Genomic DNA, 57457 nt, shown 5'->3' on the forward strand with positions numbered 1-57457 from the left:
TGCACCCGACAGGGTGTGGGAGAGTAGGACACCGCCGAACACACTTTCACAGCACACCCCCGGGAACCACACGGTCCCCGGGGGTGTTCTGCATACCCGCACAGAAAACACCCCACCGTGCAGGACCCCCTCGGACACCGGTCGAGCACCCACGAAAACACCCCCCGAATGTGCGCCGACACCACCCCCACACGCACAACACGAGGGTGAATCCACGACCGCTCCGCCAACAGAGACAGCGACAACACCCACAGAAAAACACCCCCCGAATGTGCGCTGACACCACCCCCACACGCACAACATGAGGTCACCCCGCCGCTCTCAGGTACACAGCCGCTCACGCACGTGCCACATGGTCACCGACGCTGCTGTCGACGGCACTCCGATTGCCCGCGACCCGATGACGAGCCGGCGCGATGTGCCGTGCAATTTAATTCGGTGGCGCCTGTGAGAGTTGTGCAGCATGATGGTGCACGGAACACGGCGAGTACATGGACCGAAAGGGGTGCGACTTGGTGACAGAACTCAAAAACATTGCCGGGCATCCGTTTACGGTGTCCCGTGCCGCACTCTCGTTCGAGTAGCGACGTCCATTCCGCTATTCGTATTCGCAGGGCATTCGGCGTCTTGGCCTGTCCTGATCATGCTGGGCTGCAAAGCTATTCGAGGAGTTCCCATGTATCTGTACGAGAACGTAATCCGTGAACACGAACTGCGCGTTGCGAAGTCGTTGGAACGGTACCGGAAGAAGAAGGGTGAGGACGGCGAGCATACGGACAACTACCCGTTGTTCGCTACCGCTCGCCGGGCGATCCGGGAGAAGTGAGCAGGTCGCCGAAGTTGTCTGCGTTCGTTTCGATGAATTCGCGGACGAACCAGCAGGACGGCTGAACGAACAGTTCGTGCGAGCGGGTGTCGTTCAACGCGTATTCCGTCAGTACCGCGGCGTACCCTCTGCCGCGGTACTGGGGGAGTGTCACGGTGTGGAAGAAATTGCGGGTGTCTCCGACGTCGAAGTACTCGGATACCGCGGCAACTTCGGTGTCCGAGTACAACACGAATCTGCTTCTTTCGGCGTCGTGCTCGGCCCGTACGTTCATGCGTCGATTGTGCACGGTATCCACGTGAGGCGCCGGACCACTAGGCTGAGGTCAGATTCCCGAGTCGTGCGCGTGCTACCCGTCGTAGGCACCTCTCTTCATCTGCACGGGTAGGCAGAACAGAGGTAGCACCGTGGAAGACGTTTCGGAGCAGGGCATACGCGCATTCATCGAAGCGGTGGTGATGCACGGGGGTCGCGCTGAGCGGCTCACCACGTCGCGTCGCAATCCGGTCCAGGTGTGGGCAGTCGACGGTTCCAGCTGCGTGGTCCGAGTCAGGTCCAAGGTGGAGGGTGACTGGAAGGCGCGTCGGCAGGACGAGTCGCTGGCCACCGATGACACCGGCTCGACGTACTGGGTGTTCGTGGATCTGGGCAAGTCGGATCCGTCTTTTTTTATGGTGTCGTCAGAGGAAATGGCCGCGGACATCAGGGGCGAGGTCGATCTGTGGGTGCAGGATTCTCCGTTGCGCTCTCGTACCGGACACCACGCAATCGCTGTCGGCCGGGTGCAACACGGTCACGACAGGTGGAGTCTTCTGGGGTTGAACGTCGACGCTGACCCGACGCTGGCAGAAGCAGCGCACTCCGCGGCGTCTCATCGCGTCGGCAAGAAGACCCGGCGAACGGATGCAAAGCGTTCCGCGTCGGTCGAAGAGGTTATCGACCTGCGCGTTCGTGTCGTTGCCGACTTCGACGGCTACCGGCTCAGTGCGCGGTACGACCCCGACAGTTCGCGCCTCGAGATCGTGCGTGGACCGATGGAGGGCCGTAGATTCGAAGATCCCACCGAGGCCGCCAGTGCCGTCGCGACACATATCAGCGGCGATGCGCAGGTCTGCGACGGTTGGAAATTCTGGGAGCTCGACACCCCTGAACGCGCGCCGCTCGGGTCGCTTCTGTAGGTCACAAGTGGACCGACCGTTCTGTTGTGAACGGTCATAGCAATCCCAGAAACAGCGGATCGATCAGGTTCTACTCCCTATCGTGGGTGAAGTTCCTGTTTGTTATCGAGACGTTCGACACCCCTCGCACGGCAAGGTCCCCGGCGGATCCGCTGCCCAGCTACGTCGGCGTCTCGGTCCGTTGAGTTCGATGGCGACGACGAGTGGCGTTGTCGACCAGGGAGGCAAAGTTCCGTGGAGCATTCGTTTCGATCCCCATCGCTGCACGCATCGCGTTTCGTCATCCTTGTTGCGCAATTCGTGGACCGACGGATCTCGGCCGACCACTTTTCCGCTCAGTTCCGGGCCCTGGAAAGCAGCGACTCCGGATACCTCGAGCGTGACATCTCCATGATCGTTCGCAAACTGTCCGTCGACGTCGGCGCCTACCGTGGAGATGTCAACTTGCTGGGCGTCGACTTCATCGACAGCGAACAGCTGTGGCGTGCATCAGGAGAGGCCTTCCGGGACCTGCTGACCCTTCAGTCCGAGTTGCTCGGCCGCGAAGCCGGCTGATTCTTCTTGAACGTCTCCCGAAGTCGGACAAGATCTTCGAGGCGGAACCTGCGGTGAGTGCCGCGCATCTCGATCGCGAGGTCGCCCGCGTCGGCCAGTTTTCGGACGTAAGTGTCGGATACACCGAGGATCTCGGCTGCCTGCGACGTCGTCAGTAGCTCGCTCACCGGGCCCACCGTCACCGACGTACCCCCGGCGAGAAGTCGGAGCAGTTCCACGACAGCTCGTCGGCCCGACTCGTCGATGTCGAGTTCCACTCCATCGAGCGAAACAGTGGGTACACGATCACCCGACTCCGCAATGCGGGCGGAAACCAACTGTGCATCAGGGTGCGACAACGCCGATGCAATGTACCGATGATCCATACCTCGAGCCTATCTGCAGGCTCTACTCCCATGCTGGGCATATTCTCTAGTTACCGCTACTAGAAGGAGTGTCCGTGCCGCAGTTGTTGCATCTAGATTCTTCCGCTGATCCTGTTGCGTCCGTGAGTCGAGCGGTGACCGCACATTTTTCGGACACCTGGCATTCGCTCGGTGCCGATCATTCTGTGATCTATCGGGATCTGCATCGCAATCCGCCGCCTCATCTGCCGACGTCCGCGTTGCACTGGGCGCCGCATCTGAGAACTTCGGACGAGATTGCGCCGCCGGAGGCGGAGGCGTTGCAGAAGGAACTGATCGACGAGTTGGTGTCCGCGGATGTGCTTCTCGTCGGTGCGCCGATGTACAACTGGTCCGTTCCGTCGACTCTCAAAGCGTGGATCGATTACATCCACGTTCCGGGCATCACCGTGCCGTTCGACGCGCCGACTCGGCCTCTCGAAGGCAAGCCGGTTGTCGTGGTGTCGTCGCGAGGCAACCAGTACGGCCCGGGAACGCCGGACTTCGGTGCCGATCACACGGTGCCGCAGTTGCAGCAGGTGCTCGGTGTGGCGTTGGGGATGGAGGTCTTCGTCGTGACCGTGGACCTGACGCTCGCCTCCCGGGTTCCGGCGATGGCGGCGTTGACTCCGCAGGCGGAAGCGAGCCTCGCGGACGCACGATCCGCAGTGGCAGCTCTAGCGTCCCGACTGGGTTCGTGACCGACGTGCGCTGACGAGTACGTCGATCAGTTCCGACTCGACGGCAGCGAATTCGGGTGTCGTGACGACCATCGGCTCACGTGGCCTCGGCAGGGGAACGGCGACTTGGCGTCGGACATGGGCCGGTTTGTCGGACAGAACCACCACGCGATCCGAGAGGTACACGGCCTCTCGGATGTCGTGCGTGATCATCAGTACCGTCCAGCGGTAGCGAAGCCAGACGTCCTGCAACCATTCCTGCATGTCTGTTCGGGTCAGCGAGTCCAACGCGCCGAACGGTTCGTCGAGCAGGAGTAGGTCGTGGCCTTGAACGACGGTCCGGAGGAGTGCGGCGCGTTGGCGCATTCCCCCAGACATCTCCGAGGGCCGAGCGTTCTCGTACCCAGCGAGTCCGAAGACGTCGAACAGGTCCCGAGCCCGGGTACGCGCCTCTTTCTTCGGAACGCCCTGCACCTCGAGGCCGAGGGTCGTGTTGTCCAGCACCGACCGCCAGGGGAACAGCAGGTCTTTCTGCGGCATGTAGGCACTGCGGGGTGCTTCGACGACACCCCCGTCCGGCGAGTCGAGGCCGGCCACCATGTTGAAGATGGTGCTCTTGCCGGATCCGCTCGGGCCGATCACCGACACGAATTCACCGGGTTCGACGTCGAAGTCGATGCCGTCCAGGATCGTGCGGTTGCCGTAGGACTTCGTCAGGCCTGCCACGTGCACTCTGCTCATCGCGGCTGTTCCTCTCGTCCCCGTTCGTCGCGAGCCCAGGGTATGAACAGTCTCTCGACGACGTACGTCAGCAAGAAGAGCAGGACGCTGATGACGGCGGTGACGAGGACGGCAGCGAGCACCAGATCGGTACGAAACGAGTTTTTCTGCTGGCTCATGTAGATGCCGAGGCCCGCGCTCGCGCCGGCATATTCCGCGAAGATCGCACCGACGACGGCGTAGGTGATGCCGATTCGGAGCGAGGTGAAGAACCGCGGCATCGCCGACGGTAGACGCACGTATCTGAACTGCTGCCAGCGGCCGGCTCCCATGCTCGACAGGAGCGCTCGGGCGTCGCGATCGGCCGAGGCGAAGCCCTCGATCAGGCCGATTGCCATGGGAAAGAAGGTCGCCAACGCAATGACGAGGATTTTCGGAAGCAAGCCGAACCCGAACCAGATGATCAGCAGGGGCGCGATCGCGATGATCGGCAGTGTCTGCGACACCACGAACAACGGAACGACTGCTCGACGCAGCCAGGGCGAGAAGTCGACGGCGACAGCGAGAATCCAGGCGACGACGCAGGATACGGTGAAGCCGATGACCGTGACCTGCAGTGTCGCTGCAGCATTGGCCGCGATCGCGTCTCGATGCGCCCATCCCTGACTCAGGATTCGCGTGGGTGAGGGAAGTACCTGAGGCCGAATTCCACTGACGGTGACGTAGATCTGCCACACCGCGACGAGGACGACGACGATGGTTGCCGACGGCAGGGCCCAGCGAACGAGAGCCCGCCCGTCCGCTCCGGCAGTCGGCCATCGCCTGACACCGCGTGCGGCCGGAGACGCCTCGGAAGACGCGTCGCCGATCGCCGAGGTAGTCATTCGGCGACGTACTCGTCGGTGAAGTACGTGGACCAGTCGGGCTCGGACGAGAGCGGCGCGCCGTTCTCGTCCACCAGAACCCCGTTGTCGTACAAGAACTTCGAGTACTCGGTCCACTTGTCGAGGTTCTGCGTACCGACCGTGCCGTCGTCGGTGCGCATGTACTTGTCCGCCAACATTCGTTGGCTCTCGAAGACCAACGATTCGTCCGTGAAGGTTCCCGGGTTGGCGTCGATGACGTCCTGGGCGGCGCGATCGGGGTCGTCGGCCGCAAGCTGGTACCCGCGTTGCAGTGCCTGGACGAATTTCCCGGCTTCATCGGAGTTGTCGGCCAGCCAGTTCTCGTTGCCGCTGATGGTGATGGCGTACGCGTCGGGGAACGCGTAGTCGGTGTTCTCGAAGTACTTCATCGGGGTCCCGCTGTGCTCGGCTTCGATGCCTTCCCATGCGAGATAGGAGACGGTGAAGTCCGCGGTACCGGAGTACACGGCTTCGTACGCCGACGTCCCCAGCACCACGGTCTCGTACTCGCCTCTACCACCGTCGTTCTGGATAACCTGTCGTAGGCCTGCCTGCTCACCGGTGTCGCCGAAGCCGGCGTACACCTTGCCGTCCAATGCCTTGGGGCTCGGAATGTCGTCGCGGTCTGCGCGGACACCGATTGCCGTCGCCCAGTGTTGCAGGGGGGCGAGCACCGAAACGATCTGCGCACCGGCGGCTTTCGCGAAGACGGTGGAGCTCTGCGTGCTGATCCCGAACTCCGCGTTACCGGAATCGACGAGGGTGTCCGACGAAGTGTTGTTGTACGGCAACACCTCTACGTCCAGCCCGGCGTCCGCGAAGTAGCCCTCCTGGAGGGCGACGTACAAGCCGGTGTGATTGGTGTTGGGTGTCCAGTCGAGCGCGAATCTGATGGTGTCCGAATCGTTCGTTTGCGCGCACGAGGTCAAGCCCGCCACGGAGATCGCGGCGCACGCAAGGGCGAGGAGACGTTTCATCGTGCCACCGGCCACGGCGTCGGGTGAAGTGCGGTGTCCCAGAACATCAGTTCGTACCGGGTGGCGACGCGAAACGCCTGCGTCATGGCGTGGCGCTGCACGTCCGTCGCCGCAGCAGCCGCGTCGTCGACGAGGGCGCGGGCGCCGTCGACGAGCGTGCGGAACTCGTCGGAATCGTACGTGGACACCCACCGTGCATAGGGGTGTTCGGGGTCGCGCTGCAGGACTTCCCGTGCCGCGAGCGACAAGCGAACTGCCACGTCGGCATAGATCCAGTAGCACGGAAGTACGGCCGCGGCCGCGACTACGTAGGGCTCGGTCGCGGCGGTGGCGACGAGGTACGAGACGTAGCCGAGGCACGCCGGTGAATGTTCGATCTCGGCACCGGGGCTCGGTAGCGCGTCGCTGGACAGCAGCGACGCATGAAGTGACGCTTCGGCGACGGCACCTGCCGCAGACGATGCCCAGAACGCCGCGGTCTGCGTGTCCGGCGCTCTCGACGCCAGGATGGACAGGGCTTTGGCGTATCCGGCCAGGTAGAGCTCGTCCTGGGCGATGTACGTGCGGAACGCGTCCAGCGGAAGCGTGCCGTCACCGAGGAGCTCGAGGAACTCGAGATCGTCGATCGCGGCGCGCAGATCCGCCGTCGCGTCCCACAGGTGATCCGTGTAGCGACCGGAATCGCCGGGTTTTTCCGAGTGCACCGAGTGCACAGGCGTTGTCATCGCCTTGACATCCCTTCGTCAGCATTACCTGCATCAGGTTCGACGGGTGTGATCTCAGCATCCGCATGTACGGACGCACCCCGTGTCAGAACATCGCCGACCCTAGCACTCTCGTCGGCGATCCGTTACTGCATGTCCTCGAGCTCCTTGCCGTTGGTCTCGGGAATCTTCGATTTGACGAAGAAGAACGAGACTGCCGCCATGACGGCGAAGAATCCGTAGATCGCCCACAGGCCGATCGCTTGGGTGAGCGGCGGGAAGGCAAGTGTGACAGCGAAATTGGCCAGCCAGTTCGCGGCGGTTCCGATTCCGAGGGCGACGGCGCGCATACGGTTGGGGAACATCTCGCCGAGAAGAACCCACATGATGGGTCCCCACGTCGCCGCGAAGAAGATCACGAACAGGTTCGCTCCGACCAACGCGACGGCACCCCACGGGCTCGGGAGGGACACGTCGTCGCCACTGCCGATCTGTTGGGAGAACGAGATCGCTGCCATCAGCAGACCGACGAACATGCCGACGGAACCACCCAGGAGCAGTTTGCGTCGGCCGATTCGGTCGACGAACAGAATGGCCACGAAGGTCATCGTGACGTTGATGATCGAGGTGATGACCGACGTCGTGAACGACTGGTCCTCGGTGAAGCCGACGGACTTCCACAGCGTCGTCGAGTAGTAGAAGATCGCGTTGATGCCGACGAACTGTTGCAGGACGGCCATGACGATGCCGACCCACACGATCGGCTGGAGCCCGAACTTAGGGCCGCGGATGTCGGCGAACGAGGCCTTCTCCTCCTTGCGGAGAGTGAGGCGGATTTCGTGGACTCGCTCGTCGGGATGCAGTTCACCGGTGATGTTGGCGAGGATGTCGGCAGCTTCCTGGTCGAGGTGCTTGCCGACGAGGTAGCGAGGTGACTCGGGGATGGTGACTGCGAGCAGGCCGTAGATCAGGGCCGGTACGACGCCGACGAGGAACATCCAGCGCCAGGCTTCCTGACCGAGCCAGAGGTCGTTGGACGCACCGTCCGCGGCGCCCTGCAGCAGGGCGTCGGAGAGAAGGGCGGCGAAAATCCCGAGGGTGATGGCGAGTTGCTGCAGTGACGCCAGACTTCCGCGCCATTTCGCGGGAGCGATCTCGGCGATGTAGGCGGGCGCGATGACGGAGGCGATACCGATACCGAGGCCGCCGAGGATGCGCCACAGGATCAGGTCGGGGACGCTGAAGGCGAGGCCCGATCCCAGCGAGGAGATGGTGAACAGGGCCGAGCCCAGCACCATCACTTTCTTGCGGCCCCATCGATCGGCGAGCGAGCCCGCGAACCAGGCGCCGACGGCGCACCCGATCAGCGCGATGGCGACGACGAAGCCGGTGGTGAACGAGCCAAGTGAGAAACGGCCTTCGATGGCGTCGACGGCCCCGTTGATCACGGAGCTGTCGAAACCGAACAGGAAGCCGCCGACCGCGGCGGCGACGCTGACGCCTATGACTTTGGCGTTGCGTCGAGTCGGCGTGGTGGACATCGGGAAAACTCCTTCCCGGTCGGAGAGCTCAGTGCTCTCGGCCGCGACAGATGATCGTGCGGCGGTCTCGCCGTACGGCTGTCAGCTTATGCCCGGTCGTTCGCACTGCGAAACACACCGGTCACTTCAACTCGAACGCCGTGTCGGACACGGTGAAACCATGCCCTACCTGGTCGGTGCAGGAGACCCCGGCGAGCTCGTCGACCCTGCACGTGATGCCGTTCGACGTACCCGACCCGGGTATCGAGAGCGTTTCACTGTAGGGGAGCGGAGTGGCGATGGCGTCGAACCGATGGAACCGAGGGTCACCGGAGCTCAGGAATCGCGCCGCGGTGCCGGCCGTCAGCTCGATCGTGTTGGGAGCCACTCGAGAATCCGGAGCGCCGCTGCCCTCGACCCGGGGAGCAGTGGGCGGGAACTCGCCGTGACAGCCGGCGACCGACGCATCGGTGATGAACACGGCGCATTCGAATTTCCCGGTAGGGGAGGTGAAGTAGTAGAAACCGCTGAGCCCCTCGTAACGAGCGGGGTCGGCGACTGCGGGCGTGGTGGTCGAGTTCGTCGTCGGCAGAGTGGTCGACCGCAGAGTGGTCGTCTGCGCGGGAGTTGTCGTGGCCGGGGGTGTGGTCGTCCGGATCACCGACGGCGGATCGGTGTCCACCGTCGCGAGCGGCGCCGTTGCGTTCCCCGACGACTGCGTGCTGCACCCGGACAGGAGGACGGCGGCAAGCCCGCACGCTGCACCAGCGTAGATCCGAACCCGCGTCATACGGCTCAGCATAAAGAACGTCGCGGACATGAACGACGATCCGCGCCGACGGGGAGTTGGTACGTTGGCGAACGCCGGTAGATCGTAGGAGGGGCCATGAGCGAGACGACATGCCAGGTGCGCACGCCCGACGGTGATGTGATCGGCCATCAGGACGGGTCGGTCCACGCGTGGAAGGGCATTCCCTACGCGGCGCCGACGGACGGTGAACATCGATTTCGATCCCCTCGCCCCGTCGAACCGTGGACACAGCCGCGGGACTGCAGGCACTTCGGGTCCGTCGCTCCGCAGGGCCTGGACAACCCGGTACCCATCGATCCCGACATCCCCATGTCGGAGGACTGCCTGTCGCTCAACGTGTGGGCGCCGGAGCCGGACGGAACCCCGCGACCGGTCATGGTGTGGATTCACGGCGGCGCCTACTCGCTCGGGTCCTCGTCTCAGGCGGTGTACGACGGTCGGCGTCTCGCGGAAGTCGGCGACCTGGTGATCGTGACGATCAATTATCGGATCGGCGCGTTCGGATTCCTCGACCTGTCCTCGTTCTCCACCGACGACACGGTGTTCGAATCGAATCTTGGTTTGCGGGACATGATCGCGGCGCTCGAGTGGGTGCGCCGATCGATCGACGCGTTCGGCGGTGACCCGTCGAACGTGACGCTGTTCGGTGAATCGTCGGGTGGCGCGTCGGTGACGACGCTGATGACGTCGCCGAAGGCCGCGGGGTTGTTCCACCGCGCGATAGTGCAGAGCGCACCCGCGACGTCGGTGTACGGTCCCGACCGCGCTGCGCAGGTGGCGGGACGATTCCTCGAACTCGTCGACGTCACGCCGGATCGAATCCACGAGCTGAAGACCATCGAGTTCATGCGGCTCGTGGAGGCGGGCGACACGCTCTGTTACGAGATCCCGACGAAGGTGCCCGGCACACTCGGGCTCGCGCCGGTCGTCGACGGCGACATCGTGCCTCGGTATCCGGTCGCGGCGTTCCAGAAAGGGTTCGCCCACCGAATTCCGTTGATCATCGGAACCAACAACGACGAGGCGTCGATCTTCCGGTTGATGAAGTCGCCGCTGATGCCGGTCACCTCGGACACCGTGTCCGAGATGTTCCGGGCGATCGCGAACGACCACGCGGAACTGCCTGCTTTCCGCGTCGCCGAGATCATGTCGGCGTACCCGGAACGATCGAAGACCTCCGGGGCGCTCGCGATGTCGACCGACGCGGGGTTCAAGATGCCCAGCCTCTGGATCGCCGACGCGCACAGCAGGCATTCGCCGGTCTGGATGTACCGGTTCGACCACGCGACGCCGATGCTGAAAGCCGCGCGGATCGGAGCCGGTCACGCAACGGAACTGCCCTACGTCTTCGGCAACTTCGGCACCCTGAACCGCGATCCGACGTTCTGGCTCGGTGGCCGCAAAGCTGCGACGGCCGTCTCGGCCCGTGTGATGAAGCGGTGGACGGCGTTCGCGCGTCACGGAGTTCCCGCAACGCTGGACGGCGCGAAACACTGGCCGCTGTACACCGAGCCGGCTCGTGCCACATTGGTGATCGACGGCCAGGACAACGTCGTCGACGACCCGGACGGGGAGACCAGGGTGGCGTGGGGTGACCGGGTACTCGGCTTCAGCTGACACACGTCGACCGAGCACGCTCGCGCCGCGGAAGGATTGAGTGTCCGACCTTCCGGTTACGTTCGGTACGTGCTGTTCACTCGAATCATCGACACCTCCTCGGCCGTCGGTGCCACGCGCTCCCGCAAGGCGAAGACCGAGGCTCTACGCCTGCTGCTCGCCGACCTGCAGTCCGCGGACGTGGGGGTCGTCGTGTCCTGGCTGTCCGGGGAGCTGCCGCAGGGCCGCATCGGGGTCGGGTGGCGCACTCTGGCAGACATCGACGTCCCGGCCGCTCCGGACGGTGTGCTGACGGTGAGCGAGGTCGACGACGCCATCACCGCCGTCGCGTCGACGTCGGGACCTGGCTCGGCCGCGCGGCGGCGTGAACTGCTGGTCGACCTCTGGGCGTCGGCGACCGGGGCGGAACGGAAGTTTCTCGTCGGCCTGATGACGGGTGAACTTCGCCAGGGTGCGCTCGAAGGAGTGATGACCGATGCGATCGCCAAGGCCGCCGGGTTGGATCCGGCGCCGGTGCGCCGGGCGTTCATGTTGTCCGGGCGTCTCGACGCGACCGCAGTTGCTGCGTTGAACGGTGGGGAGGAGGCACTGGCAGGCTTCGGTCTTCAGGTCGGAAGGCCGGTTCGTCCCATGCTCGCCTCGCCGGCGGAGACGCTGGCGTCCGCCTGGGCGGACATGGAGGGAGATGTGAGCGTCGAGTACAAGCTCGACGGTGCACGGATCCAGGTGCACAAGCTCGGAGACGACGTGCACATCTACACCAGGACGTTGCGCGAGATCACCGACGGCGTACCGGAATTGGTGGAGCTGATTCGCACACTTCCCTGTGAGTCCGTGGTGTTGGACGGTGAAACCCTTGCGCTGACCGACGGTGGGAGACCCCGGCCGTTCCAGGAGACGATGAGTCGGTTCGGCGCGCAGAGCGCACACGAATTGCTCTTGCAGCCGTACTTCTTCGACTGTATCCACCTCGACGGAGTTGACCTGTTGGACGAACCGCTCGAACGACGACTCGACGCCCTCGAGCGCGTGGCTCCGCAACATCGGATCCCGTCCTTGGTGCGACCCGACGCGGATTCGGCCGCCGCTCACTTCGATGCGGCGTTGGACGCCGGTCACGAAGGGGTGATGATCAAGTCGCTGTCCTCGATCTACGCGGCCGGACGACGGGGAAAGGATTGGCAGAAGGTCAAACCCGAGCACACTCTCGACCTCGTCGTGTTGGCTGCGGAATGGGGCTACGGGCGACGCACCGGGTGGTTGTCCAACCTGCATCTGGGAGCGCGTGACCCGGACGGCGGTGACCCGATCATGGTCGGTAAGACGTTCAAAGGTCTCACCGATGCGTTGTTGCAGTGGCAGACCGAGGAATTTCTCGAGCACGAGCGATCGCGCGACGAGCACACCGTCTACCTGAACTCCGAACTGGTCGTGGAGATCGAGCTCGACGGCGCGCAGACCAGTAGCCGCTATCCGGGTGGTGTGGCACTGAGATTCGCACGCGTGCTGCGGTATCGGCCGGACAAGACCCCGGCGGATGCGGACACCATCGACGCCGTGCGGGCCCTGTTGATGCCGTCGACCTGAGTCGTTACCCGGCCGAAACGTCCTCACTTCATGTTGTAACACCATTGACCGCACGTGTACCTCGTGGATCACTTATGTTGAACAGGCCCATCGAGAACGAGGGACGGAAGTGGTCAGCCATGACGACAGTTCGAGCGGCTCTGGTCCAGACCAACTGGACCGGCGACAAGCAGACGATGATCGAGGCGCACGAGGGATACGCGCGCAGTGCGGCCGAACAAGGGGCGAAGGTCGTCTGCTTCCAGGAGTTGTTCTACGGCCCGTATTTCTGCCAGGTGCAGGACTCGAAGTTCTACGACTACGCCGAGTCGGTTCCGGGACCCACCGTCGACAGGTTCGCGGCACTGGCGAAGGAATTGGGCATCGTCATGATCCTGCCGGTCTACGAGCAGGAACAACCGGGCATGCTCTACAACACCGCGGCCGTGGTCGACGCTGATGGTACCTACCTGGGGAAATACCGCAAACACCACATCCCGCACGTGAACGGTTTCTGGGAGAAGTTCTACTTTCGGCCCGGCAACCTGGGCTGGCCGGTGTTCGACACCGCAGTAGGTCGCATCGGCGTCTACATCTGCTACGACCGGCACTTTCCGGAAGGGTGGCGTGCGTTGGGTCTCGCCGGAGCCGAGATCGTGTTCAATCCGTCGGCCACCTCGCGCGGGTTGTCCAACTACCTCTGGAAACTCGAGCAGCCGGCGTCGGCGGTGGCCAACGAGTACTACATCGGAGCCATCAACCGCGTCGGCATCGAGGAGTACGGCGACGACGACTTCTACGGCACCAGCTACTTCGTCGACCCCGAAGGCAAGTTCGTCGGTGACGTCGCCTCGGACAGCGAGCCCGAGTTGATCGTGCGTGACCTGGAGATGGATCTCATCAAGACGGTCCGTGACCGGTGGGCGTTCTATCGGGACCGCAGACCCGACGCCTACGCGCCGCTGGTGGAGCCATGACCGCCGGCCGGAGGTGCTGAGATGGGGACGACGTTCGTTCACGGAGGCACAGTCGTCTCGCCGACGGGTGCCCAACCGCTCGATGTGCTGATCGACGGTGGCACCATCGTCGCTGTGCTGCAACCAGGTTCGACGGTGCTCGCTGCCGACCTGACCCAGACGGCGGACACGGTGATCGACGCGACCGGGAAATACGTGCTCCCCGGTGGAGTCGACGGGCACACGCACATGGAGATGCCGTTCGGGGGCACGTTCGCGTCGGACACGTTCGAGACCGGCACCCGGGCCGCAGCGTGGGGCGGCACCACCACCATCGTCGATTTCGCCATCCAGACTCCAGGGCAACGAGTTCAGGACACGCTGGCGCAGTGGCACGAGAAAGCTGCCGGGCGCTGTGCGATCGACTACGGGTTTCACCAGATCATCGGCGACGTGGACAGTGATTCGCTGAAAGCGATGAGCGAGTTGGTGTCCGAAGGTGTCACCAGCTTCAAACTGTTCATGGCGTATCCGGACGTGTTCTACTCCGACGACGGAAAAATACTGCGCGCCATGCAGACCGCAGCGGAGACCGGTGCGCTGCTGATGATGCACGCCGAGAACGGGATCGCCATCGACGTGCTCGTCGCACAGTCGGTGGCGCGCGGCGACACCGCACCGTACTTTCACGGCACCTCGCGACCGTGGCAGTTGGAGGAAGAAGCAACCCACCGTGCCATCATGCTGGCGAACGTCACCGGAGCCCCGCTGTACGTCGTACACGTCTCCGCGAAGCAGGCACTGGAACAGATCGCGGTCGCACGAGGCAACGGGCAGAACGTGTTTGCCGAGACCTGCCCGCAGTATCTGTACCTCTCGCTCGAAGAGCAGCTCGGCGCGCCGGGATTCGACGGCGCCAAATGGGTGTGCTCGACGCCGTTGAGATCCCGCGCCGAAGGCCACCAGGACGAATTGTGGCGCTACCTACGAACGGGGGACGTCGCCACCGTCAGCACCGACCACTGCCCGTTCTGCATGAAGGACCAGAAGGAAATGGGCATCGGTGACTTCTCCAAGATTCCCAACGGAATCGGATCCGTCGAGCACCGCATGGACCTGATGTTCCAGGGGGTGAAGAACGGCAGGATCACCCTGGAGAAGTGGGTGGACGTCTGCTGCACCACGCCCGCGCGCATGTTCGGCATGTACCCGAGGAAGGGCATCGTCTCGCCCGGTGCGGACGGTGACCTCGTGATCTACGACCCGAACGGCCACACCAGCATCGGACTCGGAAAGGCGCACCACATGAACATGGACTATTCCGCCTACGAGGGCTTCGAGATCGACGGACACGTCGACACGGTGATCTCCCGCGGCAGGGTGATCGTCGACGGCGGCGAATATCGTGGTTCGGCCGGAGACGGGCGGTTCGTGAAGCGCGAGCTGTCGCAGAATCTCGTGTGACCGATGGACATCGGAGTCGTGTTGCAGTGCACTCCGCCTGCATCACGCGTCGTGGACCTCGCCAGACGCGCGGAGACGCATGGTTTCTCGCATGTCTGGACGTTCGATTCCCACCTGCTGTGGCAGGAGCCGTACGTCATTCACAGCCAGATCCTGTCGGAAACCAGGAGGGTTGTCGTCGGGCCGATGGTGACCAATCCCGCCACCCGTGACTGGACGGTGACGGCGTCGACGTTCGCCACGCTCAACGACATGTTCGGCAACCGTACGGTCTGCGGAATCGGTCGAGGTGACTCGGCGGTTCGCACCCTCGGCGGAAAGCCGACGACGCTCGCCCAGTTGCGCGAGTCCATTCATGTCATCCGCGAGCTCGCCAACGGCCGGTCGGTGTCGCTCGGTGACACCGTCGTCCGATTCCCGTGGGCGACGAGATCGACACTCGAGGTGTGGGTTGCCGCGTACGGACCCAAGGCGCTCGACCTCACCGGGGAAGTCGCCGACGGGTACATTCTGCAGCTCGCCGACCCGGACATCGCGTCGTGGACGATCGGACGAGTCCGGGCCGCCGCGGACGCCGCCGGGCGGGATCCGTCGTCGATCAAGTTCTGTGTGGCAGCACCCGCCTACGTCACCGACGGCAGCGCGAGCGCACTCGCGCATGCGCGTGATCAGTGCCGATGGTTCGGGGGAATGGTGGGCAACCACGTCGCGGACATCGTGGCTAGATACGGAAACGACGGTGGGGGTGTACCTGCTGCGTTGACCGACTACATCGCTGCACGCACCGGGTACGACTACAACGAGCACGGTAAGTCTGGGAATTCGCACGCCGAGTTCGTGCCCGACGACGTGATCGACCGGTTCTGCATCCTGGGCAGCCCCGCCGAGCACGTCACGAAGCTGAAGGCGCTCGAAGCGCTGGGTGTCGACCAGTTCTCGGTGTACCTCCAGCACGATGCCAAATCGGCGACACTGGAGTCCTACGGTGAGCACGTCATCCCGGATCTGGCAGGGGCGACGACTGCATCCGTCGGATCGGAGGAAGGCGGCAAGTAGATGGACCACGTGTTCTACTCCTGGGCGGCGCAGGCCGAGTTGAACCCGATCACCGTCGACGGCGGCGAAGGGTCCTGGTTCTGGGACGACAAGGGGAATCGATACCTCGACTTCTCGTCGCAACTCGTCAACGTCAACCTGGGTCATCAGCACCCGGATCTCGTGGCGGCGATCGTCGACCAAGCCCGTGTGCTGACGACGATCTCCCCGACGGTCGCCAACTCCACCCGAAGCAAGCTCGCGGCTCTCGTCGCGGAGCGAGCACCGGGCGATCTGAACCGAGTCTTCTTCACCACCGGAGGAGCAGAAGCCGTCGAGCACGCCGTGCGCCTGGCCCGCCAGCACACCGGCCGGACGAAGATGTTGGCCGCGTACCGCTCGTACCACGGCGGAACCGGTGTGGCCATCGGCTTGACGGGTGAACCGAGGCGGTGGGGCACCGAACCGACCAACGTCGACGTCGTCCGGTTCTTCGGTCCGTACCCCTATCGGTCACCCTGGGGCACAACGACTCCCGAGGACGAGACCGCAGCGGCGCTGTCCCATCTGCAACAGGTCGTCGAGCTCGAGGGCCCGGGGAACATCGCGGGCCTCATTCTCGAATCCGTCGTCGGTACCAACGGTGTCCTGGTGCCACCGCCGGGTTACCTGGCGGGGGTGCGCGAACTGTGCGACCGGTACGGCATCGTCTACATCGCGGACGAGGTCATGGTCGGATTCGGCCGGGTCGGGGAATGGTTCGCCTGCCAGGCCTGGGACGTCGAGCCCGACCTGATCACCTTCGCGAAAGGAATCAATTCCGGCTACGTCCCGCTGGGCGGCGTCGTCATTTCCGAAGCCATCGCGTCGAAATTCGATCACAAGCCCTATCCGGGCGGGTTGACGTACTCGGGGCATCCGCTGGCCTGTGCGGTCGGTGTGGCATCCATCGAAGTGTTCGAACGCGACGGAATTCTGCCCTACGTCCGAAGCGTCGGCGCCGACGTGCTCGGCGCCGGACTGGCCAAGCTCGCCGAGTCCCATCCCAGCGTCGGGGAGGTGAGAGGTCGGGGGTTCTTCTGGGCTGTGGAACTGGTCAAGGATCGGCAGACGCGTGACCCGTTGGTGCCGTTCGCGGCGACGGGCAAGGATGCCGAACCCATGGGGAAGGTGACCGCGGCGGCGAAAGCGCGCGGCCTGTGGCCGTTCATGGCGGGCAACAGAATTCAGATCGCGCCACCGTTGACGACGACCGAGGACGAACTCCGACAGGGCCTGGAGATTCTCGACGATGTCCTGACCGTCTCCGACGAGTGCGCCGCCGCCCTCGACTAGAGAACGGCTCCGGGATTGAGGATGCCGTCGGGGTCGAGTGCGGACTTGATTCGCTGAGTCAGCTTCATGACGTCCTCGCCCACCTGATCCGGTAGCCAGGCCTTCTTGAGCCTGCCGACTCCGTGTTCACCGGTGATCGTGCCGCCCAGCGAGATCGCGAGATCCATGATGGCGCCGAACGCGATGTTCGCGCGTCGCTCCATGTCCGCGTCGGCTGGGTCGAACACGATCAGAGGGTGGGTGTTTCCGTCGCCTGCGTGTGCGATGACCGCGACCAGTACTTCGTACTTCTCCGCGATCCTCTCGATGCCCTCGACCAGGTCGGGGAGCGCCGGCAATGGAACCCCGACGTCCTCGAGCAGGAGGCTACCCATCCGTTCCACCGCAGGGATCGCGAATCGCCGTGCTGCAGCGAAGGCTTCACCCTCGTCGGGATCGTCGGTGGTGAACACGTCGGATGCCCCTGCTTCGGTGCACGCCGAGGCCATGATGTCGATTTCCCGTCCGCGATCTGCGCCGGGGGAGTCCGAGCGGGCGATGAGCATCGCGGCCGCACCCCGATCCAGTCCCATCTTCATCGCGTCCTCGACCGCTCCGATCGACGCACGGTCCATGAACTCGAGCATCGACGGACGGAGATTCCGGGTGATCGCGAGAATCGCCGTCGTCGCGTCGCGCACCGAGGAGAACGATGCGACGACGGTGCTCGCGGGCGGCTGTGCGGGCACCAGTCGAACGGTGATCTCCGTGATGATCCCGAGGGTGCCTTCGCTGCCGACGAACAGCTTGGTCAGAGAGAGTCCCGCAACATCTTTCAGCCGAGGGCCACCGAGACGCACAGCTGTGCCGTCGGCGAGGACCACTTCGAGGCCGAGCACGTAGTCGGTGGTCACGCCGTACTTCACGCAGCACAGACCGCCCGCGTTGGTGGCTGCGTTGCCGCCGATGGAACACATCTCGAACGACGACGGGTCGGGCGGATACCACAGGCCGTGCTCGGCGGCGGCTTTCTTGACCTCGACATTGAGCAGACCGGGCTGGGTCACGGCTACACGCGTCACGGGATCGACATGGATGTCCCGCATCGATTCGGTCGTGAGAACGATTCCGCCGTCGACGGCGGTTGCACCGCCGGACAATCCGGAACCGGCGCCCCGGGGAACCACCGCGACGCGATGCGCGGTGGCCCACTTCATGACCGCCTGCACGTCGGCGGTGCAGGTTGCTCGCACGACGGCCAGCGGTGATCCGGCATCGGGGTCCTTCGCCCAATCTCGTCGATATCCCTCGGTGATGTCGGGATCGACGATGACGGATCCCTCGGGGAGTGCGCGGCGCAGTTCGGTCAGGTCGGTCATCACCCCAGACTAGGAGTGGAGCCCGCGGCATGAACCGGAGTTGATTGAAACCGCGAGAATTAGGTCGGCTACGTATTGCGTTGCAGTGTCAGCTCCGCGAGTCTGGTTGCTCCGGCGCACGGATCGACTGTTCCGGATCGGTACTGAACCCACCAGGTGATGGTGCCGGAGTACGAGGCGGTGATGCCGCAGGACGCGGGGTCGCCCGGCCGCCGGGACAGAAAGGCGCTCGCGCCGCCCACCGTGACCGGCTCCACCGAGTACTCGAGTTTCTCGGACAGCTCGCGCTCGCGGCCCAGCGAATTGTCCTCGTACCAGGCGAACGTGACGTCGATCAGCCCCGACGGGCCGGATCCGGACCACATGCAGACCGCACCGAAGAAGTACTGGCTCACGGTGTCCGCTTGGACCGACTCGGCGATCTTGTCGTCCGGCACGGCGACGCATTCCTGCAGTAGTTTGTCGAATTCTGTGTCGACGTCACCCGCGCCTTGCGCGACGGGGGTTCCGGAGACGGTCGTGCTGCAGCCGCCGACGAGTAGGGACAGTGCCGCTGCGGCCGCGGCCAGGGAAGTTCGACGTCTCATGGCAGTGCCTATCTCGCATTCTCGACGGTCGCGCGCACGAGGTCCTCGACCACGTCGCAACTGTCGCGAGGTGGTGCGGCGTAGACGTAGTTGAGCGACCAGTGCAGGAAGCCGTCGCCGGACTCGACGCCTGCCTCGCACGACGCGTCGCTTCCTCGGTCGGTGAACCCCGGGTGCCCGTCGGCATCGATGACGCCGATCTCGCGTCCCATCTGGCCGGCGACGGTGCGTTCGCGGTCTATCGGGCTTCCTCGATACCAGGTGAACATCGCGTATGCGCCGGTGTCGACGGCGTCCCAGCGGCAGCGAACAGCGTTCTTCGACGACGAGGCGAGCCCGCGGACCCCGGTGATGGACGTCAGTTCTTCGTCGGTCAGCGAACCGCATTCTCCGACGAACAGTTCTTCGGTCTGCGCGGAGTCCGGCTCTGTCGTGGGCGAGGCGCCGCCGTCGGTGTCGTCGGAGCCGGAGCATCCGGCGGCAAGTGTCACTGCCGCTACCGCGCCGATGATGGTTGCCCGCTTCCACACGGTTGTGGAGCCTACCGAGTCGAGTGCTGGATGTCGTTGCGCACGGCCGACGTGAGTCACACCAGTAACTTCAGTCACTTCCGTTACCGGATCGATGCGCGCACGCAACGCAATGTTGTAGCTGCGAGGTCTAGCGTCCTGCGAAGGCGGGTCGTCAGGTCCGTCCAGGGCCGGGAGTGGCACACACGGTCGGCCCCTGTGTCAGCGAGGAGGCCCGAAAATGATGGAGCCGAAACAGAAGTCGTGGAACCACGTCGCTGCGATGTTCTCGTACGAATTCCAGGACGGCGGAGTCGACTACGACACCATCGAGGCGATCCACCGCGGAGACGTCCAGGAGTGGGTCACCGCACTCGCGCAGTCCGGATTGTTCGAGCGTGCCACCGTCGCCGACGCCGAACAGACGTGGAAGCGACGGCCCAAGATGCTGCTGGACATGCTGCTGATCGACGCCGACGAAGTGACGCGTCGCCGGTGCGAAATGGCGTGGATCTCGCTGGACCGGCTGGCCCCGATCGCACAGTTCGGTTAGAGACGCTCGAAGTGATCGCCGTCGACCACGACGACCTGCTCGTCGGTCAGCGTCAGGTACGGGACGTTCTCGCACTCGAACACTGACACCATGTCCTGCGCGGCGCCGTTCTCGTCGAGAATCGACCCGAAATGCGGGACGAACGAGTGGTCGGTCAGACCGAGGCCGGTCCACGATGCTGTTCGACCGGCGGCCGCCTCGACTTCTGCCGGATCGTCGGCTGCCTCCACGCCTCGAAGCGACGGTGAGGCGATGCACGCGCCCGCGCTGTACCCAGCGAACACGAGGGAACCGTCCCGCACTCGCGAGGTGATCTCGCCGTCGGCGCCCGCGATCTCGAGCCGAGCTTGCAGCACGAACGTGTTACCCCCGCGGATCCAGACCGTGTCGACGGCGTCGAGTTCTCGGCGGAGCGCGTCGCGGTCGGTTCGGAATCGACGGAGGTCGAGTTCCTCGGCGACGTAACCGAGTTCGCTCAGGCTCCGCAGTTCGCTGACGACGGCAGACTGCCGCGCCGAGGCGGGCCACGCATCCGCGGCATTCGCGATTACGGCGACGCGACCCGGACCGGACGTCAGGGCGAGAAATTCGTCGACGTGCGCGCCGAACCGGTACGACGCCAGAAACAGCTTCACCTGGACTCTTCCTCGTCCAAACGCGTCAAACCCGTCCTGATCGCCGACGCCGTCGCCTCGGGATTCTTCAGCCGTCGCGTCACGAATCCCGTCACGAACCGCAGTGTGTCACCGGTCCATCGCGGTACGACGTGAAGGTGCGTGTGGAACACGGTCTGGAAGGCGGCTTTGCCGTCGTTGAGGACGAGGTTGGCGCCGTCCGAACGAAGATCCGACCGCCTGATCGCGCGAGACAGTCGTTGTCCGGCGGCGAACACTGCGCCGCCGAGGCGCGGATCCAATGTGTCGAGGTCTTGCGAGTGTCTCTTCGGAATCACCAGGAGATGGCCGCGAGTGATCGGTCTGATGTCGAGAAACGCCACGACGTCGTCGTCGTCGTACACGGGGACCGAGGGGGCATCGCCGTCGATGATGGCGCAGAACACGCAGTTGTTCACGCCGCAACTGTAGGTGGGCGCCGACGTGCCCACTGTGATGTCCGTCACCGCAAATGGAAGGGTTGCACGTCGGGGCGCGTCGGATTCGATTCAGAACAAACCACAGTTGTGGTCTGGGTTACCTGAGGTCTGCCTCATTTGGCTATCATCAGGGACCTTGTGCCTTGACGCTGGGCTTTGCCTGTTTGCCGCGCGGTTACCCCCGTTCGCCGTACCACGGGCGCCATTCAACATACGAAAGTCGGAGAATTGGAAACATCGCAGAGCACAGAGAGCAGGACGACACGTGTCGGTGTCGTGCGTGAGTCCGCGGACGGCGAGCGCCGAGTGGCCTTGGTGCCCAAGGTCGTCGCGTCGCTGATCGGTAAGGGCGTCGAGGTCGTCGTCGAGTCCGGTGCGGGTTCGGGAGCGTTGATTCCGGACGAGCTGTATGCCGCGGCCGGAGCAACGATCGGGGACCCGTGGTCCGCCGACGTAGTGGTGAAGGTGGCCCCGCCGACGGATGCCGAGATCTCGAAGTTGTCGTCGGGTTCGACGTTGATCGGATTCCTGGCGCCGCGTAACGCCGACAACAAGATCGACGCACTCGCCGCCGCCGGGGTGCAGGCGTTCGCGGTCGAGGCGATCCCGCGTATCTCCCGCGCACAGGTGATGGACGCACTGTCCTCGCAGGCCAATGTGGCCGGGTACAAGGCCGTTCTGTTGGCCGCGTCGGAATCGACTCGCTTCTTCCCGATGCTCACCACCGCCGCAGGCACGGTCAAGCCGGCGACCGTGCTGGTCCTCGGCGTAGGTGTCGCGGGTCTGCAGGCGTTGGCGACAGCGAAGCGTCTCGGCGGCCGGCCAACCGGTTACGACGTGCGCCCGGAGGTGGCCGATCAGGTTCGTTCCGTCGGTGCGCAGTGGCTCGATCTGGGGATCGACGCTGCCGGTGAGGGCGGATACGCACGTGAGCTGACCGAGGACGAGCGTGCCCAGCAGCAGCAGGCACTCGAAGAAGCGATCAAGGGTTTCGACGTCGTCATCACCACCGCGTTGGTGCCGGGTCGTCCGGCTCCGCGTCTGGTGACGGCCGCCGCTGTCGAGGGCATGAAGCCCGGCAGTGTCGTCGTCGACCTCGCCGGTGAGACCGGCGGCAACTGCGAGCTGACCGAGCCCGGCCAGACCGTCGTCAAGCACGACGTCACCATCGCCTCGCCGCTGAACTTGCCGGCCACCATGCCCGAGCACGCCAGCGAGCTGTACTCGAAGAACGTTTCCGCACTGCTGGAACTGCTTCTCGACGAGAACGGCGCACTCACGCCGGACTTCTCCGACGAGGTCGTCGCGCAGTCCTGTGTCACCAGAAAGGCTGACGCCTGATGTACACCGCTCTTCTCGCGAACATCGCGATTCTCGTGTTGGCGGGCTTCGTCGGATTCGCCGTCATCTCCAAGGTTCCCAACACGCTGCACACACCGTTGATGTCCGGCACCAACGCCATTCACGGCATCGTCGTGCTCGGCGCGCTCATCGTGCTCGGCCGTCTGCCCGAGGATGCGTCGTGGGGTGTGCGGATCATCGCGTTCGTCGCGCTGATCTTCGGCACGCTCAACGTCGTCGGCGGCTTCCTGGTCACCGACCGCATGCTCAGCATGTTCAAGTCCAAGAAGGCACCCGTTGCTTCTGATCCTGCGGCGTCGTCTGATTCTGGCCAGAAGGGTGCCGATTCCTGATGAACAATGTCGTCAACATTCTCTACATCGTTGCGTTCGCGATGTTCATCTACGGTCTGATGGGCCTGACGGGCCCGAAGACCGCCGTCCGCGGCAACTGGATCGCCGCTGTCGGTATGGGTATCGCCGTCGTCGCGACCCTGATCGAGGTGCGCGACGCCGCCGCGATCAACTGGATTCTCATCGCCGCCGGTCTCGCGATCGGTGTTCTGCTCGGCGTTCCGCCGGCCAAGCGCACCAAGATGACGGCCATGCCGCAGCTGGTGGCGCTGTTCAACGGCGTCGGCGGCGGCACCGTCGCGCTCATCGCGTGGGCGGAGTTCATCGAGACCGACGGGTTCTCGGCGTTCCAGCACGGTGAAGAGCCGACGGTGCACATCGTTGTCGGATCGCTGTTCGCCGCAGTCATCGGTTCGGTGTCGTTCTGGGGTTCGCTCGTGGCGTTCCTCAAGCTGCAGGAACTGCTGAACAAGAACGTCGAGAAGGCGTTCGTGAAGAATGCGCGCATCTTCCAGCTCACCAACATCGTGCTGCTCGTCCTCGCCGTGGCGGTCGCGATCTACATCGGTGTCAAGTCGACTCCGGGTGAGGGCACCTCGGTGTGGTTCATCGTGCTGGTGCTCGTCGCAGCCGGGCTGATGGGTCTGTTCGTGGTGTTCCCGATCGGCGGCGCGGACATGCCCGTCGTGATCTCGCTGCTCAACGCGCTCACCGGACTGTCGGCAGCGGCTGCCGGTCTTGCGTTGAACAACACGGCCATGATCGTGGCAGGCATGATCGTCGGCGCATCCGGTTCGATCCTGACCAACCTGATGGCAACGGCGATGAACCGGTCCATTCCGGCGATCGTGTTCGGGTCGTTCGGTGGCGGTGGCAGCGATGCCGGACCGGGCGCGGACGCATCGGGTGGCACGGTCAAGTCGACATCGGCCGCGGATGCAGCGATCCAGATGGCGTACGCATCGCAGGTCATCGTCGTGCCCGGGTACGGCCTCGCTGTCGCGCAGGCTCAGCATGCCGTCAAGGACATGGCGTCGATCCTCGAGAGCAAGGGCGTCGAGGTCAAGTACGCGATCCACCCCGTTGCCGGCCGTATGCCGGGGCACATGAACGTGCTGCTCGCCGAGGCCGACGTCGAGTACGACGCGATGAAGGAAATGGACGACATCAACGGCGAGTTCAATCGCACCGACGTCACCATCGTCATCGGCGCCAACGACGTCACCAACCCGGCGGCGCGCAACGACCCGTCGAGCCCGATCCACGGTATGCCGATCCTCAACGTCGACGAGTCGCGGTCGGTGATCGTGCTCAAGCGATCGATGAGCTCGGGTTACGCCGGTATCGACAACCCGCTGTTCACCGCCGATCGCACCTCGATGTTGTTCGGCGACGCGAAGAAGTCCGTCAACTCGGTGATCGAGGAGCTCAAAGCTCTGTAGTTCGTTCTTCGGTGCGAGTGCCCGGTGGCCTGACACGGTCACCGGGCTATCGGCGTTCTAGCGCAGTCTTCGCAGTGCGAGAGCAGCGGTGTCGAACGGATTCTGGGCCTCACGCTCGGCAGCGACGGGCGAGTACAACATGACTGCGGACGACCCAGCCCACCACGCGGTCACGATAGCCACAGTCGTCACGATGCCCACGACTGTCGCCGAACCGCCGATGACGGCCGCCGCGGACACCGTCGCCACTGCAACCGCGCCGAGTCCCCACACCATCGGCAGGAACCGCGCACTCGCGACGAGTGTCGCCGCGCACACCAACGATGCACACGCCGTCACGTACCCGTTCGGCAGCGCCGACGCCGGCACCCAGCCGTCGGCCCACGACCGCACCGCTGCCGTCGTCAGAGACGCTCCGAGTACGAGGGCGATGACGGCACCGATCCCGTACGGCAGCTTACGAATCAGCGACACCACCGTCAGACCTGCCACCGCGACCAGAACAGGGGTGACTCCGAACGCTTCGAGCAGTGCGTTCGCGGGTCCGTCCAAGCTGGGAACCAGCGCCCGCGAATACGGATACGTCACGCCCGCGAGCGGAAGCACCACAAGTACCACGGCCAGTACTCCCAGCAGCCCGGCGACTGCGACGAGCCGTGCCATCAATCGCCTGCTTCGAGCCAGTGCGTCGTGGTCGATCTCGATGCCCTCGAGCTGCACCAATTCCATGCTGTCGGTGTCGGCACTCACTGCCTACAACACCCCCTTCGTGTCGCCCCTGTAGTACTACTGCGTTGTCCGCACGCCTGTCCTTCGGCTACGAGGATGCCGTACGACTCTGAGCGTGCGGTGTGAAGGTTCCGTCAATCCCGTTCGGGCAACACCGTGCGCGGTCGAACAGTTCCCGCGGCGGCTGCAGCGACAATCGTCAGCGCCAACGGGACAGCCATCGCCGAGGTGAGGGACACGAAGTGGGCGATCCAGCCGACGATCGCAGGTCCGGCCAGCAGCCCGACGTATCCCATTCCGACGACGCGAGACATGTTGGTCGCCGCGCCGCCTCCGAGGTTGCCTGCGGCGGTGAAGATCTGCGGAACGCTGCCGGACAATCCGAGGCCGAACAACGCCCATCCGGCGAGCGTCAGCGGCAGCACGTCCGAGACCAAGACCAGAGCCATCCCCGCTGCCGCGATCGCGTTGCCGTACCTGACCACCGCGACCGGGCCGAAGCGCGCGCTGACTCGATCCGCACAGAACCTGCCGACGGTCATCATCGTCGCGAAGAATCCGAAGGCGAGAGCTGCGGTGCTGTCCGACGTGGCGAGGTGCTCCTTCACCTGCAACGTGCTCCAGTCGTTGGCGACCCCTTCGGACAGAAGGAGGGCGAACGCAAGGGCTCCGAGCGCCAGGACGCGCGGAGAGAATCGGCCCCGCGCGGAACCGTCGGCTTCGGACTCCCCGGTGTGCGGCGACGTGCGGGGGACCAGGAAGGGGCGGCAGCAGGCCAACACGCCGATGCCGACAACGGCTGCTCCGATCGTGGTCGACAGGATCGGGATGCCGATGGACAGGGTGGCGGCTCCCACGAGTGAACCCACGACGCCACCGACCGAGAACAGAGCGTGGAATGCGGACATGATCGGTCGCGCGTAGACGCGCTCGACGTCCACTGCCTGAGAGTTCATGGACACGTCGAGAGCACCGTTGAAGATGCCGAACACGAAGAGCGCTGCACCCAAGGTGGCGGCATTCGTGGCGAGCGCCGGACCGACGACTGCGGTGGACAGCAGCACTCCGGCGACAGTAACGATTCGATAACTGCCGTATCGGTCGGCCAACGGGCCGGCGGCCTGCATCCCCACGATCGCTCCGCCCGCCAAGACGAGGAGCAGCGATCCGAGGGTGGCGTGCGAGATACCGACCTGACGCTCGACGGTCGGAATGTGCACGACCCAGATAGCGAAGAGGAAGCCGTTGACGGCGAACACTCCAAAAACGGCGGCGCGGGCGCGGCGGGCAGCGGCTGTCGAGATTGCGGCCTTGTCGATCACTGCACGCACGCTACCTGGTTGTTTGCGTCGAGCCCGCGGTGAGAGGTCGTGGGTGGACGATCTTGGTAAGCATTCGTAGCTGGATAGTCGCCGGATGCCGGCGACTCGTGTGACGCTTATCACATCATTCGGTTTGGTCTGGCGACACAACCGAGCGGAAGCGTAGTTTCGATGAATCGGACAGGAGTGCAAATTCGTTACAAATCTCTTCGTAACGATCTGAGAACGGTGCCGAGAAGGTTAGGCCGAGCGGCTGACCTGGCACCGCACAGCGACGCCGATCGAAGGAGACATCATGACCCTCGCACACACCCGCCAGGATCTCGCGGACGCGACACCCACAGTGCTGGACGCCGCAGTCGATTCGGCGCCGCTGTCCTCTTCTCAGCTGGAGATGATGCGCGCGTTCTTCTCGTGCGAGTTCGAGGTAGCTCGCCTCGACCGCGAGTCCATTCCGGCGGCTACGCCGGACGCCGTCGCCGAGTGGATCGACGCCCTTCGTATGAGCGGGCTGTTCTCCCCGTCCGAGATGCGCACGATGTCCGCGGCGTGGACGAGTGAGCCCGACGCGCTGGTGTCCTTGCTCGTCGGTGATGTCGACGAGGTGGCCGCTCGCCGCGACGTCACGGAATTGAGCCCTGAGGACGTGAACGTTTCCGCCCCGATCGTTGACGCAGCCGCCGACACCGAGCTCCCGAAGGCCAGCTGAGAGTACTTCTCACTATCCATTCGACGCCGCGGACGCCCACACGGGTGCGTCCGCGGCGTCGCTCGTCGTACGACACGTCGCAGCTCGTTGTTCGGCGAATCCACGCTCGGTCACGCGTCGTCCGTGCGACAGTGACGAGTGTTGATTCGCAAGTGAAAGGACCTTCGAGCGTATGACGACAGGTGTGGACTTCGACGCCGTCTCCGAATGGATCGGAGGCCTCGGCATCGGTGCAGTGGCCCCGCTGACATACGACAGGGTCGGCAACGGACAATCCAACCTCACGTACGCGGTCGCCGACGCCGGCGGTAGTCGCTGGGTACTGCGGAGGCCGCCACTCGGCACGTTGTTGGCATCCGCACACGACGTCGTCCGGGAATACCGGATCCTCACCGCCCTGCAGAACACCGGTGTTCCGGTCCCCAAGATGATCGCGGTGACCGAGGATTCACAGGTGTCCGACGTGCCTCTGGTGCTCATGAGCTACGTCGACGGCGTCGTGCTCGATTCGGTGCAGAAAGCCGAGGCCACCGCACCCGACATTCGCCGGGCAATCGGATCCAGCATGACGAGCGCGCTCGCGAGCATTCACCGGGTGGACCTCGACAGCGTCGGGCTCACGGACCTGGCCAGCCACAAGCCGTACGCGGAGCGGCAACTCAAGCGCTGGCGAACACAGTGGCAGCACACGCAGACACGTGAAGTACCGGCAATCGACACTCTCGCCGAGCGTCTCGCAGCGAACATCCCGGATCAACGAGAACTGACGTTGGTGCACGGCGACTTCCACCTCAACAACGTGATCACCTCACCCACCGCCGGTGACATCGTGGCCGTCGTCGACTGGGAACTGTGCACGCTCGGTGATCCACTCGCGGACATCGGCGGGCTCCTCGCCTACTGGCCGGAAGCGGGCGACGCCGTCGCAGGGCCGTTCATGGCCTCGACCTTGCCCGGCTTCCCGACCCGACAGCAATTGACGGCCGACTACGCAGCGAAGACGGGGCGCGACGTCACAGCCGTCGGATTCTGGCAGGTGCTCGCGCTGTGGAAGCTGTCCATCATCGCCGAGGGCGTCATGCGACGAGCGGAAGCCGACGCCCGCAACCGCGCCGACGCCGGTTCTCCCACGACGACCCTCATCGACGACATCATCGCCCGGGCTCTCAGCACCGCCGACGACATCGGCCTCTGAAATCTCCGCCTAGTCACTCCCGGTCTAGCTGGGGTCGTTCCTGCCGGCTCCACTCCCGGTCTAGCTGGGGTCGTTCCTGCCGGCTCCACTCCCGGTCTAGCTGGGGTCGTTCCTGCCGGCTCCACTCCCGGCCACAAGAGTGCGGGCGGCGGCTTCGATCTCGGTGGGAATGGCGACGGGACGACGCGTCTGCGCGTCGACGTACACGTGGACGAATCGGCCGGTGGCTGCCAGGTGCAGCTCGTCGCCCGGGCTTTCGCGGAACAGAGCGAGCGCGTAGACGATGCTGCGGGTGCCCAGTTTCTCGACCGACAGGCCGACCTGCAGGGCGTCGGGGAACGACAACTCGCTGTGGTACTTGCACGACGTCTCGGCGACCACACCGATGGCATCCAGTGCCCTGATGTCCACGCCTGTGGTGTGCATCAGCCAACCGTTCACCGCGGTGTCGAAGTACGAGTAGTAGGTGACGTTGTTGACGTGCCCGTAGTGATCGTTGTCGTCCCACCGCGTGGCGATCGGCCAGAGGGCCGGGTACTCGGCGGCGGTGTTGCGTTCGGCTCGCTGGCCGGCGGAGGCGGTCATGGTTGCTGACTCTATCGGCCGCGCGCCAGAACCCAGCGAACGACGAGGCCGACGACCAACGCCCAGAAGGCGGAGCCGATACCGAAGATGCCGATGCCCGACGCCGCGATCACGAACGTGAGAACGGCCGACTCCCTCCCGTTCTCGTCTTTCAGGGCACCGGCGAGCGAGGCGGCGAGCGTGCCCAGCAACGCCAGTCCGGCAACGGTTTCGACCACACCGGCAGGCGCAACGGACACAAGAGTCGCCACGGCAGCCGAACATGCTGCGAGGAGAAGGTAGAACCAGCCTGCCGACGATGCTGCGATCCAGCGACGCTGGGGGTCGGGGTGCGCCTGCGGCGCCGCGGCCAGGGCTGCGCTGATGGCTGCGAGGTTGACGGCGTGCCCACCGAACGGTGCGCCCACCATCGTTCCCAGGCCGGTGACCCCCATCGCGGGCCGCCAGGGTACGTCGTATCCGTAGGACTTCATGACGGCGACGCCCGGGATGTTCTGCGATGCCATGGTGACGATGTACAGCGGCAGCGCGATCCCGACGATTGCTTGCCACGTCCAGTCCGGTGCGGTGAAGGCGACGTGCGGAATCAAGTCCGCGGCGGGGGGAATACGCTGCGCGACAGCGACATCGATGGCAATGACCACGGCTGCGGTGCCGAATGCAGCGGGAACGGCCCACCGCGGAGAGTAACGCTGCAGCACCAGCCAGACCACGATGACCGGTGCGATCGCCCCGGGTGATGCGGCGAATGCAGTTACCGGTTTCAGGCATAGCGGCAACAGGACACCCGCGAGCATCGCCTGCGCGAGAGATGTGGGAATGGACGTGATCAGTGCGCCGAGACGCGGCCACAGCCCGGTGGTGATCACCGATGCGCCGACGACGAGAAACGCGCCGACGGCAGCGGGCCACCCGCCGGCCACCGCTCCTGTCCCGGCCAGCAGCGCGGCACCGGGCGTCGACCAGGCAAGGGTGATGGGTTGGCGATACCGCCGGGAGAGGTAGATCATTCCGAGAGCCTGAGTCACGCAGATCACCAGGAGCCCCGACGCTGCATCCGTCGGTGACGCGCCCACCGCGCGAAGACCGGTCAGCACCACGGCGAACGAACTGGTGAAACCGACGAGCGCGGCGACGATGCCCGCGAGGATCGGTTGAAGTGCGCTCGGTGTCGATCGGGTCGGCTCTGCCACGAACAGCAATGATGCCCTGTGTGGGGGTACGCCGGTAATCGTGGATGCGTGCTTACCGGCCACAGCGGCCGATGTGCTCCGTTAGTGTTGCAATCGTGAAGTTGTTCGTGGGAATCGATATGGGCACCGGCAGCAGCAAGGGCGTCCTCGTCACCGCCGACGGAGAGGTTCTCGCCTCGGAGCAGCGAGCCCACGAGATGTCGTTACCGCACCCGGGCTGGGCGGAAGTGGATGCGGATGCGGTCTGGTGGGGTGACGTGTGCGTCATCGCATCGGCGTTGATGAACCGGGTTCCGTCGGGTTCCGAGGTCGCGGGCGTCTGTGTCAGTGGGGTCGGTCCGTGTCTGGTGCTCACCGACTCCGAACTGCGTCCGGTGCGGCCGGCGATCCTGTACGGGATCGATTCACGGGCCTCGTGCGAAATCGAGGAGCTCACCGAGCATTTCGGTGCCGACGCCATTCTGGAGCGATGTGGCAAATCGTTGTCCAGTCAGGCAGTGGGGCCGAAGATCGAGTGGGTTCGCAAGAACGAGCCGGAGGTGTTCGATCGTGCGAGACGGTGGTACGGATCCAATTCGTACATCGTCGCCAAGCTCACCGGTGAGTACGTGCAGGACCATCACACGGCCAGTCAGTGCGACCCTCTCTACTCGGTTCGTGAATTCGGTTGGAACGCAGACTGGATCGACCGAGTTCTGGGCGGACTCGAGGTGCCGAGGTTGGCGTGGCCGAGCGAGGTCGTCGGACATGTCGATGCGCGCGGCAGTGCTGCGTCCGGCATCCCTGTCGGCACGCCCGTGGTGGCGGGAACTGTCGACGCGTACGCCGAGGCATTCAGTGTGGGAGTGCGGCATCCGGGTGATCTGATGTTGATGTACGGATCGACGATGTTCCTGGTGCAGGTGTTGGCGGACTATCACACGAATTCTGCGCTGTGGACCACCACGGGAGTGCAGGCAGGCACGTATGCACTCGCGGCGGGAACATCCACCGCCGGTTCACTGACCACGTGGCTTCGGACACTCACCGGTGGAGCGCCGTTCGAGGAGCTGATGCGTGAGGCATCGGCCGTTCCAGCAGGGGCCGAGGGGTTGTTGATCCTGCCGTACCTCGCAGGCGAGCGAACGCCGGTGTTCGACGCCGATGCCCGCGGTGTGATGGCAGGACTGACTCTTCGGCATGGACGAGGTCATATCTTCCGGGCTGCGTACGAGGGAATCTCCTTCGGTATCAGGCAGATTCTGGAGATGTTCGACGACGCGGCCACGCCGGTCAACCGAGCCGTCGCCGTGGGTGGTGGGCTGCGGAGTCCGGTGTGGGCGCAGGCGCTCAGCGACATCACCGGACAGACGCAGCTCGTCACCGAGCAGGCCATCGGGGCGAGCTACGGTGACGGCCTGCTGGCCGCTATCGGGGTCGGGGAGGTATCGCCCGAAACCGACTGGGCCACCGTGGCATCCGAGGTGCCGCCGAATCCTGCACACCGCGCCCTGTACGACGACCTGTATGCCAGTTGGCTCCAGCTCTACCCGGCGACGCGAGACATCGTGCACGCGGGCGCTCAACTGACCAGGTAACCGCCGTCGACCGGGATGTCGATTCCATTGATCATCGCCGACGCGTCGGAGGCGAGCCACAGCGCAGTCGCCGACACCTCCGACGGCTCGGCGAATCGGCCGGAGGGGATCCGCGCGAGCATCGGTGCGGATTTCACCGGGTCGCCCCATACCTTCTGGCCCATGTCGGTGAGAACTACTGTGGGGCAGACGGAGTTGGCCCGGACGCCTCGCCCACCGAGTTCGAGCGCGAGCACTTTGGTGGCCATGATGAGTCCGGCTTTGGACGTGCAGTACGCGTAGTGCTCGGGGAGTGGTCGTAGTGCCGCGGCCGATGCGACGGTGACGATGGATCCGCCGTCGCCGTCCGCCATTGCTCGGCCGATACGCGCTGCGAGCAACGACGGGGCTCTCAAATTGACCTGGATCACTTCGTCGAAGTGCGCTGTATCGAGTGCGTCCACCGTTTCCGGGTAGGAGATTCCGGCGTTGTTGACGAGTACGTCGACGCCGCCGAATGCGTCGACGGCGTCGGCGGCGAGCGTGTCCGGACCCGCTGCTGTCGACAGATCTGCGACGACGATGGCGGTCTCGGTGTCGAGTGTGCGAGAGGAGCTTTCGAGCGATTCGTGATCTCGACCGGAGAGAACGAGGCGCGCGCCTGCCGCGGCGAACGTCTGCGCGATGTCGGCGCCGATGCCGCGACTTGCGCCCGTGATCAGCACGCGTTTGCCGTCGAGGCTCGGAGTCGTGGATCGGTCGATCGTAGGTGTCATGCCGTGTCTTCCTCGTCGAGTGTCGTGATGTGGGACAGGATGTCCTGTGCGGTCGCCGGGTCCGTGACGAGTCGATTGAAGAAGTGCGCTCGCGCGCCGCTGACGATCGGCACCACTTTGTCCGACCCGACTGCCACCGCGATCCCGACCGGAATCTTCTGCAGTGCATCCAGTTCCACCGCGATCAGACGATCGGAGCCGGGGAACTCGACAGAGTTTCCGTCCCGGTCGTAGAAGCGTGAGCACACGTCGCCGACAGAGTCTCGCAGTGATGCGGAGTCGGTCGGGACGAAGCGGGGTATGTCGGAGCGCAGGAGGGGAGGTGCCCCGACGCCCATCAGGATGCACCGGGCCTGGGGCCAGAGTTCGAGCACGCGTTGAATTGCGGGGTCCGAGTGGATGATCGAGTACAGATCGGCACCGGGAAGCGCGGGTGCGAACAGGTAGTTGGCTCGTCCGCCGAGTTTGTTGGAGATCAGTCTGGTGATCTCGTTCGTCTGGTACCACTCCTCGGGCTGGTCGTTGCCGCCGACGGTCGGAGCCACCAGGATTCCCGGGATTCTGTCCAGGTCGAACTGAGCCACTTCGTACACGGTTCTGCCGGAGGAGACCAACAGGATGTCGCCGGGGACGAGCCCGACCGCGGCGAGTGCTTTGGACACTGCGGGAGCGAGGTAGCGACCCATGAGATCGACCGTCGGTTTCGACGGCGTGGCCGGGGGCAGGGGTGCCGACAGGTAGACGTACTCGAGGCCGAGGGCGGACGCAACGCTGTCCGCCAGATCGTCCTGCGAGTAGTTGCTCGGTGGCACGACCTCGATACGAACGATTCCCTGACGCCTCGCCTCGGAGAGAAGTCTGCTGACCGTCGCTCGGCTGGTTCCGAGTTTGGCGGCGACCTCGGCCTGAGTGGCGTCCTCGTCGTAGTAGAGCTTGGCCGCCGTGTAGAGCAAGGTCGGCGCGAAGTGGCTCCCGTCGGCCGATTGGCCCGACAGGGGGTTCTCGCTCGCAGATCCTGTGATCGCCATGGTCGGAAGTATCCCACTGAACATATGTGCACGGAGTTTGAATTGCTGAACATTCGTTCTGGACATATGTATACCTGTTCGTTAATGTGAGCGCCAACACATCGCCGACAGGCAATGTCTCGCCTCACCCGCGACGACCGCGCGGACACGAAACTGCTGAACGAGGAGTCATAGATGCCGGACACGACAATCCCGGAGAAGATGCAGGCTGTGGTCTGCCACGGCCCGGAGGACTACCGGCTCGAGGAAGTGCCGGTACCGGTACCCGGGCCCGGCGAAGCCCTGGTTCGCGTCGAGGCGGTCGGGATCTGCGCAAGCGACCTCAAGTGCTACCACGGCGCAGCGAAGTTCTGGGGCGACGAGAACCGACCCGCCTGGGCCGAGACCGACGTCATTCCCGGTCACGAATTCGTGGGTGAAATCGTTGTGATCGACGACGAGGCGTCGGCCAGGTGGAACGTCTCGGTCGGTGACCGTGTGGTGTCGGAGCAGATCGTGCCGTGCTGGAAGTGTCGCTTCTGCCTGCGCGGCCAGTACCACATGTGCGCGCCGCACGACCTGTACGGATTCAAGCGTCGCACCCCCGGCGCAATGGCCAGCTACATGGTGTACCCCGCAGAAGCATTGGTGCACAAAGTGTCCAAGGACATCCCCGCCGCGCACGCAGCATTCACCGAGCCCCTGTCCTGCTCGCTGCACGCCGTCGAGCGGGCAGGGATCACATTCGACGACGTCGTCGTCGTCGCAGGATGCGGCCCCATCGGCCTGGGTATGATCGCCGGCGCACGGGCGAAGAACCCCGCGCATGTCATCGCGCTCGACATGCAGCCGGAGAAGCTGGCGCTCGCGAAGGAATGCGGCGCTGACATCGTCGTCGACATCCGCAACGAGGATGCCGAGAAGATCGTCAAGGACCTCACCGACGGATACGGCGCCGACGTCTACCTCGAAGGGACAGGACATCCCACTGCCGTTCCGCAGGGACTCAACCTGCTTCGCAAGCTCGGCACGTACGTCGAATACGGCGTCTTCGGAAGCGATGTCACGGTCGACTGGTCGATCATCTCCGACGACAAGGAACTCGACGTTCTCGGCGCGCATCTCGGCCCGTACTGCTGGCCCGCAGCCATCCGCATGATCGAGTCCGGTGTCTTGCCGATGGACAAGATCTGCACCCATCAACTACCCCTCGCTGACTTCCAGAAGGGTCTCGACCTCGTCGGAAGCGGCGCAGAGTCGGTCAAGGTTTCGCTGATTCCGTCCTGATTCGCTCCTGCACGAAGCACTTTGGAGACTTACCCATGACTTATCGTCAATTCTCGAGGCGGGACATGCTCCGCGCGATGGGGCTGGCAGGCGTCGCCGCAGCGTCGGTGCCGATTCTGTCGTCCTGCGGAGTCGGAGGTGGCGTGAACGCCGTCAACGGCGCCGGCGAAGTGAGCGGGTCGTTCGATTGGAAGGCCGTGGAGGGTACGACCCTCAACATCCTGCAGACCCCGCATCCGTACCAGCAGTCGTTCCAACCGCTGCTCGCCGAGTTCGAACAGCTGACCGGCATCACCGTCAATGCGGACCTGGTGCCCGAGGCGGACTACTTCACCAAGCTCAACACCGAACTTGCCGGCGGTACCGGCAAACACGACGTCTTCATGCTGGGGGCGTACTTCATCTGGCAGTACGGCCCGCCCGGATGGCTCGAGGACTTGAACCCCTGGTTGCAGAACAGTTCGGCCACCAGCGCCGAGTACGACTTCGAGGACATCTACGAGGGTCTGCGCACGTCGACCAGCTGGGATTTCGAGCAGGGCTCACCGCTCGGTACCGGTGGTCAGTGGGCGCTGCCGTGGGGATTCGAGAACAACGTCGTTGCGTACAACAAGAAGTTCTTCGACGACAACGGCATCACGCTGCCGGACACCTTCGACAACTTCGTGCAGCTGGCCATCGACCTCACCGATCGTTCGCAGAACCGCTACGGAATCGCGACTCGCGGGTCCAAGTCGTGGGCGACGATTCACCCCGGCTTCATGACCCAGTTCACGCGTGAAGGTGCGCAGGACTACGTCTTCGAGAACGGCGAGTTGCAGGCCCGGATGAACTCGGAGAAGGCAGTTGCGTTCACCGAGAAGTGGATCGAGATGCAGCACAAGGCCGGACCGACGTCGTGGACGTCCTACGACTACCCCAACGCCACCGGTGATCTCGGTGACGGCAAAGCGATGATGGTGTTCGACGCCGACAGTGCGACCTACCCGAAGAACAAGCCGGGTGCGTCGGCACAGGCAGGCAACATCGGGTGGTACCCCGGTCCTGCAGGTCCCGACGGCAGCTACGCCACGAACCTGTGGACGTGGTCGCTGGCGATGAACTCGATGTCGAAGAACAAGCACGCAGCCTGGCTGTTCATGCAGTGGGCCACGGGCAAGGAAGCGATGTCGAAAGCTGTTCAGGGCGGGATCTACGCCGACCCGGTCCGCAAGTCCGTGTTCGACGGTGTCTTCAAGGACCAGGTCGCCGACCAAGCGGGTTATCTCGAGACGTTCGAGACCGTGATCGACCAGTCGAAGATTCAGTTCACTCCGCAGAAGAAGTTCTTCGACACCACGCAGAACTGGGCGTCGGCACTCCAGGACATCTACGGCGGCGACGACGCTCAGTCCCGGCTCGACGGACTGGCGAAAACCAACACCTCGAAGGTGAACCTGTGATGACTTTTCAGAAAGAGGTACGTCATGGCCACGCGCACTGAGCCTTCGCGTTCGACGGGCGCGCCTGTTCCAGGTTCCACGGCCAAGCCCGAGGTGCCGCGGTGGCGTCGTCGGCTGCGTCCGTATCTGTTGTCGGTTCCCGCCGTCCTGATCGTCGTCGGAATTCTGTACCCGTTCTTCGTCGGCGCGTGGTACTCGTTCCTCAACTACGCTGCCGTGAACCCGAACCCGGTGTTCGTCGGCTTCGCCAACTACGCCAGCGTTCTCGGTGACGCGCAGTTCTGGTCGAGCGTGCGCGTCACGGGCACGTTCGCAGTGGTGGCGACCATCGTGGAGACCGTCATCGGCGTGATCATCGCGCTGCTGCTCAACCGGTCGTCGATCGTCGGCCGCATCTTCGAGAAGGTGCTGATCCTTCCGCTGATGATCGCGCCGGTGATCGCCGCGGTGGTGTGGAAGCTGATGTTCAACCCGCAGTTCGGTGTGCTGAATCACGTTCTGGGACTGGGCAACACGTTCGACTGGTTGAGCAGTCAGAACGCGCTGTTCTCGGTGATCCTCGTCGACCTGTGGATCTTCACGCCGTTCGTCGCGATTCTCGTTCTCGCCGGCATCCGTTCCCTGCCGAAGGAACCGTTCGAAGCGTCCGAGGTCGACGGCGCGAGCTGGTTCTACATGTTCCGCCGGCTCATGTTGCCGATGCTGTGGCCGTACATCCTCGTCGCGGTGATCTTCCGCTTCATGGACAACCTCAAGTTCTTCGACGTGCCATGGGTTCTGACGGCCGGTGGGCCGGGTGTCGCGACCCGTTCGTTGCAGATCGGTGCGTTCGAGGACTCGATCATCAACCTCGACTACTCCCGCGGCAGCACCTACATGTTCCTGCTGTGGATCCTCGTGTTCATCACCGCGCGCTTCCTCGTGAGCGTGCTCGGCAAAGCACAGCGGCGCGCCGCTGGAGCGGAGAACTGACATCATGGCAAAGGAATTGCTTCCAGGGCAGCGCCGGTTCACCCCGGCCTCGGTCGCCGCGGACGTCGTACTGCTGGTGTGGTTCGTGTTCTCGCTGTTCCCCATCGTGTGGATGGTGTTACTGGCGCTGAAGTCCGACGCCGAGCAGACGAGCACGTACTTCTCCTTCACGCCGACGTTCGAGAACTTCGGAACCGTGCTCAGCCAGCGCGGAACCGACCTCACCAGCGTCGATTTCACGTCGTCTCTGCTCACCAGCCTCATCAACTGCGGCGGCGCGGTCATCGTCTCGCTCGTCATCGGTATCCCCGCCGCCTATGCGGCGGGTCGCTGGCAGTACAAGGGCAGCAACGATCTGATGTTCCAGATGCTCTCGTTCCGATTCGCGCCCGAGCTCATGGTGATCGTGCCGCTGTTCGTCATCTACAACCAGATCGGGTTGTTCGACACCAAGGTCGGCATGATCTGGGTGCTGCAGTTGGTGACCATGCCGCTCGTCGTGTGGATCCTGCGCTCCTACTTCCAGGATCTGCCGGAGGATCTGGAACAGGCCGCGCTTCTCGACGGGTACACCCGCTCGCGGGCATTCGTCATGGTCGCGCTCCCCTTGGTGCGCCCCGGCATTGCTGCAGCTGCATTGCTGGCCTTCATCTTCGCGTGGAACAACTACGTCTTCCCGCTCATCCTGTCCGACAGCAACGCCAGCACGGTCACCGTCGCGATCACCAAGTATCTCGGTGGTGGCGGGCAGGCCTACTACAACCTCACTGCGGCGGCAGCAGTCATCGCAGCACTCCCACCGCTGATCCTGGCGCTCACCATTCAGCGCTACCTGGTTCGCGGTCTCTCGTTCGGGGCGGTGAAATCCTAGATGGCACAGCTTGCAGTCAAAGGACTGAGCAAGAAGTACGGCAAGAAGATCGGAATCGACGGACTCGATCTCGACATCGCGGACGGCGAGTTCTTCGTCATCCTCGGTCCGTCCGGGGCGGGCAAGACCACGACGCTCAAGTCCATTGCAGGACTGGTCGAGGTCGACGAAGGTGCCGTCCACATCGGCGGCACGGACATGACAGCTGTGGAGCCGTACCACCGCAACGTCGCGATGGCGTTCGAGAGCTACGCGTTGTACCCGCAGAAGACCGTGTCGGAGAACCTGGCATCGCCGCTGAAGTCCGGCCGCACCGGCAAGTACACCGAAGCCGAGCAGACCGAACGCATCAAGTCCGTGACGACGACTCTCGGTATCGACCATCTGCTGAAGCGGTTTCCGCGCGAGCTGTCCAACGGTCAACGTCAGCGTGTCGCGCTCGGTCGCGTGCTGGTCCGTCCGGCCGACGTCTACCTGCTGGACGAGCCCCTCTCGCACCTCGATGCGAAGCTTCGTGCGGCCATGCGCGTCGAACTGAGGCAGTTGGGTGAGATGTCCAAGACCACCACCGTCTACGTCACCCACGATTATCAGGAAGCCCTCGCCCTGGGAGATCGCATCGCGATCCTCCGCGAGGGGCGTGTGGTCCAGGTCGATACTCCCGAGAACATCTGGCGTACACCGGCGGACACGTTCGTCGCCAAGGCCCTCGGTCAGCCCGAGATCAACCTCTACGACGCAACCGTCGACGACGGATCGCTGCGCGTGCTGGGAAGCAGCATCGAGGTGTCCGCTCCGGCAATGCTGTCGAGAGGGGACAACGCGCGCATCGGCATTCGGCCCTGCGACGTCGACGTGCTCGCGCAGGCGTCGACGCAGCCGGGGAAGGTGAACTTCGAGGGCACCGTCGTACTCGCCGAACGTCTCGGACGCGACGTCGAGGTGTCCGTCGATCTCGGCGGAACCACTCTCATCGCGTTGTCGAAGGGCGGACGTCACATCACCGAAGGTGCGACGGTGACCGTGTCGGTCGACGCGTCGGACATCCACATCTTCGACGGCACCGACGGGGCGTCGGACGTCGAAACTCGTCGCCTGGGCGCGGCAGACAGCAAGGAGCAGTAGATGACTGCCGTACACACCACGACCGTCGCGCAGAGCCTGACGCTCGACAACCTGGTCAAGACCTACTCGTCGCGTGGGCGGGAAGAATTCAAGGCCGTCAAGGGCATCGATCTCACCATCGAGCCCGGTGAACTGATTGCGCTCCTCGGCCCGTCCGGATGCGGCAAGACCACGACTCTGCGGATGATCGCGGGCCTGGAGACGGTCACGAGTGGAGAGATCCGCATCGGCGACAGGACCATCACGGACCTTCCGCCCGGAAAACGTGAGGTCGGGGTCGGATTCGAGAGTTACGCGCTGTACCCGCCGCTGTCCATTCGTGAGAACCTCGCGTACGGGTTGAAGGCACGCAAGGTCAAGGGTGCCGACGAGCTCGTGAACTCCATCGCTCGCAGGCTCGAGATGGAGGATCTACTCGAGCTGCGTCCGGCAGGACTGTCGAGTGGCCAGAAGCAGCGCGTCGCATTGGCGCGGGCCCTCGTTCGGAACCCTCCGGTGCTGCTCCTCGACGAGCCGCTCTCGCACCTCGATGCCTCTGCACGCCAACGAGTTCGACGCGAACTCAAGATGTTGCAGCGCGAGTTCGGGTACACCACGATCGTGGTCACCCACGACCAGGTCGAGGCGCTCAGCCTCGCGGACCGCTTGGCGGTCATGGACGGCGGAGTCATTCAGCAGTTCGGCACTCCGGACGAAGTGTTCGACGATCCGGCCAATCTGTTCGTCGCAGGGTTCGTCGGCGAGCCGCAGATCAACGTTCTCGACGGTGTCGTCCGTCGTTCGGGAACGTCCAGTGTCGTCGAAATCGGGGACGGCACACTGTCGGTGAACGTCACCGATGTCTCCGACGGCACATCCGTCAAGGTCGGTATCCGCCCGCAGGACGCGTCGATCGTCGCGGGCGTGGCCGGTGACGGGCAGATTGCGGCGTCGGTGGACTACTTCGAGCACCTGATGGAGTTCGGCCAGGCGAAAATTTCCGTCGCAGGCGGCGGCGAACTTCTGGTGCAGACCCCCGCACGCGAAAGCTACCGCAGCCACGATCGATGCGCGCTCTCCGCTCCGGCCGAACGCATCTACCTGTTCGACCGCGAATCCGGTCTCAGACTCCGATAGGACCAGTCATGACAAGGCTTTTCAACGATCCAGCGTCGTTCATGGAGGACATGCTCGACGGATTCCTCGACGCCAACTCGCGGTACGTCGTCGGTGTCCCCGGCGGGGTGGTGCGCGCGACAGCGACACCCGAGGGCAAGGCCACGGTTGTCGTCGGCGGCGGGTCCGGGCACTATCCGGCGTTCTGCGGAGTGGTGGGTCGTGGATTCGCCGACGGTGCCGTGGTGGGAAACATCTTCACCTCGCCGTCGGCCGACGATGCCGCGTCGGTGGCGCGTGCAGTCGAGCGCGGCGGGGGAGTGCTGCTGACGACGGGCAACTACGCGGGCGACGTCATGAACTTCGGTCTCGCGGTGCAGAAGCTGCGCGCCGAGGGAATCGACGCCCGGTACCTCGCGGTCACCGACGACATCGCCAGCGCACCGAAGGATCAGATCGCCAAGAGGCGCGGCATCGCCGGTGATTTCACGGTGTTCCGGTGCGCGTCGGCCGCTGCCGACGAGGGATACGACCTGGACGGTGTCGAGCGGGTCGGAATCGCCGCGAACGACGCCACCCGCACGCTGGGCGTGGCCTTCGACGGCTGCACGATGCCCGGTGCCCAGGACCCACTGTTCACGGTGGCGAAGGGGACGATGGATCTCGGTCTCGGTATTCACGGAGAGCCGGGGGTGTCCTCCCACGACATGCCGACTGCCGCCGAGCTTGCGGACCTGCTCGTCGATGGCGTGCTCGCCGAGAAGCCCGAAGGCAGCGGCGAGCGCATCGCGGTGATCCTCAACGGGCTCGGCCGAACCAAGTACGAGGAACTGTTCGTCGTGTGGCAGACGGTGTCGCGTCGGCTGCGCGAGCACGGATACACCGTCGTCGACCCGGAAGTGGGGGAACTCGTCACGAGCCTCGACATGGCAGGCTGCTCGCTCACCGTCATGTGGCTCGACGACGAACTCGAGAGGTTCTGGACCGCGCCGGCGGACACTCCCGCCTATCGCAAGGGAGTTGTCGCCGGCGATACCGGGGAGCGTCGGTCGGCCGACGACGTGGCCGAGGCTGCGTCCGCGGTAATGCCGGAGTCCGACGAGCATTCGCGGGAGTGCGCTCGGTTCGTGGCATCGTCCCTCGAAGCCCTGGCGGAGCGAATGGCTGCTGCGGAGGACGAACTCGGCCGCATCGACGCCGTCGCGGGAGACGGCGACCACGGCCGAGGAATGGTGAAGGGTACGGCTGCTGCACGTGAAGCCGCGGACGATGCCGTCAACCGAGACGGCGGCACCGGATCGGTGCTCGCGGCCGCAGGCTCGGCATGGGCAGCGAAAGCAGGTGGAACCTCCGGAGTGTTGTGGGGTGCCGCACTGACAGCCATCGGAAACAGACTGGGCAACAACGGCGTACCGGACGACGCGGCCGTCGCCGAAGCACTGCGAGCAGGGTACGACGCCCTGACATCCCTGGGCGGTGCATCGCTGGGAGACAAGACAATGCTCGACGCTCTCGACCCGTTCGTCGGGGCCGTCGAGAAAGCCGTTGCCGGCGGAAGTGACTGGCGGACTGCGTGGTCCGACGCAGTGAACGTGGCGGGTGACGCTGCGCAGCGCACCGCGGAACTCCGTCCGAAGGTGGGACGAGCACGTCCCCTGGCCGAGAAAAGCGTCGGGACCCCCGACGCGGGCGCGGTGTCGCTCAGCATGTGCGTCGCCACCGTCGCCGAACTCTTCACGAAGCAAGGACTGTAGATCATGAGCAAGCTGAGAATCGTCGTCGGATGCGACGACGCCGGACTGCAGTACAAGCAAGCACTGTTGGCCGATCTGGAGAAGGACGATCGAGTCGAATCGGTCGCCGACGTGGGCGTCGGAACCGACGAGCACACCGCCTACCCGCACGTGGCCGTCACCGCGGCACGCATGATCGCCGACGGGTCGGCCGACCGTGCGCTGCTGGTGTGCGGCACCGGTCTCGGAGTGGCCATCAGCGCCAACAAGGTTCCCGGTATCAGGGCCGTCACGGCACACGACAGCTTCTCGGTCGAGCGTGCCGTACTCAGCAACGATGCCCAGGTGCTGTGCATGGGCCAGCGTGTCATCGGAATCGAACTCGCGCGTCGCCTGGCAAGGGAATGGCTGGGCTACACCTTCGACCCGACATCGGCATCAGCAGCGAAGGTCGCGGCAATCGGAGAATACGAAACCGGTTCCCTCGCAACCGCGGAGGACGCAGCGAAAGCGGTGTGCGACTGAGTAGAACTGGATGCGACGGCGGGGCGGCAAACCCGCCGTCGCGCAGAGGGTCTCGAACGACCCTCAAGGATTTTTGGCAACCTATTCCTGCCGTGCGCAGCGAACCGTGGGCAGTCGGATGTAGACGACGAGACTTGGTATTTCGATCGACGCGAGCAGTGCGCAGCCGATGGTCCATTGCCCGACAGGACGCATGCTGATCGCCTCGAACAAGGCCCACAACGCTGCGCACCAGATCGGTTGGACTGCGAGGAGTCGACTGTACGGTTAGACGATTGGTGCGGCCGCCCGTGGACTCGTCCCGGTTACGAACACCCGTACAGAGCTGCCCCGGGACACCTTTTAATACTTCGGAAGTCACCGATCTCGCCTGGTCTGCCGGAATCGACGGCCACCAGACCATCGGTGTGGGTTCGACCGTGTCACGAGCGTTTCGGTCGGTGGTGCAGTGCGCGGAGGTCTACCTCATGCCTCGCTGGTTCGCAGTAGTGCAACGTCGGAGACGAGGCGGATGTGGTCAGCCATGGCTCTGCCTGCCGTGGTCGGATCCTGCGCTCGTACTGCTTCGGCGATTCGGCGGTGGCCTTCGAGCGATGCTTTCGGTCGCTCGGATTGCGACAAGGATTCGATGCGTGTTTCGCGGATCAGTTCCGCGATTTCGCCCATGAGGCGTGCGAGGAGAGGGGAATGTGCAGCGTCGGTGATAGCGCGATGAAACATCTCGTCGCCTGACACGCCGCGGTCGCCGCCGGTGATCTCGGTCGCCATCACGGACAGTGCGTGATCGATGGCAGCCATCTCCGCGTCGCTGCGACGCTGTGCGGCCAATTCCGCTAGTTTCACTTCCAGCGCTTCTCGGGCTTCGATAACCTCCGGAAGTCGGTCGGCATGCTCGCGCAGTGCACGAATTGCGATATCTCCCACGGGGCGTCGAACCAGCACTGCTCCGTCGCCATGACGTACGGACAGAATGCCTTGAACCTCGAGAGCGACGAGTGCCTGGCTGAGGGATGCTCGACTGACGCCGAGTTGTGCAGCGAGTTCGCGTTCGGCGGGAAGTCGATCGCCGAGCTTCATGTCGCGATCGACGATGTGTGCACAGAGCTGTTCGACGATCACTTCGTACAGCCGCGGCCTGGCCACCGGGCGAATTTGCTCAGCCACTGTGTCACTCGCTCTCTGTTCCTCTAGGCCTACAAGTTTAACGGACCGCTCGGTAGTAACGACGAGCACATCGAGGGTTGACAAGTGATCCACTTCACTGGTTGAGTCCTTATTGACCCAGTGGCTAGTCCAATTGGCCACTGCGCAGCCGAAGCAACCGCTTCGGTGACGCCACAGATGAACCGGAGACCTCGATGTCGACCGAGCTGATTCCAATCCTTGCTCTTGTTGTCATGTTCCTTGCAGCCACGGTGTTCCCCGTCAACATGGGTGCGCTGGGCTTCGTGGCAGCGTTCTTCGTCGGAACCCTCGCCGTGGGTATGGGTACCGACGAGATCATCGGCGGATTCCCGAGCAGTTTGTTTCTGACCTTGGTCGGGATCACCTACCTGTTCGCGATAGCGCAGAACAACGGCACAGTGGACTTACTTGTCCGGGGTGCCGTACGCCTGGTCGGGGGGCGCGTCGCCCTGATTCCATGGGTGATGTTCGGCATCACCGCGGTGCTCACGTCGATCGGGGCACTCGGGCCCGCCGCGGTCGCCATCGTGGCTCCGATTGCGCTGGGATTCGCTGCCCGCTACAAGATCAACGCCCTGCTCATGGGCATGATGGTCATTCACGGAGCTCAGGCCGGCGGCTTCTCGCCGATCAGTATCTACGGAGTCACGGTCAACGGCATCGCCGCCGACGCCGGACTCACCAACAGCCCGCTGACACTGTTCCTCGGTAGCTTCATCTTCAATGCTGCAATCGGTGCCGCCCTGTTCGTGTTCCTGGGTGGTCGCTCGCTGATCGGCCGCAGCGTGCACGACGACGACGGCACCCGTCCCGACGGCGACACAGGCGGGGTCGGCGGTGGTGCACGCCGCTCGACGGTCATGCGTGGGTTCGGATCGAGTACGCCGAAGCCTTCGGGCCAGACGGTGACGGTCGAGAACGCCCCGCCGTTGGCGACTGCGGTCAAGGCCGTCACCTTCGATCAGATTCTGACGCTCATCGGCCTGGCGTCCTTGGCGGTGCTCTCGCTGATCCTGGACCTGGATGTCGGTTTCATCTCCATGACGGTTGCGGTAGTCCTTGCTCTGGCCTCGCCGAAGGCGCAGAAAGGGGCGATCAATCAGATCAGTTGGTCGACGGTCCTCCTGATCGGCGGTGTGCTCACATTTGTCGGGGTGCTACAGAAAGCCGGAACGGTCGGGTATGTCGGTGACGCGGTAGCGGGAATCGGAGTACCTCTCCTCGTCGCGTTGCTTCTGTGCTACATCGGTGCCATTGTTTCCGCGTTCGCCTCCTCGACCGCGATTCTCGGTGTCACCATTCCGCTCGCGGTCCCATTCCTGCTCGCCGGCGAAGTAGGCGCCGTGGGAGTCATTGTTGCACTTGCCATTTCCTCGACAATCGTCGATGTCAGCCCATTCTCGACCAACGGAGCTCTTGTCCTGGCCAACGCACAAGGCATCGACAAGGACGTGTTCTACAAACAGATCCTGAAGTACAGCGCCCTCGTTGTGGTACTCGGTCCGATCATTGCCTGGGGACTGCTGGTAGTGCCCGGTTGGCTGTAGCGGCCTCCGCAGTGTGTCGCGACCTACCGAAAGCGTCGCGGACACATTCTTGACATCCATTCGCATCGCTGGTCCAATTAAATTGGCTAGGCCACTGGGCCACTAGGCCAAGGTTACCTCTCGCTCTCGCACCCGGAAGAAGTTGATTTCGATGCCGCTCAACACGACAGGCAGAACCGGACCACTCGAAGGAACGGTGGTCATCGATCTGACGCGCGCCCTTGCCGGACCGCACGCGTCGATGATGCTGGGGGACCTCGGCGCCGACATCGTCAAGGTCGAAACGCCGAAAGGCGGCGACGACACCCGAGGTTGGGGCCCACCGTTCGTCGCCCCGGAGGGCGTGGATCGCGAGTCGACGTACTTCTTGTCGGCCAACCGGAACAAGAGATCGATCGCCCTCGATCTCAAGACCGACGACGGCCGAGAGGCATTGCACGACATGATCGAGCAGGCCGACGTGCTGCTGGAAAACTTCCGGACCGGCGTACTGGACCGGCTCGGATTCTCGCCCGCTCGTTTGGCCGAAATCAACCCCGGTCTCGTGGTGCTCTCGATCACCGGATTCGGGCACGACGGCCCAGAAGGCGGGCGTTCGGGGTACGACCAGATCGCGCAAGGTGAGGCGGGTCTGATGTCGTTGACCGGCTCCGGACCCGACGATCTCCAGCGGGTCGGAATCCCGATCGCCGATCTCCTCGCCGGCATGTACGGAGCCTTCGGTGTTCTCGCAGCACTTCGCGAGCGTGATCGCACCGGACGCGGCAAGGTGGTACGAACCTCGTTGCTGGCCAGCATCGTAGGTGTGCACGCCTTTCAGGGGACGAAATGGACCGTTGCGGGCGAGGTAGGTCAGGCGCAGGGGAATCATCACCCGTCCATCTGTCCCTACGGCCTCTTTCCCACCGCGGACGGTGCAGTTCAGATTTCAGTAGGCAGCGAAGGACTGTGGCACCGGTTCTGCGACGGCTTCGGCATCGACCCTGATCTGGAAGGCATGGCAACCAACCCACAGCGCGTCGAGTCGCGTCTCGAGGTCATCGAACTGGTATCGAAGATCTTCGGAACCTACGAGACCGAACCTCTGTTGAAGTTTCTCGACGAGATCGGTGTTCCCGCAGGAAAAGTACGCAACCTGCAGGAAGTCTACGAGTGGGAGCAGACCAAATCTCAAGGTCTGCTGGTCGACGTCCAACACGAAACGCTGGGAACCGTCACGCTCCCCGGACCACCCCTGCGCTTCTTCGAATCAGACGGCACCGAGGTCACCGAAACCCGCCACCTTGCCCCGCCGGTCCTCGGTGCCGACGACGAACTCGTCCGAGCATGGCTGAAAGAAGCGATCCGATGACCAGAATGACAGCGCACGAACTGCTGGACATCGTCGTCGACACAGACAGTTTCGACTCATGGGATACACCTGCCGTCGAGTACGTCGTCGACGAGACGTACGCCGAGGAATTGGCAGCGGCCCGCGAAAAGACCGGGCTCGATGAATCCGTCATCACAGGATCCGCCACTATCCGGGGCCGCAGAGTCGCCATTCTGGTGTGCGAATTCTCGTTCCTGGCGGGTTCGATCGGTGTGGCTGCGGGCGAGCGGCTCGTGACTGCAGTGCACCGGGCCACTGCGGAGCGGCTACCGCTTCTCGCGCTTCCGACATCGGGTGGGACGCGGATGCAGGAGGGCACCGTGGCGTTCCTGCAAATGGTGAAGATAACTGCGTCCATCACCGCACACAAGGCCGCTCACCTGCCCTACATCGTCTACTTGAGAAATCCCACCACGGGAGGGGTTTTCGCGTCCTGGGGTTCCCTCGGTCACGTCACCGTCGCCGAACCAGGTGCCCTGATCGGTTTTCTCGGGCCACGCGTCTACGAGGCGCTCTACGATGCCGAGTTCCCCGCGGGCGTGCAGACCTCGGAAAACCTACAGGCACACGGTCTCGTCGACGCGATCCGAGCGCCCGAGCAACTCGCCGAAATAGTCGATCGTGCACTGCGCATCATTTCCGACCCGCCCTCCTGCCGTGCGCGCACTTCCCATACGCCGGAATGGAGAATCGACGACGTACCGGCATGGACGTCCGTACTCGCATCGCGTAGGACGGACCGCCCGGGAGTTCGCGAACTTTTGTTCAACACCGCAGCGGACGTGTTGCCGCTCAATGGAACCGGTCAGGGTGAAGCCGACCCCGGGTTGATTCTCGCGCTGGTACGTTTCGGTGACATGCCGTGCGTCCTGCTCGGTCAGGATCGTCGGACCCAAACGGCGACGACGCCGCTCGGTCCTGCGGCTCTGCGCGAGGCGCGACGCGGTATGCGACTTGCGCAGGATCTGGAACTCCCACTTGTCACGGTGATCGACACCGCGGGGGCGGCTCTGTCCAAGGAGGCGGAGGAAGGCGGATTGGCCGGTGAAATAGCCAGGTGCATAGCCGATATGGTCGATCTGGACACCCCGACCGTCTCGTTGCTTCTGGGCCAGGGGACCGGCGGAGGGGCTCTTGCGCTCGTGCCGGCCGACCGCGTGCTGGCGGCCCAACACGCATGGCTTTCGCCGTTGCCTCCGGAGGGGGCAAGCGCAATAGTTCACCGCGACATCGCGCACGCCGCTGACATGGCGACCAAGCAAGGAGTGCGATCACTGGATCTGTTCGACGCGGGAATCGTCGACCTCGTCATTCCCGAATTGCCGGACGCCGCAGAAGAATCGCAACAATTCTGCGATCGAGTCGGGGTCGCTCTTCATCGCGAACTCGCCGACCTGGTCGGGCAAGACCCGGAGATGCGGCGCATCACGCGAGAAAAACGGTTCAACCGAATCGGCTGCACGTCGGCAACTACCTGAACATGCTCGACCCGATCCTCCTCAGAACGTTCCTCGCAGTCGAACGTACAGGCTCGTTCACGGCTGCGGCCGACACCCTCGGTCTGCGTCAGTCGACGGTCAGCGGTCATGTAGCTCGGCTGGAACACGCAACGAGGCAAACCTTGTTTCTTCGGTCTTCCGGACGGAGAACAAGGGTGACGACGACGGCCGCGGGTGGTGTCCTGACCGAACATGCAGGACGGATACTCGCGGCGCACGAGGCAGCAACCACCTTCTTTTCCGCACCTCGTGCGTCCGGCAGTGTTCGATTCGGGACAACCGAGGATCTACTGGCGGGGCCTGTTCCGGTAGTGCTTCGCAACTTCGGACAAGAACACCCCGATGTCACGCTGGAACTCGTGGTCGACGACGACGCCCAGCAACTCCGGCGTCGTCTCGGCACGCACGACATCGACTCCGCACTGATGGCTTGTCGACCTGCAAGTTCCGCCGGCACCGTCGTCGGTCACGACCGACTCGTATGGGCTCGGGCTCCTCACTCGAGATGTCCTTCCCGCTCCCGCGAGTCCGTCGTCGTCTATCTCCCACCCACTTGGGTCCGCGACGCGGCAATCGAGGTGCTGAATCTCGGCGGCTACGACTATCGAACACCGACCGAGGTGTGCTCGCGCCGCGAGGCCCACCTGGCGTCACTCGCGGGCGTGGGGTACAGCGTGTACGCGTCCACGTCGATTCCTGGTGGTCTGGAAGAAGCCACTCGCCTTCCCGAGCTTCCCTCGGTCGATTTCGTCGTCGAACACTCCGGGCCCGCCGACGCCCCGACAACCGCGCTGAACGATTACATCGAACGACACTTTCGTTGGGAGTTGCCCCGGAATCGCGGTACCTACGTGTAGGGGGATACCGACCATGCGGACTACCGAGGGCGTTGTTTCGGAATCGATCGGCCCGATAGCCTCGATACAGGCTCCAGCCTGCACGGACGTTACGTTCGATTGTGCTGAAGTCACCGTGTGATGGAGTGCGAATATCAAGCGTTCCCCAGGCCAACCCTGCACGGTCTTCGGGCTAGCTCCGCGAAAACTCAGACGCCCGCTGGATTTGCTCGTTCGTTGGCCGGATGCCGGTGTAGAGGACGAATTGCTCGGCGGCTTGAAGTGCGATGACCTCGGCGCCGGTGATGACGGGCTTGCCTGCGGCCCGGGCTTTGACGATCAACGGTGTTTCCGACGGCATGGCGACTACGTCGAACACTGCGTGGGCCCCGTGGATCTGCTCGTCGGAGTATGGCGAGGCATCGGCGTCGGGGCCGCCCGCCATTCCGACGGGGGTGACGTTGACTAGCAGGTCGGCCTGGACGGTGCGGGCAGACCACTCGTATCCGTAGGCGGCGGCCAGAGCCGGACCGGTGACCTCGTTGCGGGCGACGACGGTGCCTCGGGTGAATCCCGAATCACGAAGTGCTGCAACGACGGCTTTGGCCATTCCTCCGCTACCGGTCACCGAGACCGTGTAGTCGGTGGAGAAGCCTGATGACGCAAGCAGATTCGCGACTGCCTGATAATCGGTGTTGTACGCGTGCAGTACGCCGTTTTCGTTGACGATGGTGTTGACCGATTCGATGGCACTAGCCGACTCGTGCATCACGTCGATCGACGCGATGACGTCCTCCTTGAACGGCATCGACACTGCGCAGCCTCTGATACCGAGCGCGCGAACCCCGCCGATCGCTGCGGCGAGATCGGTCGTGGTGAAGGCTTTGTAGACGAAGTTCAGATCGAGTTCGTCGTAGAGGTAATTGTGAAAACGGGTACCGATGTTGCTCGGGCGACCGGAGAGCGACATGCACAGTTGTGTTTCACGGTCGAGGAAGCTGCGCGAGGACATCGTTCGGACTTTACTCTCAGCAGTTCTGCGCCACCGACGAGAGAGCGCGCTGGTCCGCCTGTGTGATCGGCAGCGCGTACTGCGCCGCGACGGACAGGTACTTGCCCGCGTAGAAGCATCGGTACGCGGCGTTGGGTGGTAGCCACTGCGCTGGAGTGGAGTCGCTCTTCGACTGATTGTCGGGCCCGTTCACGGCAAGGAGGTTGAAGTCGATGTCGTTGGCGAACTGGACTCGCTTGTCCGGTGTCCATGCGTTCGCGCCCATGTCCCAGGCCGCGGACAGTGGGTAGACGTGGTCGATCTGAATCTTGCCTGCGTCGGCCTTGACGAATTCGACGGACTCACCGGAGTACGGGTCCGCGAGAACCCCCGACGTGACCACGCAGTTCCGAGTCCCGTCGCGGAACGTCACCTCGGTGAGGGAACGCGCCAGGACGTTGTCGCGGGTACCGCAGCCGTCGTGACCGCCGGGCCCGTCGTAATCGTCGGTCCACGCCGGACCGAACACGCAGCCCTCCCCGCTTTTGCAGCCCCGCTCGTATCCCGGGTTGTCGGGCCTGTCCGCGACCACCTGAACCCGTGCAAGTAGATCCTCGATCTGCACTCGTGTGGGACTACCCGGCGCCGGGGGAGGCGGCGAAAAACCTGGAATCGACGCTCTGTCGCAGGACCCGAATGCAGTCATGGCCAGAGCGGCCACCAGCAACAGCAGCGCCACACGCAGCTTCTTCACACACGCCCAATCGTCGTACTCGGTCTATCCGGACACGATTGTGCCGCACCCCACCGACATTGATTGCTCAGCCGACTTCGATGATCACCTTGCCGGTTGCGTGGCCGCGCTCCACCGTCGCGAGTGCTTCGCCTGCCCGCTCGAGCGGGAAGGCCTGGTCGATCCGAGGTGTCAGCACACCGGTGGCCACCAGGTCGGCCACGGCCTCGTACGCCTCCGTGGTTCGTCTGCGGTGCACGCCCGACCCGCCCAGCGACGTCGCGAGCACGGGATCCGCGACGCTGACGACAGGTGCGTCGGGCTTTGTCAGCGATACCGCCGATTTCAATGTGTCCCCGCCGACGAGATCGAAGATGCCGTCCACCACGGTGTCCACGGCGTCGGCGAAGTGTTCGCCGGAGGGGACGAAACGAGCCCGGAGGCCGGACACCCACTCCTGCTTGCCCGTGCCGGCCACGCCGATCGTGTTCAGACCGCGCGCCTTGGCTATCTGCAGCACGGCGGAACCGACCCCGCCGCCCGCGCCGAGTACCAGCAACGTCGAACCGCTCGCGAGGCCCAGCTGGTCGACACCGTCGTAGGCCGTACCTGCCGCAACCGGCAGCGTGGCGGCGGCGGCGAACGTCACGGCATCGGGCTTGTGTGCGGCGCTGGACGCGTTCAGCACCGTGTACTGCGCGTACCCGCCGTGACCGGCCGCGGTGGATCCGAACACTCGATCGCCCACCGAGAAACCGTCCACATGAGTACCGACCTGAACCACCGTGCCGGACACCTCACGGCCGAGAACTGCCGGTAGGGACGTTTGTACGGTGTCCTTGCGGTTGCCGGCCCGCACCTTCCAATCGGCAGGGTTCACCCCGGCTGCATGCACCGCTACCAGCACCTGTCCCTGTCCGGGGTCTGGAATCGGCACGTCGAGGAAATACTCGGTTTCGGGACCTCCGTACTCACTGAACCCATAAGCGATCATTCATCCACTGTGCCAAATGTCCGGTAGTCGGTGGGCGAGGTGTGCCATTTCTCGCCCGTCGGCGTCGCACGGACCCCGCGCACGGTGCGGCAACCGGCACACCACGCCCATCCGTAACCGAGCACCCTGGTTGGATGGACGAGTGCTTCACGGTCTCTGGTCTCCCGGCAGCGGGTTGGCGCTGTGGGACGACGAGGTCACCACCGGTACGGAGCCCGCTCTACCTGCCGCGCTCGCGCAGGTATTCGGCAGACCGTTTCGTCACCGAGTCGAGGTCACGTTCCCGCCGACCGACGGGGGGCGGCCCCCGACGGCCAGCGTTCCCGCGATCGCGCTCGTGCCGTTCAATGCAGCCGACCTGCTGCTCAGGATCACGCCGCATCCGCTGATCGCAGGTGATCTGCAGTATCTGGCGCACGTCGCGCACGGCATCGAGCGGTGGGCGCGCGCAGGCAGAGTCGTACCCTCGCTCGTCCGACTGGAAGGGACGTGGTGGCCGAGGTGGCGTCTGGTGGGCGGGGAGCGCCAACGGGCCTGGGCCAGCGAACTCGCCGCGGCCATGCCGTCCGTGCAGCGTGCGGCCCACAGACCCAAGGCAATCCTGGACGACATGCTGGCCGAGCTGACCGATCCCATCGTCAGGTCGGTGCTGGGCAGACCCTTTCCGGAACACCCGCTGCTGTCGGCCCTCGTTCTGGACGACCCCTACGTGGAAGGCACTCAGCAGGCCTCGACTCTGCTGGAGAAGTGGCGGGAAACCCTCACCGTCGACGAGCCGTCGCTGGTACTGCGATTGCTCGAACCCACCGACGACGAGCCCGAAGATTCTGCGGATTTCGGCGAAGCGTTCTGGACCTTGCAGGTGTGTCTGCGCGCCGACGGCGAAGCGCCCGTGCCGGTTCCGATGAACCGCCGCGTCGACGCGACCCTGCTCTCCACAGCCGTGCGCAAGCTCGGCGAGGCCGTGGCGGCGTACCCGCGGCTGCGGGATCTGCCATCGGAGGACGGCACGCTCGATCTCCTGCTGCCCACGTCGGTGGTGATCGATCTCGTCGAGCACGGCGCGACGGCACTGCAGGCGACCGGAACGACGGTGCTGCTGCCCCGGGCATGGACGCGGCTGGATCCGTCGATGCGCTTGCGGGTGGAATCACCCGCGGTGACCAAGGCCGCCGCCGACCGAGCCGTCGGCATGGAGGAACTGGTCTCCTACGACTGGCAACTTCAGCTCGGCGACATGGTCCTCACCGAGGCCGAGATGAACCGCCTGGCCGTATCCAAGGGTGACCTGGTGCGTCTGCGCGGGCAGTGGGTGCTCGCCGACGGTGGTCAACTCGCCCGCGCCGCCAAATACGTCGCCGAGCACCACGGCGACGGGACCCCGCTCGGCAAGCTGATGCGCGAGATGACCCTTGCCGATCCGCCTCCGGCGTCCGTTCAGGACATCCGGGCGACGGGATGGGCGAAGGCGCTGCTCGAGCCGGGAGCGAGCCCGGAGCCGATTCCGCTTCCACCGGGCGTGAACGCAACCCTGCGGCCGTACCAGCAGCGTGGTGTGGAGTGGCTGGCGTTCATGAGCAGGCTGGGACTCGGAGCGGTACTCGCCGACGACATGGGGCTCGGCAAGACTCTGCAGGTCCTCACCTTGCTCGCGCACGAACGGAGTACGACGCCGACGCTTCTGGTGGCGCCGATGTCGGTCGTCGGAAACTGGCAGCGCGAAGCCGCGAAGTTCACCCCCGGCCTACGCGTGATGGTTCACCACGGTGCGGCGCGGTTGAGCGGTGACGAACTTCGAGACGCCATTTCCGCGCACGATCTCGTCGTGACGACGTATGCACTGATGGCGCGCGATCGGGCGCAGTTGGCGGAGCGGACGTGGCGTCGGGTCGTGCTCGACGAAGCGCAGCACATCAAGAACTCGGGTACGGGGCAGGCGAAGGCGGCTCTCGCCATTCCGGCCGAGCACAAGATCGCCCTCACCGGAACTCCCGTCGAGAACCGACTGGACGAGCTCCGCTCGATCCTCGACTTCGCCAACCCTGGAATGCTGGGCAGACCAACGGATTTCCGCAAGCGCTTCTCCGTTCCCATCGAACGCGAGAAAGACGAGAACGCGGTGACACGCCTGCGCGCCATCACCTCTCCGTTCATTCTCCGACGGGTCAAGACCGATCCCGCCGTCATCTCCGATCTTCCGGAGAAAAACGAGATGACGGTGCGCTCGAACCTCACCGCCGAGCAGGCGGGCCTGTACAAGGCCGTCGTCGACGAGATGATGGCCCAGATCGCCGACGCCAAGGGGATGAAGCGCAAGGGCGCCGTGCTGTCTGCGCTGACGAGGCTGAAACAGGTGTGCAACCATCCAGCGCACTTCCTGTCGGACGGCTCGCCGGTGCTCAAGCGCGGGCACCATCGCTCCGGAAAGATCGGCCTCGTCGAGGACATGCTCGATTCGATCCTCGGGGAGAACGAGAAAGCGTTGCTGTTCACGCAGTTTCGGGAGTTCGGCGACATCGTCGCGCCGTTCTTCGCGGAAAGGTTCGGCACCGCCGTGCCGTTCCTGCACGGCGGTGTCACCAAATCGAAGCGTGATGCGATGGTGGAGGCCTTCCAAGCCGACGGCGGCCCACCGATCATGATGCTCTCGCTCAAGGCAGGTGGAACCGGGTTGAACCTCACCGCGGCCAACCACGTCGTGCACCTCGACCGCTGGTGGAATCCGGCGGTCGAGAACCAAGCGACCGACCGCGCCTTCCGGATCGGCCAGCGCAAGAACGTCTCGGTGCAGAAGCTGCTCTGTGTCGGAACGGTCGAGGAGCGCATCGATTCGATGTTGCACTCCAAACAAGACCTCGCGAATCTCGCCGTCGGCACCGGCGAGAACTGGGTGACCGAGATGGATACCGCAGAACTGCACGAACTGTTCCGTCTCAGCGAAGACGCGGTAGGTGAGTGATGGTCGACTTCAGTCAGTATGGCAAGCGTCGGAAAGCCAAGGGCGGCATCGAGTCCCGCAACAAGCGCGGTGCATTCGGCCAGACCTGGTGGGGGAGGCACTTCGTCACCGCCATGGAGGACCTGGCCGATCCGGGCAGAATCGCCCGTGGCCGGACGTACGCGCGACAGGGCCAGGTGCTCAATCTCGGTGTCGAACGCGGCCAGATCTACGGCGAGGTTCAGGGCAGCCAGCTGGAACCGTTCTCGGCGTCGATCACCGTCGATCCGCTGACCGACGGTCAGATCTCGGCGCTGATGAGCCGCGTCGCATCCAACCCAGGAATGTTGGCCGAACTGGCGTCCAACTCGATCCCACAGGCACTGGCGTCGATTCTTCTTCCGCACGACCGCGGTCAGCTGGACTTCGACTGCACCTGCCCCGACGACGGTTGGCCGTGCAAGCATGCGGCTGCCTTGATGTACATCGCCGCCGAACACGTCGATGCGTCCGCCGCGACAATTCTGACGCTCCGCGGCGTCGATTTGGATCAACTGATCGAGGGCGTCGGTGACGGCGACGACGAACTCGATTCCGGCGACTGGTTCGGGGACGACGCCAGACTGCCCGCTCTTCCGAAACCGACGTCGGCGCCGGCGATGGACGACCTGGACCCGCTGATCCTGCGCAAGGTCTTCCGAGCCGACGGGTCCAACGAGGCCGAGGTCAGCCGGGCTGTTGCCGAGCTGCGGGCGTTGTACGACCGGCTCTGACCCGCTCACCTGCTGGACATACATGGAAGTCCGACTATAGGATGAGCACACTTCATTCTCGTACCTGTTAGGACGGATTCCATGGCTCGCGAACTCACGCATTTCATCGGCGGCAAGCACGTTCCCGGAGAGTCGGGGAATTTCGGCGACGTGTTCGACCCCAATACCGGCGAGGTTCAGGCGCTCGTTCCGCTGGCCAGTGACGCCGAGGTCGAGGCGGCCATCGCCGACGCCGAGCAGGCGCAGCGCGAGTGGGCGACGTGGAACCCGCAGCGCCGCGCCCGCGTGCTGATGAAGTTCCTGCAGCTCATCAACCGCGACATGGACGAGCTCGCTCGCTTGCTGTCGAGCGAGCACGGCAAGACCATCGCCGACGCCAAGGGCGACATCCAGCGCGGCCTCGAGGTCGTCGAGTTCGCCGTCGGTATCCCGCACCTGCTCAAGGGTGAGTACACCGAAGGCGCGGGCGGCGGAATCGACGTCTACTCGATGCGGCAGCCGCTCGGCGTCGTCGCGGGTATCACCCCGTTCAACTTCCCGGCGATGATCCCGCTGTGGAAGGCAGGCCCGGCCATTGCGTGCGGCAACGCGTTCATCCTCAAGCCGTCCGAGCGTGACCCGTCGGTACCGCTCAAACTGGCCGAGCTGTTCCTCGAAGCCGGTTTGCCGCCGGGCATCTTCAACGTCGTCAACGGCGGCAAGAACGCCGTCGACGTGCTGCTGAACGACGATCGCGTCAAGGCCATCGGCTTCGTCGGATCGACCCCGATCGCGCAGTACATCTACGAGGAAGCCGCCAGGAACGGCAAGCGCGCCCAGTGCTTCGGTGGCGCCAAGAACCATGCTCTCGTCATGCCCGACGCCGATCTCGATCAGGTCGCCGACTCCCTCCTCGGTGCTGCCTACGGCTCCGCGGGCGAGCGCTGCATGGCCATCTCGGTTGCCGTTCCTGTCGGTGAGGAGACTGCCGATGCACTCGTCGCCAAGCTGAAGGAACGCGTCGCGACGCTGAAGATCGGCCGCTCCGACGACGAGGCCGCGGACTTCGGGCCGCTCGTGGGAAGCGATGCGCTGAAGCGGGTCAACGACTACACCCAGATCGGGATCGACGAAGGAGCCGAGCTCGTCGTCGACGGCCGGGACTTCGTGCTCGAGGGCCACGAGAACGGATTCTTCGCGGGCGCAACGTTGTTCGACAAGGTCACCACGGACATGCGCATCTACAAGGAAGAGATCTTCGGACCGGTCCTCATCGTAGTGCGCGCCGAGGACTACGAGGACGCACTGCGTCTGCCCACCGAGCACGAATACGGCAACGGCGTGTCCATCTTCACCCGTGACGGCGACACTGCTCGCGACTTCTGCTCGCGCGTGCAGGTCGGCATGGTCGGCGTCAACGTCCCGATCCCGGTGCCGATCGCTTACCACACGTTCGGCGGCTGGAAGCGGTCCGGCTTCGGCGATCTCAACCAGCACGGACCGGACTCGGTGCGCTTCTACACCAAGACCAAGACCGTCACGCAGCGGTGGCCGTCGGGCACCAAGGAGCAAGCTGCCAATCACTTCGTCATCCCCAACATGGACTGACGCATGTTCACACTGACCGAAGACGAAAAGGCGATCAACGAAACCGCACGGGATTTCGCCGACGAGTTCCTCGCTCCCGATGCAGTCGAATGGGACCAGAACAAGCACTTCCCGGTGGACGTGTTGCGCAAGGCGGCCGGTCTGGGAATGGGCGGTATCTACATCGGTGAGGACGTCGGTGGGTCCGGCTTGACGCGGCTGGATTCGGTCCGCATCTTCGAGCAGCTCGCGACGGGTGATCCGTCGATCGCGGCCTACATCTCCATCCACAACATGGTGACGTGGATGATCGACACCTACGGCAACGACGAACAGCGTCGCCAGTGGGTGCCGGGATTGTGCTCGATGGACCAGCTGGGCAGCTACTGCCTCACCGAGCCCGGTGCGGGGTCCGACGCGGCGGCCTTGAGTA

Annotated in this window: 55 protein-coding genes, 1 pseudogene and 1 riboswitch (1 of these 57 cut by a window edge); of the genes and pseudogenes, 33 read left to right on the top strand and 23 right to left on the bottom strand. The window is 64.4% G+C overall.

The annotated features are described in order from the left end of the window. Window positions 1-676: 676 nt before the first annotated feature. On the top strand, window positions 677-826 hold the full coding sequence (locus tag CH289_RS28335; RefSeq protein WP_019667149.1) for a hypothetical protein: 150 nt from the start codon (window positions 677-679) through the stop codon (window positions 824-826). Here the strand turns inward: CH289_RS28335 and CH289_RS16515 are convergent. Next, a complete protein-coding gene (locus CH289_RS16515) occupies window positions 795-1100 on the bottom strand; it encodes a GNAT family N-acetyltransferase (protein ID WP_020113110.1) in 306 nt (101 codons plus the stop codon). The genes CH289_RS28335 and CH289_RS16515 overlap by 32 nt on opposite strands. A gap of 133 nt (window positions 1101-1233) precedes the next feature. On the opposite strand from CH289_RS16515, the gene CH289_RS16520 reads away from it, so the two are divergent. Beyond that, entirely contained in the window at window positions 1234-2004 is a 771-nt protein-coding gene (locus CH289_RS16520; protein WP_026348138.1) for a hypothetical protein, read from the top strand. Window positions 2005-2238: 234 nt separating this feature from the next. Beyond that, complete coding sequence (locus CH289_RS16525) at window positions 2239-2559, top strand: hypothetical protein (protein ID WP_019667153.1); 321 nt, start codon at window positions 2239-2241, stop codon at window positions 2557-2559. Here the strand turns inward: CH289_RS16525 and CH289_RS16530 are convergent. Next, entirely contained in the window at window positions 2526-2924 is a 399-nt protein-coding gene (locus CH289_RS16530; RefSeq protein WP_019667154.1) for a helix-turn-helix domain-containing protein, read from the bottom strand. The two genes, CH289_RS16525 and CH289_RS16530, sit on opposite strands and share 34 nt — an antisense overlap. A gap of 74 nt (window positions 2925-2998) precedes the next feature. On the opposite strand from CH289_RS16530, the gene CH289_RS16535 reads away from it, so the two are divergent. Continuing rightward, window positions 2999-3643 carry an FMN-dependent NADH-azoreductase gene (locus CH289_RS16535; protein WP_027499055.1) on the top strand — a complete coding sequence of 215 codons (645 nt, stop codon included), beginning with the start codon at window positions 2999-3001 and terminating at the stop codon, window positions 3641-3643. Here CH289_RS16535 and CH289_RS16540 read toward each other — a convergent pair. The 6 genes and pseudogenes from CH289_RS16540 to CH289_RS16565 all read right to left on the bottom strand — a co-directional run bounded on the left by CH289_RS16540 (window position 3620) and on the right by CH289_RS16565 (window position 9238). Beyond that, window positions 3620-4363 (bottom strand): ABC transporter ATP-binding protein, encoded by a 744-nt coding sequence (locus CH289_RS16540; RefSeq protein ID WP_094728188.1) that lies wholly within the window; start codon window positions 4361-4363, stop codon window positions 3620-3622. The two genes, CH289_RS16535 and CH289_RS16540, sit on opposite strands and share 24 nt — an antisense overlap. Further along, complete coding sequence (locus CH289_RS16545; RefSeq protein WP_020113113.1) at window positions 4360-5226, bottom strand: ABC transporter permease; 867 nt, start codon at window positions 5224-5226, stop codon at window positions 4360-4362. Before CH289_RS16545 ends, CH289_RS16540 begins: the two co-directional genes overlap by 4 nt. Continuing rightward, the gene (locus tag CH289_RS16550) at window positions 5223-6224 is read right to left on the bottom strand and encodes an ABC transporter substrate-binding protein (protein WP_256977266.1); all 1002 of its coding nucleotides are present in this window, start codon (window positions 6222-6224) and stop codon (window positions 5223-5225) included. The genes CH289_RS16545 and CH289_RS16550 overlap by 4 nt, the downstream gene beginning before the upstream one ends. Continuing rightward, the gene (locus CH289_RS16555; RefSeq protein WP_170949259.1) at window positions 6221-6949 is read right to left on the bottom strand and encodes a TenA family protein; all 729 of its coding nucleotides are present in this window, start codon (window positions 6947-6949) and stop codon (window positions 6221-6223) included. Before CH289_RS16555 ends, CH289_RS16550 begins: the two co-directional genes overlap by 4 nt. Continuing rightward, window positions 6943-7042, bottom strand: a riboswitch (TPP riboswitch). It overlaps the preceding gene by 7 nt. A 32-nt stretch (window positions 7043-7074) precedes the next feature. Further along, a pseudogene (locus tag CH289_RS16560) lies at window positions 7075-8517 on the bottom strand (sugar porter family MFS transporter); the annotation flags it as partial. A 73-nt stretch (window positions 8518-8590) separates the two neighbouring features. Further along, window positions 8591-9238 (bottom strand): hypothetical protein, encoded by a 648-nt coding sequence (locus CH289_RS16565; RefSeq protein ID WP_256977267.1) that lies wholly within the window; start codon window positions 9236-9238, stop codon window positions 8591-8593. A gap of 96 nt (window positions 9239-9334) precedes the next feature. Between CH289_RS16565 and CH289_RS16570 the strand changes: the two genes are divergently transcribed. The 6 genes from CH289_RS16570 to CH289_RS16595 all read left to right on the top strand — a co-directional run bounded on the left by CH289_RS16570 (window position 9335) and on the right by CH289_RS16595 (window position 17232). Further along, entirely contained in the window at window positions 9335-10876 is a 1542-nt protein-coding gene (locus CH289_RS16570; RefSeq protein WP_037140415.1) for a carboxylesterase/lipase family protein, read from the top strand. 69 nt (window positions 10877-10945) lie between these two features. Then, window positions 10946-12463 carry an ATP-dependent DNA ligase gene (locus tag CH289_RS16575; protein ID WP_033190339.1) on the top strand — a complete coding sequence of 506 codons (1518 nt, stop codon included), beginning with the start codon at window positions 10946-10948 and terminating at the stop codon, window positions 12461-12463. A 119-nt stretch (window positions 12464-12582) separates the two neighbouring features. Next, complete coding sequence (locus CH289_RS16580; protein ID WP_037140411.1) at window positions 12583-13419, top strand: nitrilase-related carbon-nitrogen hydrolase; 837 nt, start codon at window positions 12583-12585, stop codon at window positions 13417-13419. 21 nt (window positions 13420-13440) lie between these two features. Then, window positions 13441-14862: a dihydropyrimidinase gene (gene hydA / locus CH289_RS16585; protein ID WP_094725104.1), complete on the top strand. Its 1422-nt coding sequence runs from the start codon at window positions 13441-13443 to the stop codon at window positions 14860-14862. Between the two features lie 3 nt (window positions 14863-14865). Continuing rightward, complete coding sequence (locus CH289_RS16590) at window positions 14866-15918, top strand: TIGR03842 family LLM class F420-dependent oxidoreductase (RefSeq protein ID WP_019667166.1); 1053 nt, start codon at window positions 14866-14868, stop codon at window positions 15916-15918. Beyond that, window positions 15919-17232, top strand: coding sequence for an aspartate aminotransferase family protein (locus CH289_RS16595; RefSeq protein WP_020113119.1), 1314 nt, complete (start codon window positions 15919-15921; stop codon window positions 17230-17232). On the opposite strand, the gene CH289_RS16600 is transcribed toward CH289_RS16595, so the two are convergent. The 3 genes from CH289_RS16600 to CH289_RS16610 all read right to left on the bottom strand — a co-directional run bounded on the left by CH289_RS16600 (window position 17229) and on the right by CH289_RS16610 (window position 19707). After that, a complete protein-coding gene (locus CH289_RS16600) occupies window positions 17229-18590 on the bottom strand; it encodes an FAD-binding oxidoreductase (RefSeq protein ID WP_020113120.1) in 1362 nt (453 codons plus the stop codon). The genes CH289_RS16595 and CH289_RS16600 overlap by 4 nt on opposite strands. Window positions 18591-18658: 68 nt before the next feature. Next, window positions 18659-19177 carry a DUF3558 domain-containing protein gene (locus CH289_RS16605; RefSeq protein ID WP_019667169.1) on the bottom strand — a complete coding sequence of 173 codons (519 nt, stop codon included), beginning with the start codon at window positions 19175-19177 and terminating at the stop codon, window positions 18659-18661. 8 nt (window positions 19178-19185) lie between these two features. Next, entirely contained in the window at window positions 19186-19707 is a 522-nt protein-coding gene (locus CH289_RS16610) for a DUF3558 domain-containing protein (RefSeq protein ID WP_256977268.1), read from the bottom strand. 220 nt (window positions 19708-19927) lie between these two features. On the opposite strand from CH289_RS16610, the gene CH289_RS16615 reads away from it, so the two are divergent. After that, window positions 19928-20239 (top strand): hypothetical protein, encoded by a 312-nt coding sequence (locus CH289_RS16615; RefSeq protein WP_020113123.1) that lies wholly within the window; start codon window positions 19928-19930, stop codon window positions 20237-20239. Here the strand turns inward: CH289_RS16615 and CH289_RS16620 are convergent. Together CH289_RS16620 and CH289_RS16625 are read right to left on the bottom strand one after the other, a co-directional pair. Beyond that, entirely contained in the window at window positions 20236-20874 is a 639-nt protein-coding gene (locus tag CH289_RS16620; protein ID WP_094728192.1) for a Type 1 glutamine amidotransferase-like domain-containing protein, read from the bottom strand. The genes CH289_RS16615 and CH289_RS16620 overlap by 4 nt on opposite strands. Further along, window positions 20871-21311, bottom strand: coding sequence for an HIT family protein (locus tag CH289_RS16625; protein WP_179276821.1), 441 nt, complete (start codon window positions 21309-21311; stop codon window positions 20871-20873). Before CH289_RS16625 ends, CH289_RS16620 begins: the two co-directional genes overlap by 4 nt. Before the next feature lie 249 nt (window positions 21312-21560). Here CH289_RS16625 and CH289_RS16630 point away from each other — a divergent pair, with 249 nt between their 5' ends. The 3 genes from CH289_RS16630 to CH289_RS16640 are packed head-to-tail and all read left to right on the top strand — an operon-like array spanning window position 21561 to window position 24468. After that, window positions 21561-22673, top strand: coding sequence for a Re/Si-specific NAD(P)(+) transhydrogenase subunit alpha (locus CH289_RS16630; protein WP_019667174.1), 1113 nt, complete (start codon window positions 21561-21563; stop codon window positions 22671-22673). Further along, the gene (locus CH289_RS16635; protein ID WP_019667175.1) at window positions 22673-23026 is read left to right on the top strand and encodes an NAD(P) transhydrogenase subunit alpha part 2; all 354 of its coding nucleotides are present in this window, start codon (window positions 22673-22675) and stop codon (window positions 23024-23026) included. Before CH289_RS16630 ends, CH289_RS16635 begins: the two co-directional genes overlap by 1 nt. After that, window positions 23026-24468, top strand: coding sequence for an NAD(P)(+) transhydrogenase (Re/Si-specific) subunit beta (locus CH289_RS16640; protein ID WP_019667176.1), 1443 nt, complete (start codon window positions 23026-23028; stop codon window positions 24466-24468). The genes CH289_RS16635 and CH289_RS16640 overlap by 1 nt, the downstream gene beginning before the upstream one ends. Before the next feature lie 57 nt (window positions 24469-24525). Here CH289_RS16640 and CH289_RS16645 read toward each other — a convergent pair whose 3' ends face one another. Both CH289_RS16645 and CH289_RS16650 read right to left on the bottom strand, forming a co-directional pair. Then, entirely contained in the window at window positions 24526-25218 is a 693-nt protein-coding gene (locus CH289_RS16645; RefSeq protein WP_019667177.1) for a hypothetical protein, read from the bottom strand. A gap of 113 nt (window positions 25219-25331) precedes the next feature. After that, the gene (locus CH289_RS16650) at window positions 25332-26528 is read right to left on the bottom strand and encodes an MFS transporter (RefSeq protein WP_020113128.1); all 1197 of its coding nucleotides are present in this window, start codon (window positions 26526-26528) and stop codon (window positions 25332-25334) included. A 286-nt stretch (window positions 26529-26814) separates the two neighbouring features. Here CH289_RS16650 and CH289_RS16655 point away from each other — a divergent pair, with 286 nt between their 5' ends. Both CH289_RS16655 and CH289_RS16660 read left to right on the top strand, forming a co-directional pair. Further along, window positions 26815-27228 carry a hypothetical protein gene (locus tag CH289_RS16655; protein ID WP_094627369.1) on the top strand — a complete coding sequence of 138 codons (414 nt, stop codon included), beginning with the start codon at window positions 26815-26817 and terminating at the stop codon, window positions 27226-27228. Window positions 27229-27400: 172 nt separating this feature from the next. Next, the gene (locus CH289_RS16660) at window positions 27401-28423 is read left to right on the top strand and encodes a phosphotransferase family protein (RefSeq protein ID WP_019667180.1); all 1023 of its coding nucleotides are present in this window, start codon (window positions 27401-27403) and stop codon (window positions 28421-28423) included. Between the two features lie 96 nt (window positions 28424-28519). On the opposite strand, the gene CH289_RS16665 is transcribed toward CH289_RS16660, so the two are convergent. Both CH289_RS16665 and CH289_RS16670 read right to left on the bottom strand, forming a co-directional pair. Then, window positions 28520-29008, bottom strand: coding sequence for an acyl-CoA thioesterase (locus CH289_RS16665; RefSeq protein WP_037140396.1), 489 nt, complete (start codon window positions 29006-29008; stop codon window positions 28520-28522). A gap of 11 nt (window positions 29009-29019) precedes the next feature. Then, window positions 29020-30210, bottom strand: a complete 1191-nt coding sequence (locus tag CH289_RS16670; protein WP_019667182.1) for a benzoate/H(+) symporter BenE family transporter — start codon at window positions 30208-30210, stop codon at window positions 29020-29022. Window positions 30211-30296: 86 nt separating this feature from the next. Here CH289_RS16670 and CH289_RS16675 point away from each other — a divergent pair, with 86 nt between their 5' ends. Then, window positions 30297-31778, top strand: a complete 1482-nt coding sequence (locus CH289_RS16675; protein WP_020113131.1) for an FGGY-family carbohydrate kinase — start codon at window positions 30297-30299, stop codon at window positions 31776-31778. On the opposite strand, the gene CH289_RS16680 is transcribed toward CH289_RS16675, so the two are convergent. Next, window positions 31763-32533: an SDR family NAD(P)-dependent oxidoreductase gene (locus tag CH289_RS16680; RefSeq protein WP_094728194.1), complete on the bottom strand. Its 771-nt coding sequence runs from the start codon at window positions 32531-32533 to the stop codon at window positions 31763-31765. The two genes, CH289_RS16675 and CH289_RS16680, sit on opposite strands and share 16 nt — an antisense overlap. After that, entirely contained in the window at window positions 32530-33561 is a 1032-nt protein-coding gene (locus CH289_RS16685) for a sugar-binding transcriptional regulator (protein ID WP_051104989.1), read from the bottom strand. Before CH289_RS16685 ends, CH289_RS16680 begins: the two co-directional genes overlap by 4 nt. A gap of 174 nt (window positions 33562-33735) precedes the next feature. On the opposite strand from CH289_RS16685, the gene eltD reads away from it, so the two are divergent. The 8 genes from eltD (at window position 33736) to CH289_RS16725 (ending at window position 42590) form a co-directional block, all read left to right on the top strand. Then, on the top strand, window positions 33736-34827 hold the full coding sequence (gene eltD / locus CH289_RS16690) for an erythritol/L-threitol dehyrogenase (protein ID WP_019667186.1): 1092 nt from the start codon (window positions 33736-33738) through the stop codon (window positions 34825-34827). A gap of 65 nt (window positions 34828-34892) precedes the next feature. Beyond that, window positions 34893-36269, top strand: a complete 1377-nt coding sequence (locus tag CH289_RS16695) for an ABC transporter substrate-binding protein (RefSeq protein WP_020113133.1) — start codon at window positions 34893-34895, stop codon at window positions 36267-36269. A 24-nt stretch (window positions 36270-36293) separates the two neighbouring features. After that, window positions 36294-37241 carry a carbohydrate ABC transporter permease gene (locus CH289_RS16700; RefSeq protein WP_019667188.1) on the top strand — a complete coding sequence of 316 codons (948 nt, stop codon included), beginning with the start codon at window positions 36294-36296 and terminating at the stop codon, window positions 37239-37241. A gap of 4 nt (window positions 37242-37245) precedes the next feature. Then, window positions 37246-38112 (top strand): carbohydrate ABC transporter permease, encoded by an 867-nt coding sequence (locus CH289_RS16705; protein WP_019667189.1) that lies wholly within the window; start codon window positions 37246-37248, stop codon window positions 38110-38112. Further along, window positions 38113-39237 carry an ABC transporter ATP-binding protein gene (locus CH289_RS16710; RefSeq protein WP_033190353.1) on the top strand — a complete coding sequence of 375 codons (1125 nt, stop codon included), beginning with the start codon at window positions 38113-38115 and terminating at the stop codon, window positions 39235-39237. Next, window positions 39238-40353, top strand: a complete 1116-nt coding sequence (locus CH289_RS16715; protein WP_019667191.1) for an ABC transporter ATP-binding protein — start codon at window positions 39238-39240, stop codon at window positions 40351-40353. An 8-nt stretch (window positions 40354-40361) separates the two neighbouring features. Beyond that, entirely contained in the window at window positions 40362-42086 is a 1725-nt protein-coding gene (locus tag CH289_RS16720) for a dihydroxyacetone kinase family protein (RefSeq protein ID WP_033190354.1), read from the top strand. 3 nt (window positions 42087-42089) lie between these two features. Next, window positions 42090-42590 carry a ribose-5-phosphate isomerase gene (locus CH289_RS16725; RefSeq protein WP_019667193.1) on the top strand — a complete coding sequence of 167 codons (501 nt, stop codon included), beginning with the start codon at window positions 42090-42092 and terminating at the stop codon, window positions 42588-42590. A gap of 465 nt (window positions 42591-43055) precedes the next feature. Here the strand turns inward: CH289_RS16725 and CH289_RS16730 are convergent, their stop codons facing one another. Continuing rightward, the gene (locus CH289_RS16730) at window positions 43056-43754 is read right to left on the bottom strand and encodes a FadR/GntR family transcriptional regulator (protein WP_094620608.1); all 699 of its coding nucleotides are present in this window, start codon (window positions 43752-43754) and stop codon (window positions 43056-43058) included. 194 nt (window positions 43755-43948) lie between these two features. Here CH289_RS16730 and CH289_RS16735 point away from each other — a divergent pair, with 194 nt between their 5' ends. From CH289_RS16735 to CH289_RS16750, 4 genes are all read left to right on the top strand, one after another. Further along, entirely contained in the window at window positions 43949-45322 is a 1374-nt protein-coding gene (locus CH289_RS16735; protein ID WP_033190356.1) for an SLC13 family permease, read from the top strand. Window positions 45323-45473: 151 nt separating this feature from the next. Continuing rightward, window positions 45474-46673, top strand: coding sequence for a CaiB/BaiF CoA transferase family protein (locus tag CH289_RS16740; RefSeq protein WP_020113139.1), 1200 nt, complete (start codon window positions 45474-45476; stop codon window positions 46671-46673). Next, entirely contained in the window at window positions 46670-48172 is a 1503-nt protein-coding gene (locus tag CH289_RS16745; protein WP_094728195.1) for a carboxyl transferase domain-containing protein, read from the top strand. Before CH289_RS16740 ends, CH289_RS16745 begins: the two co-directional genes overlap by 4 nt. Window positions 48173-48174: 2 nt before the next feature. After that, complete coding sequence (locus tag CH289_RS16750; RefSeq protein WP_052083243.1) at window positions 48175-49050, top strand: LysR family transcriptional regulator; 876 nt, start codon at window positions 48175-48177, stop codon at window positions 49048-49050. A 172-nt stretch (window positions 49051-49222) separates the two neighbouring features. Here the strand turns inward: CH289_RS16750 and CH289_RS16755 are convergent, their stop codons facing one another. The 3 genes from CH289_RS16755 to CH289_RS16765 all read right to left on the bottom strand — a co-directional run bounded on the left by CH289_RS16755 (window position 49223) and on the right by CH289_RS16765 (window position 51747). After that, the gene (locus tag CH289_RS16755) at window positions 49223-50041 is read right to left on the bottom strand and encodes a shikimate 5-dehydrogenase (RefSeq protein WP_094728196.1); all 819 of its coding nucleotides are present in this window, start codon (window positions 50039-50041) and stop codon (window positions 49223-49225) included. Window positions 50042-50057: 16 nt separating this feature from the next. Beyond that, window positions 50058-50726 (bottom strand): HNH endonuclease family protein, encoded by a 669-nt coding sequence (locus tag CH289_RS16760; RefSeq protein ID WP_037140428.1) that lies wholly within the window; start codon window positions 50724-50726, stop codon window positions 50058-50060. Between the two features lie 115 nt (window positions 50727-50841). After that, window positions 50842-51747, bottom strand: a complete 906-nt coding sequence (locus CH289_RS16765; RefSeq protein ID WP_094728197.1) for an NADP-dependent oxidoreductase — start codon at window positions 51745-51747, stop codon at window positions 50842-50844. Between the two features lie 142 nt (window positions 51748-51889). Here CH289_RS16765 and CH289_RS16770 point away from each other — a divergent pair, with 142 nt between their 5' ends. The 4 genes from CH289_RS16770 to CH289_RS16785 form a co-directional block, all read left to right on the top strand. Beyond that, window positions 51890-54706, top strand: coding sequence for a DEAD/DEAH box helicase (locus CH289_RS16770; protein ID WP_094728198.1), 2817 nt, complete (start codon window positions 51890-51892; stop codon window positions 54704-54706). After that, window positions 54706-55458, top strand: coding sequence for an SWIM zinc finger family protein (locus CH289_RS16775; RefSeq protein ID WP_020113146.1), 753 nt, complete (start codon window positions 54706-54708; stop codon window positions 55456-55458). The genes CH289_RS16770 and CH289_RS16775 overlap by 1 nt, the downstream gene beginning before the upstream one ends. Window positions 55459-55539: 81 nt before the next feature. Next, window positions 55540-57045: a CoA-acylating methylmalonate-semialdehyde dehydrogenase gene (locus CH289_RS16780; RefSeq protein ID WP_094728199.1), complete on the top strand. Its 1506-nt coding sequence runs from the start codon at window positions 55540-55542 to the stop codon at window positions 57043-57045. Window positions 57046-57048: 3 nt separating this feature from the next. Further along, a protein-coding gene (locus CH289_RS16785) for an isobutyryl-CoA dehydrogenase (RefSeq protein ID WP_019667246.1) crosses the window boundary here: on the top strand, window positions 57049-57457 show its 5' end (the start). It continues 731 nt past the right edge of the window; 409 of the gene's 1140 nt are visible here — the first part of the coding sequence; its start codon is at window positions 57049-57051; its stop codon lies off the right edge, out of view.

Origin of the sequence: Rhodococcus sp. RS1C4 (assembly GCF_002258225.1) — a bacterium.
Taxonomy (GTDB): Bacteria; Actinomycetota; Actinomycetes; order Mycobacteriales; family Mycobacteriaceae; genus Rhodococcoides; species Rhodococcoides fascians_E.

Coding starts and splice junctions, on each gene's coding strand:
- CH289_RS28335 (WP_019667149.1), top strand. CDS start 677: ATGTATCTGTACGAGAACGTAATCCGTGAACACGAACTGCGCGTTGCG.
- CH289_RS16515 (WP_020113110.1), bottom strand. CDS start 1,100: ATGAACGTACGGGCCGAGCACGACGCCGAAAGAAGCAGATTCGTGTTG.
- CH289_RS16530 (WP_019667154.1), bottom strand. CDS start 2,924: ATGGATCATCGGTACATTGCATCGGCGTTGTCGCACCCTGATGCACAG.
- CH289_RS16540 (WP_094728188.1), bottom strand. CDS start 4,363: ATGAGCAGAGTGCACGTGGCAGGCCTGACGAAGTCCTACGGCAACCGC.
- CH289_RS16545 (WP_020113113.1), bottom strand. CDS start 5,226: ATGACTACCTCGGCGATCGGCGACGCGTCTTCCGAGGCGTCTCCGGCC.
- CH289_RS16550 (WP_256977266.1), bottom strand. CDS start 6,224: ATGAAACGTCTCCTCGCCCTTGCGTGCGCCGCGATCTCCGTGGCGGGC.
- CH289_RS16555 (WP_170949259.1), bottom strand. CDS start 6,949: ATGACAACGCCTGTGCACTCGGTGCACTCGGAAAAACCCGGCGATTCC.
- CH289_RS16565 (WP_256977267.1), bottom strand. CDS start 9,238: ATGACGCGGGTTCGGATCTACGCTGGTGCAGCGTGCGGGCTTGCCGCC.
- CH289_RS16570 (WP_037140415.1), top strand. CDS start 9,335: ATGAGCGAGACGACATGCCAGGTGCGCACGCCCGACGGTGATGTGATC.
- CH289_RS16580 (WP_037140411.1), top strand. CDS start 12,583: ATGACGACAGTTCGAGCGGCTCTGGTCCAGACCAACTGGACCGGCGAC.
- hydA (WP_094725104.1), top strand. CDS start 13,441: ATGGGGACGACGTTCGTTCACGGAGGCACAGTCGTCTCGCCGACGGGT.
- CH289_RS16590 (WP_019667166.1), top strand. CDS start 14,866: ATGGACATCGGAGTCGTGTTGCAGTGCACTCCGCCTGCATCACGCGTC.
- CH289_RS16595 (WP_020113119.1), top strand. CDS start 15,919: ATGGACCACGTGTTCTACTCCTGGGCGGCGCAGGCCGAGTTGAACCCG.
- CH289_RS16600 (WP_020113120.1), bottom strand. CDS start 18,590: ATGACCGACCTGACCGAACTGCGCCGCGCACTCCCCGAGGGATCCGTC.
- CH289_RS16605 (WP_019667169.1), bottom strand. CDS start 19,177: ATGAGACGTCGAACTTCCCTGGCCGCGGCCGCAGCGGCACTGTCCCTA.
- CH289_RS16615 (WP_020113123.1), top strand. CDS start 19,928: ATGATGGAGCCGAAACAGAAGTCGTGGAACCACGTCGCTGCGATGTTC.
- CH289_RS16635 (WP_019667175.1), top strand. CDS start 22,673: ATGTACACCGCTCTTCTCGCGAACATCGCGATTCTCGTGTTGGCGGGC.
- CH289_RS16640 (WP_019667176.1), top strand. CDS start 23,026: ATGAACAATGTCGTCAACATTCTCTACATCGTTGCGTTCGCGATGTTC.
- CH289_RS16655 (WP_094627369.1), top strand. CDS start 26,815: ATGACCCTCGCACACACCCGCCAGGATCTCGCGGACGCGACACCCACA.
- CH289_RS16660 (WP_019667180.1), top strand. CDS start 27,401: ATGACGACAGGTGTGGACTTCGACGCCGTCTCCGAATGGATCGGAGGC.
- CH289_RS16665 (WP_037140396.1), bottom strand. CDS start 29,008: ATGACCGCCTCCGCCGGCCAGCGAGCCGAACGCAACACCGCCGCCGAG.
- CH289_RS16680 (WP_094728194.1), bottom strand. CDS start 32,533: ATGACACCTACGATCGACCGATCCACGACTCCGAGCCTCGACGGCAAA.
- CH289_RS16685 (WP_051104989.1), bottom strand. CDS start 33,561: ATGGCGATCACAGGATCTGCGAGCGAGAACCCCCTGTCGGGCCAATCG.
- eltD (WP_019667186.1), top strand. CDS start 33,736: ATGCCGGACACGACAATCCCGGAGAAGATGCAGGCTGTGGTCTGCCAC.
- CH289_RS16695 (WP_020113133.1), top strand. CDS start 34,893: ATGCTCCGCGCGATGGGGCTGGCAGGCGTCGCCGCAGCGTCGGTGCCG.
- CH289_RS16700 (WP_019667188.1), top strand. CDS start 36,294: ATGGCCACGCGCACTGAGCCTTCGCGTTCGACGGGCGCGCCTGTTCCA.
- CH289_RS16705 (WP_019667189.1), top strand. CDS start 37,246: ATGGCAAAGGAATTGCTTCCAGGGCAGCGCCGGTTCACCCCGGCCTCG.
- CH289_RS16710 (WP_033190353.1), top strand. CDS start 38,113: ATGGCACAGCTTGCAGTCAAAGGACTGAGCAAGAAGTACGGCAAGAAG.
- CH289_RS16715 (WP_019667191.1), top strand. CDS start 39,238: ATGACTGCCGTACACACCACGACCGTCGCGCAGAGCCTGACGCTCGAC.
- CH289_RS16720 (WP_033190354.1), top strand. CDS start 40,362: ATGACAAGGCTTTTCAACGATCCAGCGTCGTTCATGGAGGACATGCTC.
- CH289_RS16725 (WP_019667193.1), top strand. CDS start 42,090: ATGAGCAAGCTGAGAATCGTCGTCGGATGCGACGACGCCGGACTGCAG.
- CH289_RS16735 (WP_033190356.1), top strand. CDS start 43,949: ATGTCGACCGAGCTGATTCCAATCCTTGCTCTTGTTGTCATGTTCCTT.
- CH289_RS16740 (WP_020113139.1), top strand. CDS start 45,474: ATGCCGCTCAACACGACAGGCAGAACCGGACCACTCGAAGGAACGGTG.
- CH289_RS16745 (WP_094728195.1), top strand. CDS start 46,670: ATGACCAGAATGACAGCGCACGAACTGCTGGACATCGTCGTCGACACA.
- CH289_RS16750 (WP_052083243.1), top strand. CDS start 48,175: ATGCTCGACCCGATCCTCCTCAGAACGTTCCTCGCAGTCGAACGTACA.
- CH289_RS16755 (WP_094728196.1), bottom strand. CDS start 50,041: ATGTCCTCGCGCAGCTTCCTCGACCGTGAAACACAACTGTGCATGTCG.
- CH289_RS16760 (WP_037140428.1), bottom strand. CDS start 50,726: ATGACTGCATTCGGGTCCTGCGACAGAGCGTCGATTCCAGGTTTTTCG.
- CH289_RS16765 (WP_094728197.1), bottom strand. CDS start 51,747: ATGATCGCTTATGGGTTCAGTGAGTACGGAGGTCCCGAAACCGAGTAT.
- CH289_RS16775 (WP_020113146.1), top strand. CDS start 54,706: ATGGTCGACTTCAGTCAGTATGGCAAGCGTCGGAAAGCCAAGGGCGGC.
- CH289_RS16780 (WP_094728199.1), top strand. CDS start 55,540: ATGGCTCGCGAACTCACGCATTTCATCGGCGGCAAGCACGTTCCCGGA.